The sequence below is a fragment of the Streptomyces sp. NPDC002734 genome (genome assembly GCF_040295685.1).
Lineage (GTDB): Bacteria > Actinomycetota > Actinomycetes > Streptomycetales > Streptomycetaceae > Streptomyces.
Genome location: NZ_JBEOVU010000015.1, coordinates 114,681 through 172,351 on the forward strand (window position 1 = coordinate 114,681; position 57,671 = coordinate 172,351).

General features: G+C 72.0%; 46 protein-coding genes and 3 tRNA genes (2 of these 49 cut by a window edge). 20 read left to right on the top strand and 29 right to left on the bottom strand.

The genetic code is table 11. The features are described from left to right. Positions 1-221 carry the 5' portion of a 3-hydroxyacyl-CoA dehydrogenase gene (locus tag ABT026_RS15860; protein WP_351114996.1) on the bottom strand. The gene continues 1,306 nt to the left of window position 1, outside the view, so only the first 221 of its 1,527 coding nucleotides appear in the window; the start codon lies at positions 219-221; its stop codon lies beyond the left edge, outside the window. A 150-nt stretch (positions 222-371) separates the two neighbouring features. Between ABT026_RS15860 and paaN the strand changes: the two genes are divergently transcribed. Beyond that, entirely contained in the window at positions 372-2,108 is a 1,737-nt protein-coding gene (paaN, locus tag ABT026_RS15865) for a phenylacetic acid degradation protein PaaN (protein ID WP_351114998.1), read from the top strand. A gap of 7 nt (positions 2,109-2,115) precedes the next feature. Here the strand turns inward: paaN and ABT026_RS15870 are convergent, their stop codons facing one another. The 7 genes from ABT026_RS15870 to ABT026_RS15900 form a co-directional block, all read right to left on the bottom strand. Beyond that, positions 2,116-2,904, bottom strand: a complete 789-nt coding sequence (locus ABT026_RS15870; protein ID WP_351114999.1) for a TrmH family RNA methyltransferase — start codon at positions 2,902-2,904, stop codon at positions 2,116-2,118. 67 nt (positions 2,905-2,971) lie between these two features. Then, a complete protein-coding gene (locus ABT026_RS15875) occupies positions 2,972-4,450 on the bottom strand; it encodes an HTTM domain-containing protein (protein WP_351115000.1) in 1,479 nt (492 codons plus the stop codon). Beyond that, positions 4,447-5,151 (bottom strand): DUF5819 family protein, encoded by a 705-nt coding sequence (locus ABT026_RS15880; RefSeq protein ID WP_502967989.1) that lies wholly within the window; start codon positions 5,149-5,151, stop codon positions 4,447-4,449. Before ABT026_RS15880 ends, ABT026_RS15875 begins: the two co-directional genes overlap by 4 nt. A gap of 275 nt (positions 5,152-5,426) precedes the next feature. Then, positions 5,427-5,756: a rhodanese-like domain-containing protein gene (locus ABT026_RS15885; protein WP_351115049.1), complete on the bottom strand. Its 330-nt coding sequence runs from the start codon at positions 5,754-5,756 to the stop codon at positions 5,427-5,429. 170 nt (positions 5,757-5,926) lie between these two features. Then, a complete protein-coding gene (locus ABT026_RS15890; protein ID WP_351115001.1) occupies positions 5,927-6,763 on the bottom strand; it encodes a hypothetical protein in 837 nt (278 codons plus the stop codon). A gap of 57 nt (positions 6,764-6,820) precedes the next feature. Further along, on the bottom strand, positions 6,821-8,260 hold the full coding sequence (locus ABT026_RS15895; protein ID WP_502967994.1) for a DUF2252 domain-containing protein: 1,440 nt from the start codon (positions 8,258-8,260) through the stop codon (positions 6,821-6,823). Positions 8,261-8,487: 227 nt separating this feature from the next. Next, positions 8,488-8,571 (bottom strand) — tRNA-Leu (locus ABT026_RS15900). A gap of 665 nt (positions 8,572-9,236) precedes the next feature. Here ABT026_RS15900 and ABT026_RS15905 point away from each other — a divergent pair. The 6 genes from ABT026_RS15905 (at position 9,237) to pknB (ending at position 17,351) form a co-directional block, all read left to right on the top strand. Next, positions 9,237-10,130 (top strand): FHA domain-containing protein, encoded by an 894-nt coding sequence (locus tag ABT026_RS15905; RefSeq protein WP_351115003.1) that lies wholly within the window; start codon positions 9,237-9,239, stop codon positions 10,128-10,130. Between the two features lie 10 nt (positions 10,131-10,140). After that, positions 10,141-10,662 (top strand): FHA domain-containing protein FhaB/FipA, encoded by a 522-nt coding sequence (locus ABT026_RS15910; RefSeq protein WP_351115004.1) that lies wholly within the window; start codon positions 10,141-10,143, stop codon positions 10,660-10,662. A gap of 156 nt (positions 10,663-10,818) precedes the next feature. Then, a complete protein-coding gene (locus ABT026_RS15915) occupies positions 10,819-12,306 on the top strand; it encodes a Stp1/IreP family PP2C-type Ser/Thr phosphatase (protein WP_351115005.1) in 1,488 nt (495 codons plus the stop codon). A gap of 27 nt (positions 12,307-12,333) precedes the next feature. Next, positions 12,334-13,758 carry an FtsW/RodA/SpoVE family cell cycle protein gene (locus ABT026_RS15920; RefSeq protein ID WP_351115007.1) on the top strand — a complete coding sequence of 475 codons (1,425 nt, stop codon included), beginning with the start codon at positions 12,334-12,336 and terminating at the stop codon, positions 13,756-13,758. Beyond that, positions 13,755-15,206, top strand: a complete 1,452-nt coding sequence (locus ABT026_RS15925; protein ID WP_351115008.1) for a penicillin-binding transpeptidase domain-containing protein — start codon at positions 13,755-13,757, stop codon at positions 15,204-15,206. Before ABT026_RS15920 ends, ABT026_RS15925 begins: the two co-directional genes overlap by 4 nt. A gap of 198 nt (positions 15,207-15,404) precedes the next feature. Then, the gene (pknB, locus tag ABT026_RS15930; RefSeq protein WP_351115009.1) at positions 15,405-17,351 is read left to right on the top strand and encodes a Stk1 family PASTA domain-containing Ser/Thr kinase; all 1,947 of its coding nucleotides are present in this window, start codon (positions 15,405-15,407) and stop codon (positions 17,349-17,351) included. A 71-nt stretch (positions 17,352-17,422) separates the two neighbouring features. Here pknB and ABT026_RS15935 read toward each other — a convergent pair whose 3' ends face one another. The 3 genes from ABT026_RS15935 to ABT026_RS15945 all read right to left on the bottom strand — a co-directional run bounded on the left by ABT026_RS15935 (position 17,423) and on the right by ABT026_RS15945 (position 21,770). Then, on the bottom strand, positions 17,423-18,634 hold the full coding sequence (locus ABT026_RS15935) for an MATE family efflux transporter (protein WP_351115052.1): 1,212 nt from the start codon (positions 18,632-18,634) through the stop codon (positions 17,423-17,425). Positions 18,635-18,753: 119 nt separating this feature from the next. After that, positions 18,754-20,478, bottom strand: coding sequence for a lipopolysaccharide biosynthesis protein (locus tag ABT026_RS15940; protein ID WP_351115010.1), 1,725 nt, complete (start codon positions 20,476-20,478; stop codon positions 18,754-18,756). Then, positions 20,475-21,770: a glycosyltransferase family 4 protein gene (locus ABT026_RS15945; protein WP_351115011.1), complete on the bottom strand. Its 1,296-nt coding sequence runs from the start codon at positions 21,768-21,770 to the stop codon at positions 20,475-20,477. The genes ABT026_RS15940 and ABT026_RS15945 overlap by 4 nt, the downstream gene beginning before the upstream one ends. Before the next feature lie 140 nt (positions 21,771-21,910). On the opposite strand from ABT026_RS15945, the gene ABT026_RS15950 reads away from it, so the two are divergent. Beyond that, on the top strand, positions 21,911-22,378 hold the full coding sequence (locus tag ABT026_RS15950) for an FAD synthase family protein (RefSeq protein ID WP_351115013.1): 468 nt from the start codon (positions 21,911-21,913) through the stop codon (positions 22,376-22,378). On the opposite strand, the gene ABT026_RS15955 is transcribed toward ABT026_RS15950, so the two are convergent. The 3 genes from ABT026_RS15955 to ABT026_RS15965 form a co-directional block, all read right to left on the bottom strand. Next, positions 22,365-23,147 (bottom strand): CDP-alcohol phosphatidyltransferase family protein, encoded by a 783-nt coding sequence (locus ABT026_RS15955; RefSeq protein ID WP_351115014.1) that lies wholly within the window; start codon positions 23,145-23,147, stop codon positions 22,365-22,367. The genes ABT026_RS15950 and ABT026_RS15955 overlap by 14 nt on opposite strands. Positions 23,148-23,160: 13 nt before the next feature. Further along, positions 23,161-24,267 carry an LCP family protein gene (locus tag ABT026_RS15960; protein WP_351115015.1) on the bottom strand — a complete coding sequence of 369 codons (1,107 nt, stop codon included), beginning with the start codon at positions 24,265-24,267 and terminating at the stop codon, positions 23,161-23,163. 233 nt (positions 24,268-24,500) lie between these two features. Beyond that, positions 24,501-25,238 carry a DUF5324 family protein gene (locus ABT026_RS15965; protein ID WP_351115017.1) on the bottom strand — a complete coding sequence of 246 codons (738 nt, stop codon included), beginning with the start codon at positions 25,236-25,238 and terminating at the stop codon, positions 24,501-24,503. Positions 25,239-25,508: 270 nt separating this feature from the next. Between ABT026_RS15965 and ABT026_RS15970 the strand changes: the two genes are divergently transcribed. After that, a complete protein-coding gene (locus tag ABT026_RS15970; RefSeq protein WP_351115019.1) occupies positions 25,509-26,036 on the top strand; it encodes a peptidylprolyl isomerase in 528 nt (175 codons plus the stop codon). Positions 26,037-26,132: 96 nt separating this feature from the next. After that, positions 26,133-26,990 carry a rhomboid family intramembrane serine protease gene (locus ABT026_RS15975; RefSeq protein ID WP_351115020.1) on the top strand — a complete coding sequence of 286 codons (858 nt, stop codon included), beginning with the start codon at positions 26,133-26,135 and terminating at the stop codon, positions 26,988-26,990. Positions 26,991-27,245: 255 nt separating this feature from the next. Here the strand turns inward: ABT026_RS15975 and crgA are convergent, their stop codons facing one another. Continuing rightward, on the bottom strand, positions 27,246-27,503 hold the full coding sequence (gene crgA, locus ABT026_RS15980; protein ID WP_351115021.1) for a cell division protein CrgA: 258 nt from the start codon (positions 27,501-27,503) through the stop codon (positions 27,246-27,248). A 163-nt stretch (positions 27,504-27,666) separates the two neighbouring features. Here crgA and ABT026_RS15985 point away from each other — a divergent pair, with 163 nt between their 5' ends. The 5 genes from ABT026_RS15985 (at position 27,667) to ABT026_RS16005 (ending at position 31,315) form a co-directional block, all read left to right on the top strand. Further along, complete coding sequence (locus tag ABT026_RS15985; protein WP_351115022.1) at positions 27,667-28,461, top strand: DUF881 domain-containing protein; 795 nt, start codon at positions 27,667-27,669, stop codon at positions 28,459-28,461. An 84-nt stretch (positions 28,462-28,545) separates the two neighbouring features. Further along, positions 28,546-28,707: a hypothetical protein gene (locus ABT026_RS15990; protein ID WP_351115024.1), complete on the top strand. Its 162-nt coding sequence runs from the start codon at positions 28,546-28,548 to the stop codon at positions 28,705-28,707. Beyond that, positions 28,704-29,342 carry an aminodeoxychorismate/anthranilate synthase component II gene (locus ABT026_RS15995; RefSeq protein WP_351115025.1) on the top strand — a complete coding sequence of 213 codons (639 nt, stop codon included), beginning with the start codon at positions 28,704-28,706 and terminating at the stop codon, positions 29,340-29,342. Before ABT026_RS15990 ends, ABT026_RS15995 begins: the two co-directional genes overlap by 4 nt. Positions 29,343-29,428: 86 nt before the next feature. Then, on the top strand, positions 29,429-30,520 hold the full coding sequence (locus tag ABT026_RS16000; protein ID WP_502967990.1) for a class E sortase: 1,092 nt from the start codon (positions 29,429-29,431) through the stop codon (positions 30,518-30,520). A 36-nt stretch (positions 30,521-30,556) separates the two neighbouring features. Beyond that, on the top strand, positions 30,557-31,315 hold the full coding sequence (locus ABT026_RS16005; protein WP_502967991.1) for a class E sortase: 759 nt from the start codon (positions 30,557-30,559) through the stop codon (positions 31,313-31,315). A 55-nt stretch (positions 31,316-31,370) separates the two neighbouring features. Here the strand turns inward: ABT026_RS16005 and ABT026_RS16010 are convergent, their stop codons facing one another. Continuing rightward, the gene (locus ABT026_RS16010) at positions 31,371-32,894 is read right to left on the bottom strand and encodes a hypothetical protein (protein WP_351115055.1); all 1,524 of its coding nucleotides are present in this window, start codon (positions 32,892-32,894) and stop codon (positions 31,371-31,373) included. Between the two features lie 431 nt (positions 32,895-33,325). Here ABT026_RS16010 and ABT026_RS16015 point away from each other — a divergent pair, with 431 nt between their 5' ends. Together ABT026_RS16015 and ABT026_RS16020 are read left to right on the top strand one after the other, a co-directional pair. Further along, complete coding sequence (locus tag ABT026_RS16015) at positions 33,326-33,865, top strand: WcaF family extracellular polysaccharide biosynthesis acetyltransferase (protein WP_351115026.1); 540 nt, start codon at positions 33,326-33,328, stop codon at positions 33,863-33,865. Between the two features lie 17 nt (positions 33,866-33,882). Further along, a complete protein-coding gene (locus ABT026_RS16020; RefSeq protein ID WP_351115056.1) occupies positions 33,883-35,019 on the top strand; it encodes a glycosyltransferase in 1,137 nt (378 codons plus the stop codon). Here the strand turns inward: ABT026_RS16020 and ABT026_RS16025 are convergent. The 3 genes from ABT026_RS16025 to gmd form a co-directional block, all read right to left on the bottom strand. Beyond that, positions 34,998-35,672, bottom strand: coding sequence for a hypothetical protein (locus tag ABT026_RS16025; protein WP_351115027.1), 675 nt, complete (start codon positions 35,670-35,672; stop codon positions 34,998-35,000). The genes ABT026_RS16020 and ABT026_RS16025 overlap by 22 nt on opposite strands. A 135-nt stretch (positions 35,673-35,807) precedes the next feature. Beyond that, on the bottom strand, positions 35,808-38,531 hold the full coding sequence (locus ABT026_RS16030) for a CBM96 family carbohydrate-binding protein (RefSeq protein ID WP_351115028.1): 2,724 nt from the start codon (positions 38,529-38,531) through the stop codon (positions 35,808-35,810). 154 nt (positions 38,532-38,685) lie between these two features. Further along, a complete protein-coding gene (gene gmd / locus ABT026_RS16035; RefSeq protein ID WP_351115029.1) occupies positions 38,686-39,699 on the bottom strand; it encodes a GDP-mannose 4,6-dehydratase in 1,014 nt (337 codons plus the stop codon). Between the two features lie 137 nt (positions 39,700-39,836). Between gmd and ABT026_RS16040 the strand changes: the two genes are divergently transcribed. Next, on the top strand, positions 39,837-40,787 hold the full coding sequence (locus ABT026_RS16040) for a GDP-L-fucose synthase family protein (RefSeq protein ID WP_351115030.1): 951 nt from the start codon (positions 39,837-39,839) through the stop codon (positions 40,785-40,787). Between the two features lie 41 nt (positions 40,788-40,828). Here the strand turns inward: ABT026_RS16040 and ABT026_RS16045 are convergent, their stop codons facing one another. Together ABT026_RS16045 and ABT026_RS16050 are read right to left on the bottom strand one after the other, a co-directional pair. Beyond that, positions 40,829-42,181, bottom strand: coding sequence for a sugar transferase (locus tag ABT026_RS16045; RefSeq protein WP_351115031.1), 1,353 nt, complete (start codon positions 42,179-42,181; stop codon positions 40,829-40,831). A 552-nt stretch (positions 42,182-42,733) separates the two neighbouring features. After that, positions 42,734-43,777: a DMT family transporter gene (locus ABT026_RS16050; RefSeq protein ID WP_351115032.1), complete on the bottom strand. Its 1,044-nt coding sequence runs from the start codon at positions 43,775-43,777 to the stop codon at positions 42,734-42,736. A gap of 319 nt (positions 43,778-44,096) precedes the next feature. Here ABT026_RS16050 and ABT026_RS16055 point away from each other — a divergent pair, with 319 nt between their 5' ends. Next, on the top strand, positions 44,097-47,168 hold the full coding sequence (locus ABT026_RS16055; RefSeq protein ID WP_351115033.1) for an AfsR/SARP family transcriptional regulator: 3,072 nt from the start codon (positions 44,097-44,099) through the stop codon (positions 47,166-47,168). A 309-nt stretch (positions 47,169-47,477) separates the two neighbouring features. Here ABT026_RS16055 and ABT026_RS16060 read toward each other — a convergent pair. Next, a tRNA-Ala gene (locus tag ABT026_RS16060) sits at positions 47,478-47,550 on the bottom strand. A gap of 197 nt (positions 47,551-47,747) precedes the next feature. Between ABT026_RS16060 and ABT026_RS16065 the strand changes: the two genes are divergently transcribed. Further along, positions 47,748-48,302, top strand: a complete 555-nt coding sequence (locus ABT026_RS16065) for a helix-turn-helix domain-containing protein (RefSeq protein WP_351115034.1) — start codon at positions 47,748-47,750, stop codon at positions 48,300-48,302. Positions 48,303-48,406: 104 nt separating this feature from the next. Here the strand turns inward: ABT026_RS16065 and ABT026_RS16070 are convergent, their stop codons facing one another. The 7 genes from ABT026_RS16070 to recF form a co-directional block, all read right to left on the bottom strand. Further along, on the bottom strand, positions 48,407-48,535 hold the full coding sequence (locus ABT026_RS16070; RefSeq protein ID WP_007824483.1) for a DLW-39 family protein: 129 nt from the start codon (positions 48,533-48,535) through the stop codon (positions 48,407-48,409). Positions 48,536-50,123: 1,588 nt separating this feature from the next. Further along, positions 50,124-50,197 (bottom strand) — tRNA-Ile (locus tag ABT026_RS16075). 111 nt (positions 50,198-50,308) lie between these two features. Then, positions 50,309-51,040, bottom strand: coding sequence for a DUF3566 domain-containing protein (locus tag ABT026_RS16080; protein WP_351115035.1), 732 nt, complete (start codon positions 51,038-51,040; stop codon positions 50,309-50,311). 20 nt (positions 51,041-51,060) lie between these two features. Continuing rightward, positions 51,061-53,745 (bottom strand): DNA gyrase subunit A, encoded by a 2,685-nt coding sequence (gene gyrA, locus ABT026_RS16085; RefSeq protein ID WP_351115037.1) that lies wholly within the window; start codon positions 53,743-53,745, stop codon positions 51,061-51,063. A gap of 66 nt (positions 53,746-53,811) precedes the next feature. Next, positions 53,812-55,854 carry a DNA topoisomerase (ATP-hydrolyzing) subunit B gene (gene gyrB, locus ABT026_RS16090; protein WP_351115038.1) on the bottom strand — a complete coding sequence of 681 codons (2,043 nt, stop codon included), beginning with the start codon at positions 55,852-55,854 and terminating at the stop codon, positions 53,812-53,814. Between the two features lie 600 nt (positions 55,855-56,454). Then, a complete protein-coding gene (locus ABT026_RS16095; protein WP_351115057.1) occupies positions 56,455-56,943 on the bottom strand; it encodes a DciA family protein in 489 nt (162 codons plus the stop codon). Between the two features lie 116 nt (positions 56,944-57,059). Continuing rightward, a protein-coding gene (gene recF / locus ABT026_RS16100; RefSeq protein WP_351115039.1) for a DNA replication/repair protein RecF crosses the window boundary here: on the bottom strand, positions 57,060-57,671 show its 3' portion. Its footprint extends 510 nt past the window's final position; 612 of the gene's 1,122 nt are visible here — the last part of the coding sequence; its start codon lies beyond the right edge, outside the window; its stop codon occupies positions 57,060-57,062.

The following is a 57,671-nucleotide window of genomic DNA, read 5'->3' on the forward strand; positions in this document are numbered from 1 at the left end:
CGGTCCCGGGCGGCGTCGCGGTCGGTGGGGGTGAGACGGCCCTTCTCGACGAGCCGGTCCAGACGGGCCACGATCGCGGCCGCCGCCTCGCCGGCCCGGCCGGGGGCGGCGTCGTGGAGCCGGACGGGGTGTCCGGCGACCAGTGCGACCTGGGCGATGCCCTGGCCCATGGTGCCGGTACCGACTACTGCCACGGGGCTTTTCAGGTCGAGTGCTGTCATGAGCGCGATCCTCCCGCACGGGGTTGTCCACAGGCGCGGCGGACCCCCTTGTCCCGACCGATCGTTCGGTTACTCTAGCCCTGTCCTTCTGTTCCTGCCCAGCGTGCCGGTTCGACGAGGAGCCGGTCCGAGGAGGAGGTGGGTCCACCCATGGCCACCGCACCGACCGCGCACGTCCCCGCCACGTCCCCGTCCGCCGACGGCGGCCTGACCGCCGCCGAGCTGACCGACCGCCACCAGGCCACGCTCGACCAGGCCCTGGAGGCGATCACCACCCGCGCCTACTGGTCGCCCCACCCCGAGCACCCCAAGGCCTACGGGGAGAACGGCACGCAGTCCGCCGAGGAGGGCCTGGCCGCCTTCCAGGCGCTGCTGAACCGCCCCTTCGAGCTCGACCAGCCGGGCACCGACGAGCTGGTCGGCGGCGAGGTGTCCCCCTACGGCATCGAGCTGGGCGTCACCTACCCCCACCCGGACATCGACGTGCTGCTCCCCGCGATGCGGGCGGGCATGCGCGGCTGGCGCGAGGCCGGCCCCCGGCTGCGGGCCCTGGTCTGCCTGGAGATCCTCCGGCGGATCAACGCCCGCACCCACGAGTTCGCGCACGCGGTCATGCATACCAGCGGCCAGGCCTTCGTCATGGCCCTTCAGGCCGGCGGACCGCACGCGCAGGACCGCGGCCTGGAGGCGGTCGCCTACGCCTACCAGGAGCAGACCCGGGTCCCGCAGACCGCGGAGTGGAGCAAGCCGCAGGGCAAGCGCGACCCGCTGCTGCTCACCAAGGAGTTCACGGCCGTCCCGCGCGGCGTCGCGCTGATGATCGGCTGCAACACCTTCCCCACCTGGAACGGCTTCCCGGGTCTCTTCGCCTCGCTGGCCACCGGCAACCCGGTCCTGGTCAAGCCGCACCCGCGGGCGGTGCTGCCGCTGGCCCTCACCGTGGCCATCGCGCGCGAGGTGCTCGCCGAGGCCGGCTTCGAGCCGAACCTGGTCGCGCTGGCCGCCGAGCGGCCGGGCGAGGGCCTGGCGAAGACGCTGGCGGTGCGCCCGGAGATCCGCGTCATCGACTACACCGGCTCCACGTCCTTCGGCGACTGGCTGGAGACCACCGCCCGCCAGGCGCAGGTCTACACCGAGAAGGCCGGCGTCAACACGGTGGTGATCGAGTCGGCCGCCGACTACCGCGGCATGCTCTCCAACCTGGCCTTCTCCCTCTCCCTGTACAGCGGCCAGATGTGCACCACCCCGCAGAACCTGCTGATCCCCCGGGACGGCATCGACACCGACCAGGGCCACCGCACCTTCGAGGAGGTGACGGCCGACCTCGCCGCCGCCGTCTCCAAGCTGCTGGGCGACGACGCCCGGGCTGCGGGGCTGCTCGGCGCGATCGTCAATCCTGACGTGAAGGCGCGCCTGGAGGCGGCCGCCGAGCTGGGCGAGGTCGTGCTCCCCTCGCGCGAGGTCGCACACCCGGACTTCCCCGACGCGGTGGTGCGCACGCCCGTCATGGTCCGCCTGGACGCGGCCAAGTCCGAGGAGGACCCGGCCTACCTGGAGGAGTGCTTCGGCCCCGTCTCCTTCGCCGTCGCCGTCGACTCGGCCGCCGACGCCGTGGAGCTGCTGCGGCGCACGATCCGTGAGAAGGGCGCGATGACGGTCGCCGCCTGGACCACGAACGCCGAGGTGGAGCAGGCCGTCGAGGAGGTCTGCCTGGAGGAGTGCGCCCAGCTCTCCCTCAACCTGACCGGCGGGGTCTTCGTGAACCAGACGGCCGCCTTCTCCGACTTCCACGGCTCGGGCGGCAACCCGGCGGCCAACGCGGCGCTGTGCGACGCCGCCTTCGTCGCCAACCGCTTCCGCACGGTGGAGGTCCGCCGGGAGGCGTAGCCGCCGGTCAGTCCTCCGCGGGTGTCCCGGTCGCGGCCGGGGCGCCGGCGGGGGACTGCGAGCTCCAGTGGTAGAGCGTCATCGCCACGCTGGTCGCCAGGTTGTAGCTGGACACCTGCGGACGCATCGGCAGGGACAGCAGCCGGTCGGCCCTGCCGCGCAGCTCGGGCGTGAGCCCGCTGCGCTCGGACCCGAAGGCCAGCACCGCGTCGTCGGGCAGCCGGACCCCGCGGATGTCCTCGCCCTCCGCGTCCAGGGCGAACACCGGCCCGGGCGGCAGGTCCGCCACGTCCAGCCGCTCCACGACGGTGGCGAAGTGCAGCCCGGCCCCGCCGCGCACCACGTTGGGGTGCCAGGGATCGAGCGGCCCCGTGGTGACCACGCCGGTCGCCCCGAAACCGGCGGCCAGCCGGACCACCGCTCCGGCGTTGCCGAGGTTGCGGGGCTGGTCCAGCACCACGACAGGGGCGCGGCGGGGGAGGGAACCCAGGGTCCGCAGCGCCACCCCGCGGTCCGGTCGCTCGGCCAGCGCCGCCACGCCGGTGGGGTGCGGGCGGGGGACCAGCTGCCGGTAGGCCGCCTCGTCGACCTCGGTCAGCAGCCCGTCCAGCGCCTCTCGGACGTCCGGGGCCAGCTCGGCGGCGAGGGCCAGCGCCGCCGCCCGGTCCGTCGCGACGGCCAGCGGCACGGCGGCCCCGAAGCGGAGGGCGTGCTTGAGCGCGTGGAACCCGTCCAGGAGGACGGCGCCCTCGGCGAGGGAGCGCCAGGCACGTGTGATGTCGGGGAAGGCGGTCACGGACCGAAGCCTAGGCGGCCCGGCCCGCTCCCGATCACTTCCGATCACGTCCGCGCGGAGGCGTCCGTCACGGCCGGGGGCCCGCCGCCCCGGGAGGCGTCGGTCCGGAGGCGTCCGTGCCACGGGCGCCGGGCACGGACCGGGCCGCGTCCGTGCCCGGGACACCGTCCTCGGAGGCTGCGGGTCCCGCGCCCTGCGCGCCGGACTCCCCACCAGGCTTCCCAAGCTTCACGGGCTCCCCGCGCTCGCCACCGCGCTCCGCCTTCTCCGCGGCCCATCCCGGGCCTCCTTGAGCGGGCACCCACGCGGCCCCGGCATCGGCCGCTGCCGCACCGTCCGGCGCCGTCGCCACCGCGAGGCCACCCTGGCCACTCCGGCCGCCGTCCCGACCGCCGTCCCGACCGCCGTCCCGGCCGCCCGGCCGGAACCGTCCGGTCAGTCGCCCGGCGGCGTCGCCCACCCTGCGCAGGAAGGTGGTCGGCAGGAACACCGAGTCGGCCACGATCATCGCCATCGAGAAGAACGGCAGTCCCAGCACGACCGCGATCGCCAGGTGCTCGGTGATCATCAGGGCCAGCAGGACGTTCTTCACCCTGCGGTTGAAGAGGGTGAACGGGAAGGCCACCTGCACGGCCACCGTGCCGTACGTGATCAGCATGACCATCGTGGCGTTGGACGCCAGCAGGTCCGCCAGCCCCGGCCACGGTGAGAAGTAGTCCAGGTGCAGCGGGTAGTGCAGCGCCGTGCCGTCCTGCCAGCGCGAGCCCTGGATCTTGTACCAGCCCGCCGTGGCGTAGATCAGGCACGCCTCGGCCATGATCACCAGCAGCGCGGCGTTGTGGACGATGTTGCCCACCACGTCGAACAGCGCGCGCACGTCCGAACGCGGGGCGACCTGCCCCACCAGCCACCACACACCGAGCGCGACCCACACCGTCCACAGCAGCACCGGAACGAACAGGTCGGGCGAGGGATCGCTCAGCATGGCCGACAGCAGCCCGATCGCCGAGACGGCCCACAGAACCGGACCCATGACGTCGAGGCGCTCCCGCCCGTCAGCGGCCGCTTCCCGTCGCCGGGCCCGGCGGGCGTCCAGCGACCAGACCTGTCCGCACCGGGTGAACACCAGGTAGACGGCCATCAGGTGGATCACGTTGTCGCCACCGTCGCCCATGAAGACGCTGCGGTTCTGCAGTGAGAGCACGCCCACCATGAAGAGGACGGACATGGTGCGGGTACGCCAGCCCAGCGCCAGCAGCAGGCTCGCCAGGACGGCGAAGAGGTAGACGGCCTCGAACCAGAACTCCGAGTCGGTCCACAGCAGCACCGTGAAGGCGCCGTTGTCCGACACCAGCCGCTCGCCGAGTTCCCAGCTCCACGGGCTGTCGGGCCCGTACAGCTCGTGCCGGTGGGGGAACTCGCGGAGCAGGAACAGCAGCCAGGTGGCGGCGAAGCCTATGCGTATCACCGCGCTCTGGTACGGACCCAGAGCGGAGTCGGTGACCCTGGAGACCAGCTTCCCGAGAGTGAGCGCCGAGCGGTTCACCGGGCGCCTCCCCGGGGCTTGTCGGACGCGGCGAACCCGTCGGAACGCCCGGACCCGCCGGCGGCGGAGTCGCCGGCGTCCGACTCGTCGACGTCCGACTCGTCGGGGACGAGCCACCAGGGAAGGACCCGGTAGCTCGGTTCGGCCGACACCTTCTCACCGCTCCAGGCCGGCGGCCGCACATGAAGGGTCCGGGAACGTATCTGTATCCGCTCGACCTCCGCCCCGTGGGCGCGGCCCAGCCGCATCACCACGATGCGCCGCAGGTACTCCTCGGAGATCCGGCCGCGCGACCCCACCGGGCGGTTCTCCTCGTCGTGCGAGGAGGTGAAGAAGTCCCAGGCGCGGCGGAGTTCGTTCTGCTGGGTGTGGCTGGGGGCCGGGTTGCCGTCGATGGCGCGGCCGTCCTGGGCGGAGAGGTCGGTCCAGCCCACCGAGCGGGTGCGACCGTCCTCGGTGCGTATCTCCGCCCGGACCTGCACCGCGATGTTCTGCTGCAGCGGGTTCGGGGCGAAGAGCTTCCAGTTCTGCTCGAACTCGGGGTAGACCCACTTGTCGATCGTCTCGGCGTGCTGCTTGCTGAGCGTGTTCGACGGCGCGAGATGCAGGAAGACCATGCCCAGGTGGACGCAGGCGAGAGCGGCCACCGCCGCCAGCGCGACGGCCGCGACGATCCGGCATGGAAGGCCAAGCGCGGCCACTCCGGTCGGGGTATCCGTCTCCTCGGGTGGAGACCCGCCCACGTGTGCTTCCATTCGCGCCCCGTCTCGCCCGTCCCGGTTGTTCGCACGAACCGTACTGAGTCCCGGCGACCCCGGCACACCCTTGTGGACAACAGGGCTGCACGGGCTCCGAGGTTTTCCACAGCGGTGGACACCCTACGACCCGCCGCGCGGGGCGGGCGGGGCCGGTCCGCCTCCCGGGGTCGAGGCCCGGGAGGCGGCGCGAAAAGGGGACGGGGCGCCGAGGACCCGCCTCAGACGACCTGCCCCGGCTTGCCTTCGTCGTCCACCACCGGCCGTCCCGCGGCGGCCCAGGCGCCCATGCCGCCGTCCACGTTCGCGGCGTCCAGGCCCTGCTGCACGAGGTACATGGTCACCTGCGCGGACCGCCCGCCGGAGCGGCAGATCACGTTCACCCGGCCGTCCTGCGGCGCGGCCTCGGTGAGCTCGCCGTAACGGGCCACGAACTCGCTCATCGGGATGTGCAGCGCCCCGGCGGCGTGACCCGCCTGCCACTCGTCGTCCTCCCGGACGTCCAGCAGGAAGTCACCGTCCGCGAGGTCCGTGACCTGCACCGTGGGCACACCAGCTCCAAAGTTCATGCGCCCGACGCTACCCGACCGCACCCCGCCGCCCGGCTGACCCGGCGCTCGCGGACTCGGCGCCAAGCTCACCCGGCGCTCGCTGACCCGGCGCCCGGCTCACCCGGTGCCCGGCCAGCTCTGGCGCCCGGCCGGCCGGCCCCGGTGCCCCGCTAGCCCTGGTGCAGCGCCGCCAGCTCGGCCTCGCGCTCGGCGATCTCGCCGGCCAGCTTGCCGGCGATGTCGTCCAGCAGCCCGTCCGGGTCGTCCGGGGCCAGCCGCAGCATGGAGGCGATGGCGCTCTCCTCCAGTTTGCCCGCCAGCTCGGTCAGCAGCTCCTTGCGGGCCGCGAGCCACTCGAGACGGTCGTACAGCTCGTCGGCGGGGGTGGGGCGCCGCTCGGGCACCGGCCCGGCCGCCCACTCCTCCTGGAGCGCGAGCAGCTTCTTCTCGTCGCCCAGGGCGTAGGCCGCGTTCACCCGGGAGATGAACTCGTCACGCCGCTTGCGCTCACCCTCGTCCTGCGCGAGGTCCGGGTGGGCCGCGCGGACCAGCTCGCGGTAGAGGCGGCGGGCCTCCTCGCCCGGCCGGACGCGCGGCGGCGGCTGCACGCTGCGTTCGGTGAGCATCGCCACGGACTCCGGGAACAGCCCCTGGCCGTCCATCCAGCCGTGCAGCAGCTCCTCGACACCGGGGATGGGCGTCAGACGGGCCCGTGCCTCCTGGGCCCGGAGCAGGTCCTCCGGGTCGCCGGTGCGGGCGGCGCGCGCCTCGGCGATGAGGGCCTCCAGCTCCTCCAGCCGCGCGTACAGCGGGCCGAGCCGCTGCTCGTGCAGCCGGGAGAAGTTCTCGATCTCGACGCGGAAGGTCTCCACGGCGATCTCGAACTCGATCAGCGCCTTCTCGGCGGCCATGACGGCGCGCTCCAGACGCTCCTCGGGGCGGGGAGGGGCTCCGGCGGAGCCCTCCGAGGGCTCGGGCGGGGTCCGATCAGCATCCGGGGTGGTCATCCGCCCAGCGTAGGCCACCGGCCAAGTCCCGTACCTCCCACGGCGATCAAGGACCGGTCACACTCCCGTCTCGGCCTCGATCCGCCCCGACCGCACGGCGGCCACCAGATCGGCGTGGTCGGCCTCGGTGCGGTCGGCGTAGGCCACCGCGAAGGACGCCACCGCCTCGTCCAGCTCCTCGTTCTTGCCGCAGTAACCGGTCAGCAGCCGCGGGTCGGCGCTGTGACTGTGCGCACGGGCCAGCAGCGCGCCGGTCATCCGGGCGTAGTCGTCGATCTGGCCGGACGGCAGCGCCGCGGGGTCCACGCTTCCCTTGCGGTTGCGGAACTGACGCACCTGGTAGTCCCGCCCCTCGACCGTCGTCCAGCCGAGCAGGAAGTCGCTCACCACCTGCATGTGGCGCTGCCCCAGCACCACCCTGCGTCCCTCGTGCTCCACCGGCGGTGTGGCGATTCCCACGGTCGCCAGGTGCGGCAGCAGTGCCGACGGCCTGGCCTCCTTCACCTGGAGGACGAGCGGCTCGCCCCGGTGGTCCAGCAGCAGCACCACGTAGGAGCGGGTGCCGACGCTGCCCGTGCCCACCACGCGGAACGCCACGTCGTGCACCGCGTACCGGGCCAGCAGCGGCAGCCGGTCCTCCGGCAGGGTCGTGGTCCAGCTCTCCAGCGACCGGGCGACCGCCGCGGCCTCCGCGTCCGGCACCCGCCGCAGCACCGGGGGCGCCTCCACGAAGCGCCGCCCGCCGTCCGGGCCCTTCTCGGTGGACCTGGCGGCGAAGCGGCCGCTGGTGTTGGAGCGCGCCTTCGCCGACACCTTCTCCAGCGTGCCGAGCAGGTCACGTGCGTCGGCGTGCGACACGAGCCGCTCGTCCGCGATGGCGTTCCACGCCTCGGCGGCGGGCATCTTCGCCAGCACCCGCAGGGTGCGCCGGTAGGAGCCCGCGGCGTCCAGGGCGGCCTTGCGGCACTCGTCCTCGTCCGCGCCCGCCTCCCGCCCCGCGAGGACCAGAGAGGTGGCGAGCCGCTTCAGGTCCCACTCCCAGGGGCCCCGCACCGTCTCGTCGAAGTCGTTGAGGTCGATCACCAGGCCACCGCGGACATCGCCGTACAGGCCGAAGTTGGCGGCATGGGCGTCACCGCAGATCTGCGCCGTGACTCCTGTCACAGGGGTGCGGGCCAGGTCGTACGCCATGAGGCCGGCCGTCCCGCGCAGGAAGGCGAACGGGCTCGCGGCCATCCGCCCCACCCGCAGCGGGGTCAGCCGGGGTATGCGGCCCCGGCCGGACTCCTCGACGGCCGTGAGCGCGTCGGGCCGGCCGGGATCGAGGTCGAGGCGGGCGTGGTCCGCGCGGGGCGTCGACCGGCGCAGTGCCTTGCCGCGCGCCTTGGCTCCGGCTCCGCGGCCGTCACCCGTGCGGGGCGCGAACCCCCGCACCACGGGCAGCCGCGGAAGGCCGCCCTCCGGCTCCCGGCCACCCCGGCGCTGCCCGGGCGGCACAGCCGCACGTGTTTCCGTCTCCACCCCGGTACCGGCCACCGGACCGCCTCCCCCGCGCCGACCGACAAGCGATTGGCGCCGACGTTATCCCCGTCACCGTCCGGACGACAGAGCGGGGCGGCCACTCCCGAGGAAGAGCGGGAGGAGGGAGAGGGAGAGGAGGGGGGAAGAGGGGGACAACGAGAAACGGCCGCCATCGTTTTCACGATGACGACCGTTCGTCGTTGTGCGCGAGGGGGGAGTTGAACCCCCACGCCCTTGCGGGCACTGGAACCTGAATCCAGCGCGTCTGCCTATTCCGCCACCCGCGCATTGGGTGCGTCTTCCGGTCCGGCCCCTTTCGGCGCCGCGCCCTTCCGACATGCAGAACATTAGCACGCCCCGTGGGGTGGATTCACATCCCTTTCCGTCCATGATCGCCAGTCGCTTCCCGGCCGTCTCCGCACGCCCGCACAGCCCGCCCGCACCGCCCGGGCACCCGGCGGGGACTCTCCCGGACACTCCCTGGCACCGCGCCCGAGGGCCGTGCCGGCCGCGCTCCGGGCCTCCTCCGGCACCCCGGCACTGTGTTCCTGTCCACAACCCCACCCACCAGCCATACAGGCTGGTTTACGTATCAACCTTGTACCGGTCCACGCACTCCTCCCCCGAGAGGAGACCGCTCCGTCCACAGGTGCGGGACACTGGTCGTGGGCCGCCCGTACGATCCTGGGACGGCGCCCGGCGGCGACGACGAACAGCAGGATGCGGGAAGACCCGCCGAGCAAGTTCGAAGGCGTACTTCGCAGGGAACCTTCGCAGTCAGCACACCCGGCCGAAGCGGCCGGAGGTGAGGACAGCCCGGTGGCCACACTTGGGCCGACAGGGGGAACCAGGCGATTCACGGCCGCGTGGATACGATCAGTAAGCAGTACCGCGAGCAGTACCCCGGGCGGTACACCCGGTACGGCAAGGACAGGGACGGAGGAGGTGCCCCATGGGAGTCCTGAAGAAGTTCGAGCAGCGTCTCGAAGGTCTGGTCAACGGCACCTTCGCCAAGGTGTTCAAGGCCGAGGTCCAGCCCGTGGAGATCGCCGGAGCGCTGCAGCGCGAGTGCGACAACAACGCCACGATCTGGAACCGCGACCGCACCGTCGTGCCCAACGACTTCATCGTGGAACTCAGCACACCCGACTACGAGCGGCTGAGCCCGTACTCGGGGCAGCTGGGCGACGAACTGGCCGGAATGGTGCGTGACTACGCCAAGCACCAGCGGTACACGTTCATGGGCCCGATCAAGGTCCACCTGTCCAAGGCCGACGACCTGGACACCGGGCTGTACCGGGTCCGCAGCCGCACCCTCGCCGGGTCCACGGACCAGCAGGGCGCCCCGCCGCACCCGAACGCCGCCGGCGGCGCTCCCGCCCCGGGCGGCTACGGCTACCCGGGCCCGGCCGCGGGCCGGCCCGGAGCGACGGCCCCGCCGCCCCCGATGCCCAACACCCCGCCCGGCATGGGCGCCCCCGGCGCCCCCGGCGGCTACGGATACCCGCCCGCGGCCGGACGCCCGCCGGCGCCCGGCGGTCCGGCGGGCCCGGCGGCCGGCGCCCGCACCCGCTTCTGGATCGAGGTCAACGGCAACCGCCACCAGATCTCCCGGCCGTCGCTGGTACTCGGCCGGTCCACCGAGGCGGACGTGCGCATCGACGACCCGGGCGTCTCGCGCCGCCACTGCGAGATCCACACGGGGAGCCCGGCCTACGTACAGGACCTGGGCTCCACCAACGGCATCGTGGTGGACGGACAGCACACCACCCGCGCTACGCTCCGCGACGGCTCGCGGATCGTCGTGGGCAGCACCACCATCATTTACCGGCAAGCCGAAGGGTGAAGCGGGGGCAATGTCAGAGCTGACCCTCACGGTCATGCGGCTGGGTTTTCTGGCCGTCCTGTGGCTGTTCGTGATCGTGGCCGTGCAGGTCATCCGCAGTGACCTCTTCGGTGTGCGCGTCACCCAGCGCGGGGCGCGCCGGGAGGCCGGAAGGGCCGCCGAGCGGCCCGGCCGCCAGACCGCCGCACCGCAGCCCCAGGGCCGCCAGGCCGCGTCGGGCGGCCGTCGCGGCCGCAACACCCCGACCAAGCTGGTGGTGACCGAGGGCACGCTGACGGGCACCACCGTCGCGCTCCAGGGACAGACCATCACCCTGGGCCGCGCGCACGACAGCACCATCGTGCTGGACGACGACTACGCGTCCAGCCGCCATGCCAGGATCTACCCGGACCGCGACGGCCAGTGGATCGTCGAGGACCTCGGATCCACCAACGGCACGTTCATGAACCGGAACCGGCTGACGGCCCCTGTGCCGATACCGCTGGGAGCGCCGATCCGCATCGGCAAGACCGTCATCGAGCTGCGGAAGTAGTACGAGAATGAGCGAGCGGAGCGAGCACGCGGCACCAGTCCCCACCCAGGACGCCGGCGCGCTCCCGACCGGAGGGTGGGCAGGGTGGCTCGACACGACCGGCTGCGGCTTTCCCCGCAACAGCCGACGGATCAGCAGCCGACGGGCGAGGTGCGCATGAGTCTGTCACTGCGCTTCGCCGCCGGATCGCACAAGGGGATGATCCGGGAGGGCAACGAGGACTCCGGCTACGCCGGTCCGCGCCTGCTCGCCATCGCCGACGGCATGGGCGGCCAGGCCGCCGGTGAGGTCGCCTCCTCCGAGGTGATCTCCACCATCGTCGCCCTCGACGACGACGTCCCCGGCTCCGACATCCTGACCTCACTCGGCACCGCCGTGCAGCGCGCCAACGAGCAGCTGCGCGTCATGGTCGAGGAGGACCCCCGCCTCGAAGGCATGGGCACCACGCTCACCGCCCTGCTGTGGACCGGCCAGCGCCTGGGCCTGGTCCACGTCGGCGACTCCCGCGCCTACCTCCTGCGCGACGGCGTCCTCACCCAGATCACCCAGGACCACACCTGGGTGCAGCGTCTGGTGGACGAGGGCCGGATCACCGAGGAGGAGGCCACCACCCACCCGCAGCGCTCCCTGCTGATGCGCGCGCTGGGCAGCGGCGACCACGTCGAGCCGGACCTGTCGATCCGCGAGGTGCGGGCCGGCGACCGGTACCTGATCTGCTCCGACGGCCTGAGCGGCGTGGTGTCCCACCAGACCCTGGAGGACACCCTCGCCAGCTACCAGGGCCCCGAGGAGACCGTCCAGGAGCTGATCCAGCTCGCCCTGCGCGGCGGCGGCCCGGACAACATCACCGTGATCGTGGCCGACGTCCTCGACCTCGACACCGGCGAGACCCTCGCCGGGGCGCGCCTGTCCGACACCCCCGTGGTCGTCGGCGCGGTCGCCGAGAACCAGGTCACCGACGACAACGGCGCGATGCAGACGCCCGCGGGCCGCGCGGCCGGTCTCGGCCGTCCCGCGCCCGCGCCGGGCGGCGAGGGCCAGTTCGGCCCGCCCGGCAGCGGCGACACCGGCTTCATGGCCGGCGGCGAGAACTTCGGCGAGTGGACCGACGAGGACTTCACCAAGCCCCGCAAGGGACGCCGCTGGCTGAAGAGATCGTTCTACACGGTGCTGGCCCTGGGCGTGATCGGCGGCGGCCTCTACGGCGGCTGGCGCTGGACGCAGACCCAGTTCTACGTCGGCACCAACGACGAGCACGTCGCGCTGTACCGGGGCATCAGCCAGGACCTGGGCTGGGTGTCGCTCTCGAAGGTGGAGAAGGACCACCCCGAGATCGAACTCAAGTACCTGCCCGCCTACCAGCAGAAGAAGGTCGAGGCGAACATCGCCCAGGGCGGCCGCGGCGAGGCGATCGAGAAGATCGAGGAGCTCAAGGTCCAGGCCTCCGCCTGCCGCAAGGACGCCGAGCGACAGGCGGCCGAGAAGCAGAACCCCAAGCCCAAGAAGCCCGCGGACAACGCCGAGGCCACCAACCCGGACGCGGTGGGCCAGAACGCCGCCCCGTCCAAGACGTCCGCTCCCAGCCCCGGCCCCAGCCTCTCCGAGGAGGAGAAGAAGCTGGTCTCGCTGTGCGGCGATCAGTAGGCAAGCCGTGAGGGGCCCTGGAACACGATGAGCAGTAGTACCCATCAGACGTCCACCATCGGCGCCGTCGGCGCGCCCAGCCGCCGCAACACCGAGCTCGCGCTGCTGGTGTTCGCCGTCGCCATCCCGGTCTTCGCCTACATCAACGTGGGCCTGGCCATCGACGGGTCGATCCCGGCGGGGCTGGCCACGTACGGCCTGAGCCTGGGCGCCATGGCGGCGCTCGGCCACCTGGCCGTGCGCAAGCTGGCGCCCTACGCCGACCCGCTGCTGCTGCCGCTGGCCACCCTGCTCAACGGTCTGGGTCTGGTCACCATCTGGCGGCTGGACCAGTCCGAGCGGCTGCAGGCGCGTGATGCCTTCTCCGAGGCCGCGCCCAACCAGCTCCTGTACTCGGGTCTGGGCATCGTCCTGTTCGCACTCGTGCTGTTCGTGCTCAAGGACCACCGGGTGCTGCAGCGCTACACCTACATCTCCATGCTGGCGGCGCTCGTCCTGTTGCTGCTGCCGCTGGTCCCGGGCCTGGGCGTCAACCTTTTCGGCGCCAAGATCTGGATCCGCGTCGCGGGCTTCACCATCCAGCCCGCGGAGTTCGCGAAGATCGTGATCGCGGTCTTCTTCGCCGGCTACCTGATGGTGAAGAGGGACGCGCTGGCGCTGGCCAGCCGCCGCTTCCTGGGCCTCTACCTGCCGCGCGGCCGTGACCTGGGTCCGATCCTGGTCGTGTGGGCGGTCTCCATCCTGATCCTGGTCTTTGAGACCGACCTCGGCACCTCGCTGCTGTTCTTCGGCATGTTCGTGATCATGCTGTACGTCGCCACCGAGCGGACCAGCTGGATCGTCTTCGGTCTGCTGATGTCCGCCGTCGGCGCCGTGACGGTGGCGACCTTCGAGTCGCACGTCCAGCAGCGCGTGCAGGCCTGGCTCGACCCGATGCGCGAGTGGCAGCTCAGCCGCCAGAACATCCCCGGCCACACCGAGCAGTCCGCGGAAGCGCTCTGGGCCTTCGGGTCCGGCGGCACCCTGGGCAGCGGCTGGGGCCAGGGCCACTCCGACCTGATCGGCTTCGCCGCCAACTCCGACTTCATCCTCGCGACCTTCGCGGAGGAGATCGGTCTGACCGGTGTGATGGCGATCCTGCTGCTGTACGTGCTGATCGTGCAGCGCGGCATCCGCACCGCCCTCGCCGCCCGTGACCCGTTCGGCAAGCTGCTGGCGGTGGGCCTGTCCGGCGCCTTCGCGCTCCAGGTCTTCGTGGTGGCCGGCGGTGTGATGGGCCTCATCCCGCTGACCGGTATGACCCTGCCGTTCGTCGCGGCCGGTGGTTCCGCCGTCATCGCCAACTGGGCGCTTATCGGCGTGCTGCTGAGGGTCAGCGACACGGCCCGACGGCCGGCGCCCGCACCGGCACCCAATCCCGACGCCGAGATGACCCAGGTGGTCCGTCCGTGAACAAGCCCCTGCGCCGGATCGCGATCTTCTGCGGCCTGCTGATGCTGGCCCTGCTGCTGCGCGACAACTGGCTCCAGTACGCCCAGGCCGACTCGCTCGCCAAGGACCCGGACAACCGCCGGGTCCGCATCGAGCGCTACTCGATCCCGCGCGGCGACATCATCGTCGACGCCAAGGCCATCACGGGCTCCAAGAAGACCGACGGCGAGTTCCAGTACAAGCGGACCTGGAAGAACGGCCCGATGTGGGCGCCGGTCACCGGCTACTCGTCGCAGGCCTTCGGCTCCAACCAGCTGGAGTCCCTCGAGGACGGCATCCTGACCGGCAACGACGACCGGCTGTTCTTCCGCAACACCCTGGACATGCTCACCGGCAAGGAGCAGCAGGGCGGCAACGTCGTCACCACGCTGAACAGCGCCGTCCAGAAGGCGGGCTGGGAGCAGCTGAAGGGCAAGAAGGGCGCGGCCGTGGCGCTCGACCCCGCGACCGGAAAGATCCTCGGCCTGGTCTCCGCGCCGTCGTACGACCCCGGGTCGTTCGCCGGCACCTCGCAGGACGACTCCGAGGCCTGGACCTCCCTGCAGAAGAAGAACAACGAGAACGACCCGATGCTCAACCGGGCGCTCCGCGAGACGTACCCGCCCGGTTCCACCTTCAAGGTCGTCACCTCCGCGGCCGCGCTGGAGGAGGGACTGGTCGACGACGTCGACGCCTCCACCGACAGCCCCGACCCGTACAAGTTGCCGGACTCCTCGACCCCGCTGACCAACCAGCACGGCGAGTGCAAGAACGTGAGTCTGCGGGAGGCCCTGCGGATCTCCTGCAACACCGTCTTCGGCAAGCTCAGCAACGAGGTCGGCAACAAGAAGATGATCGAGTACACCGACCGGTTCGGGTTCAACGCCGAGCACTTCACTCCGGTCCGGTCCGCCGAGAGCATCTTCCCCGAGGACAACCGGCCGCAGAACGCCATGGCCGGCATCGGCCAGGCCTCCAACCGCGCCACTCCGCTGCAGATGGCCATGGTCGCCGCCGCCGTCGCCAACGACGGCAAGCTCATGAAGCCGTACATGGTGGACCAGCTTCGCTCCGCCAACCTCGACGTGGTCGAGGAGACCGAGCCGGAGGAGCTCTCGCAGGCGGTCTCGCCCGAGACGGCCCAGAAGCTCCAGTCGATGATGGAGACGGTGGTCAAGACCGGTACCGGTACGACCGCGCAGATCCCCGGGGTGACGGTCGGTGGCAAGACCGGTACCGCCGAGCACGGCGAGAACAACGAGAAGACCCCGTACGCGTGGTTCATCTCCTACGCCAAGGACTCCAACGGCAAGTCCGTCGCGGTGGCGGTCGTGGTCGAGGACGGCGCGGCGGCCGGCGGCGAGGTGTCCGGCGGTGGCCTCGCGGCTCCCATCGCGAAAGCCATGATGAAGGCCGCGCTCGGCAAGTGACGAGCACGGGCGAGTGACCACCCCCGCCTCTCCGTCACGGACCGCGACGCCCTCCCGGGCCGTCGATACCGGTCGTGTATCGGGTGACGGGCGTGGCCCGGCGGGGCGCCGTGGGGCGGGTACGGTATGCCCGGACGGCACGCCGCCGAATCCACGCAGGGTGCGGTCGGTACCGACGGAGAGGGCTGGTAGGTAGCTATGGAAGAGCCGCGTCGCCTCGGCGGCCGGTACGAGCTGGGCCACGTGCTCGGCCGTGGTGGCATGGCCGAGGTCTACCTCGCGCAGGACACCCGGCTCGGCCGCACCGTGGCGGTGAAGACGCTGCGGGCGGACCTCGCGCGTGACCCCTCGTTCCAGGCCCGGTTCCGCCGTGAGGCCCAGTCGGCCGCCTCGCTCAACCATCCCGCGATCGTCGCGGTCTACGACACGGGCGAGGACTACATCGACGGGGTCTCGATCCCGTACATCGTCATGGAGTACGTCGACGGCTCGACGCTCCGTGAGCTGCTCCACAGCGGCCGCAAGCTGCTGCCGGAGCGGTCCATGGAGATGACCATCGGCATCCTCCAGGCCCTGGAGTACTCGCACCGGGCCGGCATCGTCCACCGCGACATCAAGCCGGCCAACGTCATGCTGACGCGCAACGGCCAGGTCAAGGTGATGGACTTCGGCATCGCCCGGGCCATGGGCGACTCCGGCATGACCATGACCCAGACGGCCGCCGTGATCGGCACCGCCCAGTACCTCTCCCCGGAGCAGGCCAAGGGCGAGCAGGTCGACGCGCGGTCCGACCTCTACTCCACCGGCTGCCTGCTCTACGAGCTCCTCACCGTGCGTCCCCCGTTCGTGGGTGACTCCCCGGTCGCCGTCGCCTACCAGCACGTGCGCGAGGAGGCCCAGCCGCCGAGCGTCTTCGACCCCGAGATCACGCCCGAGATGGACGCGATCGTGCTGAAGGCGCTCGTCAAGGACCCGAACTACCGCTACCAGTCGGCCGACGAGATGCGCGCCGACATCGAGGCATGCCTCGACGGCCAGCCGGTCGCCGCCACCGCGGCGATGGGCGCGGTCGGCTACGGCACGGGCTACGGCGGCTACAACCAGGGCTACGGCGACGACCAGCCCACCACCGCGATGTCCCCGGCCGGCGCCACCTCGATGCTGCCGCCGACCAACCCGGACGACGGCGGCTACGGCTACGACGGGGACCGCACCGCCCGGCGTCGGCAGAAGAAGAACCAGCAGTCGACGATCCTGCTGATCGCGGCGGCGGTGCTGGTGCTGATCGGCGCCATCCTGATCGGCCGGTGGATCGTCAGCGGCGACGACGGCCCGGAACAGGCCAAGGTACCGACCTTCGTCGGCGAGACGAAGAAAGAGGCCCAGCGGCGGGCCGAGTTCGCGGAGCTCAAGGTGTCGTTCTCCGAGGCGGAATGCGAGAAGCAGCCGAAGGGCAGGGTCTGCGACCAGGACGTCAAGGCCGACACCAAGGTCGACAAGGGCGAGACCATCGCGCTGACCCTCTCCACCGGAGCTCCCAAGAAGGAGGTCCCGGACGTCGTCGGCATGTCCCAGGACGAGGCGGAGGCCGCGCTGGAGAAGGCGGGCTTCGAGGTCACCGTCAAGCCCGAGGTCAACGCCCAGGAGAAGGAAGGCACGGTCCTCGACCAGGACCCGAGCGACGGCGTCAAGCGCGAGAAGGGGACCGAGGTGACCATCTCGGTCGCGAGGCCCCCGCAGCAGGTCAACGTGCCGAACGTCATCGGCAAGACCTGTGACGAGGCCGTGCAGGCCCTCAAGGACGACGGACTGATCGGCCAGTGCGACACCCAGCCTGAAGAGGTCGCGGATCCGAACCAGGACGGCAAGGTCATCCGGGCGCTCCCCGTCGGACCGGGCGAGAAGGCCGACCTGGGCTCCACGATCACCCTGAAGATCGGCAAGCTCAAGGAAGGCCCGAAGCCGCTTCCGAGCGTGCAGGGCCAGCCCCGGAAGGACGCCGAGAAGGCGCTCAAGGAAGCCGGGTACACCAACATCAAGACGGAGGGCAATCCGGACCCGAACGCGAAGGTCCTGCTCCAGAACCCTCCCGCGGGCCAGCCGCTGGCGGATCCCAACCAGCAGATCACCCTGATCGTGGGCTGACCAGCCGTTCGATCAACGTAGAAGGGCCCGCTCCCCCAGGGTGAGCGGGCCCTTCCGCGTGTCCCGGGCGCTCACCCCGCGCGCCGCACCCGCACCACCCGCAGCCAGGACGCCGCCGCCTTGAGGGCCGACCCCGCAGCCAGCCCCCACGCCGCGCCCGCCGCGCCGGCGAGGGCGAAGCCGGTGAAGAGCAGGATCATCGAGAGCAGCGAGAAGACGACCTGCACCGGCAGCGTCTCGCGCGGGCTGAGGACCCGCAGGGTGAGCAGGGCGCTGACGCCGAAGCCCATCAGCAGGTACTGCGTCCCCGTGGCCGGCAGCAGCGCGGCGACCGCGGGCCAGGTGGCGCCGAGGACCTGGCGGCCCCAGTGGTCGGGGAGCAGCAGCCACAGGCCCGCCCACGCCCAGCCGGTGACGGCGAGGGCGATGCCGAGCAGCAGGGTGGCGCGGGCGACCGCGCGTCCGCCGCCGCCGAGGCGGGCCAGCAGCGGGGGACCGAAGGCGTTGGCGGCGCCGAAGAACACGTTGAGCGGCCCGAACAGTGCCGAGGCGCCGCGCAGCGCGCCCACCGCCAGCGGCGTGCCGATCAGGCCCAGCGCGAGCACCGCCAGCTGGCTGGAGCCGTTGCCGACGGCGTACTCGACCACGAACCGCTGCCCGAGGTGGCCGCGGCGCAGGTACGCGCCGAGGCCGTGGCCCGCCGCGCCGTCCGCCCCCGCGGCCGCGCGCAGCGGCCGCGCGAGGAGCGCGGCGGCGACGGCCAGGGACGGCAGTGCGGCGCATCCCCAGGCGAGGACGAGGCGGGCGGAGCCGGCCCCGTCGGGCTGGGCGGCGAGGAGGCCCACCGTTGCCAGCAGCCGCAGCCCGTCGGAGGCCAGCGCGTGGTGGGGCCGCTGGAGCAGCGAGAAGCAGTACCGGGCGCCGTCCTGGAGCAGCACCACGGGGAGCACGGCGCCCAGGGCCGCGAGCGCCCGGCCCGTGCCGCCGCCGACGGCCCAGCCGGTCGCCGCCAGCAGGGCCGCGCAGACCAGGGAGGCGAGGGCGGTGAAGGCGAGCGCCGGGCGGCAGGCGGCCTCGCGGGCCTCGCGCACCAGGACCAGCGCCTGGCCGACGTAGCTCATGAAGAGGCCGAGGGCCACGGTGAAGACCAGGTAGACCATGGAGAACTCGGCGAACCCGGCCGCCGTGGAGACCCGCGCGGCCAGGATCAGCACCAGGATGTTGGTCAGCCCGGAGGCGGCCTGGTCGAGGATCGACGCGACGACGGCCGCCGGACCGCGCAGCCCCTTCCCGCCTCCCCCGTCCCCGCCCCCGCCTCCACCCTTGGACCCGGAGGTCTCGGAGGTCTCGGAGGTCTCGGGGGGCTCAAAGGGCTCGGGGGTCCGGGCGACGGGTGTCCCCGTCACTGGCGGTCCGGCGGGAGGGACACCGTCTGCAGCCCGAGCGTCGGCTGGTCGTCGTGCTCGTGGCGGATGTAGGTGGGCTCCTGACGCCGGCGCGGCGCGGGCTCGGCGGCGGCCCTGGGCTCCTGACGCGCGGCGCCCTTCTTCTGCTTGCGGCCCCGGCCGCGGTTGTCCCGCACCGGCTCGGTGTCCTGCCCGCGGTGCATCACCGCGCCCAGCACGGTACCGCCCGCGCCGACGATCAGGTCCCGCAGCCGGGCCAGCTGCGCGCGGTGGACGCCGCGGGGGTCGCAGACCACCAGCACGCCGTCCACACGGTCCACCAGGGCGAGCGCGTCGGCGTAGGCGAACACCGGAGGGGTCAGGACGATCACCGTGGCGTGCACGTCGTCCGCCTCGGCGACCAGGCGTGAGGTCTCCGGGGAGGTCAGCGAGCGGGCCACGTTGCGCACCCGGGCTCCGGGGACCAGCTCGAAGCCGCCGGACTCGCCCGCGTCGACCAGCAGGCGACGGCGGCCCGGCCACTCCTCGTCGGCCGCGCCCCCGGCGTTCTCGTCGGTCCACGACGGGCGGGACAGCTCGCGGGCGTCCAGCTCATGGGTGAGGAACGGCCGGCGCAGGTCCGCCTCGACGACCAGGACGCGCTTGCCGGTCTCCGAGAAGGTCGCCGCCAGGTTGACCGCGACGGCGGCCGCCGTCCGGCTGGAGCCGCGCGGGGCCGCCACCAGCAGCCGGCGCCGGTCGGCGAACCGCCGGTCGTAGGCGAGCCGGTAGGCGATCGACCGGTACTCCTCGGCCAGCGGCGAGTCGTCGCGGTCGTCCGCCAGCAGCGGGCCGTCGGGGTCGGTGCGGGGGAGCGACCCGAGGACCGGGGCGCGCAGCGCGCGGGCCACGTCGCCCTCGGACCGGGCGGCCGGGTCGAAGACCAGGCGCACCCAGGCGAAGAGCAGGCCCAGCGCGAGACCGCCGGTGCCGCCGAGGATCAGCGACAGGCTCCAGCCGGGGCCGTCGGAGGCGGTCGGCGGCGTCGCCTTGCGGATCACCTTGCCCGGCGTCATGTCGAGCGAGTCCAGCTTGCTGATCCGGTCGTTCAGCTCGGTGATCTTGTTGAGCAGGTTGGCCTTGACGCTGAAGTCCGACTCCGGGCTGTTGCTGGTGAGGGTCTTGGCGAGCTCTTCGTGCTGCTTGGCGATCGGGTTCAGCTGGTTCTTCAGGCCCTTGATCATCGAGTCCCGGGTGGCCTCGGTGTCCTGGTGGCGTTCCGCCAGGTACGCGGCGACCGCCGCGTTGGCGCGGCGCGCCGCCTCCTGGGGGTCGGCGGCGGTGTAGCTGAACCGGAGGACCTGCGACTGCGGCGGGTTGGTGACCTGGAGGCCCGACAGGAAGGCATCCTCCTGGCCGCCTATGCCCAGTTTCTCCGCCGCGCGCTCGGCCGTGCGGCGGCTGCCCGCGTCCTGCCGCTCGGTGTTCATGTCGAGCTTGGAGGCCGACTGGGTGGCGCTGAACGGGTCGTCGGTGGCGACCCGCAGCCGCACGTCGCTGGTGGCCACATAGGTGTCGGCGGTGCTCAGCCCCAGCCAGGCGCCGCCCAGCAGGCCCAGCAGGACGCCGCCCGCGATCAGCCGCGGATAGCGCATCAGCTGCAGGAACTGGTCCCGCAGCAGATCGGGCTCGTCCTCCGGCACCGGCACCAGTCCGGCCGGTGCCCCGTTGGCCTCGGTCATGCTCCCGCCCCTCTCACGTTCTCCTGCTCCCCCGCCGCCGTGCCGGCCCGGTCCGCCAGGACCTCGTCCAGCAGGGCGTCGTAACGGGCCAGCCCGGCCTCCCGGCCCAGGTGCGCCGCCACGTGACGCGGGCCCCGCGCGCCCAGTTCGTCGGCCGCGGCCCGGTCGGCGTCCAGTCTCCGTACTGCCGCCAGCAGCGCGGCCGGGTCCTCCGGCGGCACCAGCACGCCCGCGCCGGACCGCCGCACCTCCTCTGCGGTGCCTCCGCCGTCCGCGACCGAGGCCACCACCGGCCGGCCGGCCGCGAAGTAGGAGGTCAGCTTGGAGGGCACGCTCATGTCCAGCACGGACGCCCGCTGGGTCACCGCCAGCACGTCGGCGGCCGCCAGCACGTCGGGGAACTCGTCGTTGCCCACCGACGGCAGGAACTCCACGTTGGGCACCCCCGCGGCCAGCTCCCGCAGCGCGGCGCGCTGGTTGCCGTCGCCCATCAGCACCCAGCGGACCTCCGGGTCGAGGCGGGCGGCGCCCACCAGGACCTCCAGGCCCTGCTTGAGGCCCATGTTCCCGGAGTGCAGCACCACCGGTGCGGCCCCCCAGCCGAGCCGCGCCCGGGTCTCCTCGCGGTCGCCCGACGGGGCCGCGACGTGCGACCAGTTGGGCACCACGCGGATCCTGCCGCGTTCCACGCCCAGCGCCTCGACGCGCTCGACGAAGGTCTCGTGGATGACGCCGACCAGGGTGGCGCCGCGCAGCACGCGCCCCTCGACCGCGGCCGCGGCGCTCGCCGCCCGGTCGCCGCCGGAGATGCCGCTCTGCTCGGCCGCCGCCCCCATCAGGTCCTGCACCACGGGGACGAAGGGCACCATCCAGCGGGCCGCCAGCCGGGACGCCACCACCCCGCCGGCCAGGCTCGGCAGCTGGGCGAGGACGGCGTCCGGGCGGCCCATCCGGGGCGGGGCGACCAGCTGGTGGCCCAGCACGGTCGCCTCGAACAGGGCGCGCCGCACGGCGGTCTGCCGGGACGGCACCAGGTGACGCCGCCGGTGGACGCTCACCCCGGCCCGCTCCTCGGTCGTCCGCCACACACCCCGATAGTCGGGGTCCACGGACCACGCCGGGTAGTGCGGCATGCCCGCGAGGACATGTGTCTCGTGCCCCCGTGCCGCCCAGTGCTCGGCGATCTGGGTCGCGTACGGACCGATGCCGGTGTGTTCCGGCGCGTAGTTGGTGGAGACGAGCAGCAGGCGGCGCCGGGGTATTCGGTCCTCCCCGGTCTGATGCTCAGTCACGTTGCGCGTCACAGGCCCCCCTTGCGGCGAACGAACTGTTTGTCACCCTAATCGTTCACCTGTCCCACCCGAAGGGTGCACGGTACTGTCAATTCAGACGCAGGGGGGTAGAACGCGTTCTCATAGGGGGGAAACGCAAGGTGTCGAATCGCAGACCGTACCGCGTGGGGTACGCGCCTGGTGCCTACGACCTGTTCCACATAGGGCACTTGAACATCCTTCGGCATGCCCGGCAGCAGTGCGACTACCTGGTCGCCGGGGTGGTGTCGGACGAGATGGCCGAACGGGCCAAGGGGCGCCGTCCGGTCATCCCGCTCATCGAGCGGCTGGAGATCGTGCGGAACATCAAGTACGTGGACGCCGCCTTCGTGGAGACCGTCGCGGACAAGGTGGAGACCTGGAAGCAGGTCCGCTTCGACGTGCTCTTCAAGGGTGACGACTGGCGGGGGACCCCCAAGGGGGACAAGCTGGAGCAGGACTTCGCGGCCGTCGGGGTGGACGTCGTCTACTTCCCGTACACCGTCCACACGTCCAGCACCCAGCTGCGCCGGGCGCTGGACTCGCTGGCCCCGCCGCTCCCGGAAGCGGGGGAGCTCAGCCGCGGCTGAGCTCCCTGAACCACTTCACCAGGAACGTCGGCAGGTACAGCGCCGCGGCCGCGCCCAGCAGGGCGTAGCCCCACAGGAAGACCTGACCGGCCCCGAGCAGCAGGAAGACCAGGCAGAACACGCCGTGGTCGACCGGCAGCAGCGCCACCGCCCGTACCAGGGACGGCGGCGCGGCGGGGCCGGCCGGTCCGCCGGCCGCGGTCTTCCGCTTGAGCTGCTCGGTGAGCAGCCCGCCGAAGAAGGTCACGATCGCCGCGAACAGGAAGCCCAGCGGCAGCAGCAGCCACGCCTCCCGCCGCGTCCCGAACGCCTCGGGTCGCAGGAAGAAGGCCAGCAGCACCGCCGTGTGCAGCGCGGTCGTCTTGGCGCAGTCCACGACGTGGTCCAGCCATTCGCCCGCCGGACTGCCGCCGCCGCGCAGGCGGGCCAGCTGGCCGTCGGCCGAGTCGAAGGCGAAGCCGGTCGCCAGCGCGAGCCAGACCACCGGCCCGGTCCACCAGACCGGGTCGGCCAGCGCGGTCACGGCTATGCCGCCGAAGCTGAACAGCGCGCTGACCAGGGTGACCTGGTTGGGGGTGAGCCCGGCGCGGTAGGACCCGGCGGCCAGCACGCGGCCGACCGGGCGGTTGACGTACCGGGAGTAGAGCGAGACGCCCTTGGCGCTCTTCTGCGCCCCGGACAGCCGCCCCAGCGCCTCCCGGAAGGTGAGACGCCCGGACACGGGGCCGCCGGTGCCGACGGGGGACTCCTGGGCCTCTGCCGTGGTCATCCGCGGCCCCCGCTCAGTTGCCGCCGCCGGCCGGGGACTTCCGGGCCGACTCGGGGATCGGACGGTCGTTGCGCAGCGCCTCCCAGACCTTGTCGGCCAGGGGCTGCGCGGGCACCACACGGTTGGGGTCGGCGACGTCGTACTTCACCGGCAGCATCACGGTGTCCATGGCCGACGGGTCGATGCCCTGGAGCGACTGCCCGAAGTCGGCCAGCGAGGTCAGCGAGGCCAGGTCGGAGTCGGTGGTCAGCGCGCCGGTGAGCGAGTCGGCGATCTTGTAGGTCTTCACCGGGTCGCCCAGCAGGTCCTGCCGCTTCACCTCACCCATCAGCGCCACCAGGAACTGCTGCTGGAGGCCGATGCGCCCGAGGTCGCTGCCGTCCCGGTAGCCGTAGCGGGTGCGGACGAACTTCAGCGACTCGGTGCCGTCCAGACGGTGCTGTCCCGGCTCCAGGGTGAACCCGCCCTTGGTGTCGCGGATGGGCTCCTTGACGTCGACCGTCACTCCGCCCAGCTCGTCGACCAGCGACTTGAAGCCCGCGAAGTCGATCTCCATCAGGTGGTCGATGCGAACCCCGGACATGGTCTCGACGGTCTTCAGGGTGCAGGCGGAACCCACCTGCGAGTAGACCGAGTTGAACATCACACGCTTCGCCGGACCCACCTCGTCGCCGTTGGCGCGGGTGCAGGCGGGGCGGTCGACGAGGGTGTCACGCGGGATGGAGACGGCGACCGCCTCGGTACGGCCCTCCGCGACGTGCACCACCAGGGCGGTGTCGGAGCGGGCCCCGCCCACGTTCCCCTTGTCCAGCGCGGCGTTGGCGCCCGCGCGGGAGTCGGAACCCAGCACCAGGATGTTCAGCGCCTCACCGGCCGCCGGCTCCTTGGTGGGCCGGTCGTCGCCCAGCGCCTGGTCGAGATCGACGGACGTGATGTTGCCGTCCAGGTCGTCGTACAGCCACCAGGCCGTACCCCCCGCGACCAGCGCCAGGACGGCGCAGCCGATCATCACGTTGCGCAGGACCTTGCGGCGTGGCCGGCGCCGACGGTCGCGGCGGCCTTCCCCGGCGTTCGGACTGTCGTCGGACCGCACGGGTCCCTCGTTCACGGCGTGTGTCATCGCCGAGCCCCTCCCCTGTTCCCCTACCCCCTGGCCGAGCGCGTGGCAGCGAGGTGCGAATGGGGCGGCGCTCGGCGAAATGTTCCGGCCGGAGCCGTCTTCGAACTATAGAGGGAACTTCGTTCGAATAGGGAGCGACAACAGGCCCCGGCAGCCTCAGGGAAATGAGGCTGCCGGGGCCTGATGTGCGGGTGATGTTCCACGTGAAACATCACCCGGTGCGACGCCCGGGGTCAGCTGCGCTCCTCGTCGTCCGACGAGGCCGGCGTGTTCTTCTCACCGACCGTCGAAGGGCCGGTGTTCTCGTCGGTGCGGGCGTTCTCCGGGGTGGGAACGATCGGAGGCGCGCTGTCCTCCGGGGTCAGGCTGCTCGCGTCGTCGGGGACCTCGGTGGCCTCCGGCGGTTCGACCAGCCAGTCCGGGTTGGCCTGCTTGTCCCACCACTGCCAGGCGGCGTAGGCGGCGGCGCCCAGCAGGCTGAGCATCACCGTCTTCTTGGCGAATCCACCGACGGCGGACCGCCGGCGACGCTTCTTCACCAGGCGCTGGATGTCCTTGGGGGACACCTGCCCCTTCAGTGCCGCCAGGGCGGCCGCGCTGCGCGCGGCGGCCTCGTCCCGCACCGGGCCGGCATTGGCCTTGGCCTGCTCGATCACCGGACGCGAGTAGTCGACGGCCTGCTGGGCCGCCAGTCGGGTCTTCAACGCCGCCTCACGGGCGGCCGAGTCGACCTTGGCCGGCACGTAGGCGGACGCCTGGGCCAGGCGCGGAGCCACATGGGCGCCGTACTGGGCACGGGCCTGCCCTGCGGCCTGAGTCACCACGGGCGCGAGCCGTACGCGCGCCTCGTTCGCGTACTGCGCGGCCCTGACCCTGGCCGTGTCGGCGTAGGGCGCCAGCGCCTGACCGGCGTGCATCACGCTGTCCTTCGCCGAACCGGACCGGGCGCGCGCGCAATTCTTGCGGGTCACGGGTTCCTCCTCCTCGGTGGCGTACGGTTTCCATCGGCTTTCCACCCTTTGTCGGATCATGCCTCCGGAAGCGGTATCGGGCATGCCGCAGCGGGCATCCGGGTCACGATCCCGGTCCATGGACGGCCGAAAGAGATCGCTCCGAGAACGAGTCGGTCCGGGACGCGCAACCGAAACCACCCGATCCGCTCCGCACGACGGCCGGTGCCCGACTCCAGGTACGGGGCGTGCGAGGATCGAGGGGTCACAGAGGACAACGGAAGGCAGATCGTGGCCGAGCAGCTCTACGCCACCCTGAAGACCAACCACGGCGACATCGAGATCCGGCTCTTCCCGGACCACGCGCCCAAGACGGTCAAGAACTTCGTCGAGCTCGCCCAGGGCGAGCGCGAGTGGGTCAACCCCGCCACCGGCCAGAAGACGACCGACCGGCTCTACGACGGCACCGTCTTCCACCGGGTCATCAGCGGCTTCATGCTCCAGGGCGGTGACCCGCTCGGTAACGGCACCGGCGGTCCCGGCTACCAGTTCGAGGACGAGTTCCACCCGGACCTCTCCTTCAACAAGCCGTACCTGCTGGCCATGGCCAACGCCGGCCCGGGAACCAACGGCTCGCAGTTCTTCATCACGGTCGCCCCGACGACCTGGCTGAACCGCAAGCACACCATCTTCGGCGAGGTCACCAACGAGGCCGGCCAGAAGGTCGTGGACGCCATCGCGGCGACCCAGACCAACCCGCGCACCGACCGCCCCGTCAACGACGTGGTCATCGAGTCGGTCGTCGTCGAGTCCCGCTGACGCAGGGACCGCCGAGGGAACCTTTCGCCCCGCCCGCCCGTACCTAGGGCGAGCGGGGCGAGACTTTTCGGGTCCGAGTGAGGGGATCTGCAGGACGTGGCGGACGACCAGGGGAACCAGGGCAACCAGGAGCAGGCGCACACCCTGCCCACGTGCTATCGCCACCCGGACCGCGAGACGGGCATACGGTGCACCCGCTGCGACCGGCCCATCTGCGGCGACTGCATGATCAGCGCCTCCGTCGGCTTCCAGTGCCCCGAGTGCGTGCGCGGCGGATCCGCCACCGCGTCCTCCCGGCCCCGGACGCTGACCGGCGCGCCGGTGGTCTCCGACACCCGGCTGGTCACCAAGATCCTCATCGGCGTCAACCTCGCCGTCTTCCTCGCCCTCCAGGTCCAGCCCGGCCTGTCGGACGACGTGGTGCTGTGGCCGGTGGGCGTCGCCTTCCTCGGCGAGTGGTACCGCATGGTCACCTCGATGTTCAGCCACATCGAGGTGTGGCACATCGCGGTGAACACGCTCGCCCTGTGGATGGTCGGCGGACCGCTGGAGGAGGCGCTGGGGCGCCTGCGCTACCTGGCGCTCTATCTGGTCTCCGGGCTGGCGGGCAGCGCGCTCGGTTACCTCCTGATGAACCCGAACAGCGGAGCCCTGGGCGCCTCGGGCGCGGTCTTCGGGGTCTTCGGCGCCGCCCTGATCCTTCAGCGACGACTCCGGCGCGACCTGCGGCCCATGCTGTTGCTGCTGGCGCTGAACCTGGCTCTGCCCCTGCTCCCCGGCACGAGCATCGGCTGGCAGGCCCACCTGGGCGGGCTGGTCGCCGGCGGCGTGATCGGCTACGCGATGCTGCACGCCCGCGGCCCCCGGCGGACGCTGATCCAGTACGGCTCCTGCGTCCTGGTCCTGGCCGTGGTCGTCGCCGTCACTCTGTTGAGAACTGCCCAGCTCACCTGAGTCATCGCCCAGAGTCACAGCTCTGTCCACAGGTTCGTGACAGATCCGGGCCCACCTGGGGAAACGCCGAACCCCCTGCAACTGACAGCGATTTCCGCAGGTCAGCTACAGGGGGAACAGGTATTCGAGCAGTGAGGGATCGGTCACATCCGGACCGCTTCCCGACGGTTATCCACAGATCTTCTTTTCTTTTCCACCTGTGGATAACTGCTGTGGATAACTAGCGGCCGCAGCCGCTCCGGGAGGGCCGGACCGTTACTTCCACTGGGTGGAGACGGCGAATCCGGCGGCGATGAAGCCGAAGCCCACCACGATGTTCCAGTTGCCGAACGCCTCGAGAGGCAGCGAGCCCTCCGTCACGTAGAAGACGACGATCCAGGCCAGACCGACCAGGAACAGCGCCAGCATCACCGGAGCCACCCAGGCACGGTTGGTCAGCTTGATCGCCGCCGGCTGCGTCTTCGCCGCGGGCGGCGTGTAGTCGGCCTTCTTGCGGATACGTGACTTCGGCACGAGGGACTCTCCTGTCGATGCGCTGCGTGGCCGCGCTGGAACGGGGCACGCTCCGGGGCAGCTGCAAAGGGATGTTCAGATGTACGGCAAAGGGACGACTGAGCACTCCCCCGGGCGTCCGTTAGCGTAGTGCTTCCGCGGCGCCGAAGGAGACAAGGGTACGTTGAGCAATTCTGCCGACTCCCCCGGGACGGGCACCAGCCCCGGCCGCTCCCGGTTCCGGCCCGTGAGGGTCCTCACGCTGGCCGTGTTCGCCTTGGCCGGTCTGCTCTTCGCGACCAGCTTCCACACGGCCAAGGGCACCAACATCCGCACCGACGACTCCCTGCTGCGCCTGTCGGACCTGATCCACGAGCGCAGCCGGGAGAACGCCGGGCTGGAGAGGTCCAACGCCGCCCTCCGCGAGGACGTGGAGGAGCTGGCCGCCCGTGAGCAGGGCTCCAGCGAGGCGGAGGACGCCGAGCTCAAGAAGCTCGAGCGGGCGGCGGGCACCGACCCGGTCAAGGGCGAGGCGGTCACCGTCACGCTCAACGACGCCCCGCCGGACGCCACCGCGAAGCTGCCCGGCTACCCCGAGCCGGAGCCCGACTACCTGGTCATCCACCAGCAGGACCTGCAGGCCGTGGTGAACGCGCTCTGGAAGGGCGGCGCCGAGGGCATCCAGGTCATGGACCAGCGGCTGATCTCCACCAGCGCGGTGCGCTGCGTGGGCAACACCCTGATCCTCCAGGGCCGGGTCTACTCCCCTCCCTACAAGGTCACCGCCGTCGGCGACCCGGAGCGGCTGCAGAAGTCCCTCGCCGAGTCCCCGGCCATCCAGAACTACATGGTCTACGTGAACGTCTACGGCCTGGGCTGGAAGGTCGAGGAGGACGGCGTGCGCACCCTGCCCGGCTACACCGGCACGGTGGACCTCCAGTACGCCAGGCCCGCCGGAAACGCCTCCGAAAGGCCCTAGTCTGGTTGCTGTACGCCTCCGTGGTGCACGGCGGCGTGCGGCGGCATCGCGACCGAAGGTGACGAAGGGGAGGGGTAGGTACCCGTGTACGGCTGGATCTGGCGGCATCTGCCGGGCAACACCTGGGTGAAGGCCCTGCTCTCGCTGATTCTCGCGCTGGCCGCGGTCTACGTGCTGTTCCAGTACGTGTTCCCGTGGGCCGAGCCGCTTCTTCCCTTCGGCGATGCGACGGTGGACGAACAGTGAGCGCGCGGATCCTCGTTGTCGACAACTACGACAGCTTCGTCTTCAACCTCGTCCAGTACCTCTACCAGCTCGGCGCCGAGTGCGAGGTGCTGCGCAACGACGAGGTGACCCTCGGCCACGCCGAGCGGGGCTTCGACGGCGTGCTGCTGTCCCCCGGCCCCGGCTCGCCCGAGGAGGCCGGCGTCTGCGTCGACATGGTGCGGCACTGCGCGACGGCCGGTGTGCCGGTCTTCGGCGTCTGCCTCGGCATGCAGTCGATGCAGGTGGCCTACGGCGGCGTGGTGAACCGCGCGCCGCAGCTGCTGCACGGGAAGACCTCCCCGGTCGAGCACGAGGGCCGGGGCGTCTTCGCCGGGCTGCCCTCCCCGTTCACCGCCACCCGCTACCACTCGCTGGCCGCCGACCCGGTGACGGTGCCCGCGGAGCTCGAGGTGACCGCGCGGACCGCCGACGGCATCGTCATGGGGCTGCGCCACCGGGAACTCGCGGTCGAGGGCGTGCAGTTCCACCCGGAGTCGGTGCTGACCGAGCACGGCCACCGGATGCTGGCCAACTGGCTGGCCGAGTGCGGCGACCCGGACGCGGTGGCGCGGTCCGCCGGTCTGGCCCCGGTCGTCGGAGGGTCCACGGCGTGACCGGGTGGCGCCCCGAGGACGACGAGACGGTGGCGCTGCGTATACCCCCGGCGCCCCCGGGGGGTCCCGCCGACCCGCTCGGGCCCGTGGACCCCTTCCTGTACCCGGCCGCGGAGAACCCTTTCGGCACGGCCGATGCCCATGCCGGGGGCGGGGCCGTGGACCCGTCGAGCACCATGCGGCTCACCGTCGTGCCTCCGCCCGCCCCGGCGTCCTCCGACGACCCCGCGGCGGACGACCCCGCGGGCACGCGGGGCACGGGGGACACGGACGAGGATCCGTCCGCCTCCTCCGCCTCCCCGTCCGACCCGGTGCCCGCCGAGGGCGGCCGGGCCGCGCGCAGGAGGGCCGCCGCGGCGGCCGCCAAGGGCCGTCACGGCCGCCGGGCCGCCCCGCGCGGCGCGGAGGCGGGTGACGCCGCCGAGGACGGCGGGGCGCGCTCCGGCGAGGGCGGCGGGGCTCTGTCGCGGGTGGAGCGCCGCCGCGCCGAGCGGGCCCGCCGCCCCGGTCCGGGCGTGCTGATCAGCCGCGCCGTGGGGGAGCTGTTCATCACGACCGGCGTGCTGATGATCCTGTTCGTCGCCTACCAGCTGTGGTGGACCAACGTCCTCGCCGCCGCCGACGTGGACCGGGAGACCGTCCAGCTCCAGGACGGCTGGGACAAGGGCGCCCGGGACCCCGGCACCTTCGAGGCCGGCCAGGGTTTCGCCCTCCTGCACATCCCCACCCTGGACGTGGTGGTGCCCATCGCGGAAGGCATCGACAAGGAACGGGTGCTGGACCGCGGCATGGTCGGGCACTACGACAAGAAGAGCGTCCCCACCGCGATGCCCGGCGACAGGACCGGCAACTTCGGGCTGGCCGGTCACCGCAACACCCACGGCGAGCCGTTCCGCTACATCAACCGCCTGAAGCCGGGTGACCCGATCGTGGTGGAGACCAGCAAGGCGTACTACGTGTACCGGATGACCTCGATCCTTCCGTCCACGTCACCGGGCAACGTCTCCGTCCTGGAGCCCGTGCCGCCCGGGTCGGGTTTCACCGGACCGGGTCGCTACATCACACTGACCACCTGCACCCCGGAGTTCACCAGCACCTACCGGATGATCGTCTGGGGCAAGATGGACGAGGAACGCCCGCGCGCCAAGGGAAAGCCCGACGTGCTGGTGGACCCGTGACAGGGTGAGTACGGCACACGACGGGGGACGGCCACAGTGGCAGTGGTAGAGCACGACCGGCGCGGCGAGGACACCGGCGCGCACCGGCCGGACGGCCGTCGCCGCCCCGCCCGGGGGCCGGTGGCCTCCCTGGTCAGCTTCCTGGGCGAACTCCTGATGACCGCCGGCGTGGTCCTCGGCCTCTTCGTCGTCTACTCCCTGTGGTGGACCAACCTGCTCGCCGACCGCGCCGCGGACCGCGAGAGCGACCGGGTCCGCCACCTGTGGGAACAGGAGATCCAGGGCGCCGGCGTCCCCGGCAAGCTGGACACCAAGGACGGCATCGGCTTCCTCCACGTCCCGGCCATGGACGACGACCAGATCCTGGTGAAGAAGGGCACCGACCCCAAGGTGCTCGACGACGGCGCGGCCGGCTACTACACCGACCCGGTCAAGGCGGCCCTGCCGACCGGCGGGAAGAACGGCAACTTCTCCCTGGCCGCGCACCGCGACGGCCACGGGGCCAAGTTCCACAACATCCACAAGATCCACGAGGGCGACCCGGTCGTCTTCGAGTCCAAGGACAAGTGGTACGTCTACAAGGTCTTCGAGATCCTGCCCAGCACCTCGAAGTACGACGTCGGCGTGCTGGAGAAGGTGCCGGAGAAGTCCGGGCGGAAGAAGCCCGGGAAGTACATCACACTGACCACCTGCACGCCGATGTACACCTCCGAGCACCGCTACGTCGTCTGGGGCGAGCTGGTCCGGGTGGAGCCGGTCGACGACCGGCGCACCCCGCCCGTGGAGCTCCGCTAGCTTCCCGGCACCTCCCGGTCCGCGCGCTAGCTCTCGACACCGCCCGGTCCGCGCGCTAGCTTCCCGGCACCGCCCGGTCCGCGCGGCGGGTGGTGATGAACAGCAGGCACATCGCCGCGATCGCGACCCTTCCGGTCGCCTGGAGCAGCGGCCCGCGCAGCAGGATGAACGAGTAGCCGGCGATCAGCGGGGCGGTGATCAGCAGCAGCCGCCCCGGATGGCTCCGCCGGCCGGCCGACGCCCGCGCCACCCTCCGGTCGAACCAAGCGGCCGCGTACCCGAGCAGGCCCATCCCCGCCGTCATCCCCACCGCGCCGAAGTCGATGTACAGCTCCGCCCACACGGGGGAGGAGAGGTTGGTGTTCCGGGTGCCCATCCACTGGCCCACCATCACGCCGGTGTCCACCGGCTTGCCCTCCCACACCGACCGCGGCACCGCGAACAGCACGCAGCCCGCCAGCTGGTTGCCGTAGGTGTGGCCGGTGGACTCCACGTAGGTGATCGTGTTGGCGAACATCCCGATCTGGTCGTAGTCCTTCAGCGCCAGCGGCTCCAGGAACGACGTGGTCTCGATGGGCCGGGTGTTGTTGTCGTCGTAGCGGAAGGCGTCCGCGAAGGGGAACAGCAGCAGCGCCACCACCACGCCCAGCGTCAGCGACATCCGGTACAGCGCCGCGCTCACCGGGAAGGCCGTGAACAGCAGCGCGAACATCACCGTGAGGAACCAGTAACGCGGGTTGGATATCGGGTTGTTGACGACGACGTTCAGGCAGAACAGGGCCCCGAAGACGGCCACCGTCGACCAGCTGCGCCGCGCGTGCCGGGAGGTCGCCAGGCGCCGGACGTAGACCAGCAGGGCGATCAGCGGCAGCACCGTGCCGAAGCCTCGTACGAAGGCCTGGCCCGCCTCGGAGCCGTTGCCGGACAGACCCGCGTCCTCCAGGCCGGCGGTGATCTCCTGCCGGCTGGAGAAGAAGACCGCCGGGCCGCCCAGCCGCATCACCAGCAGCGCCGCCGCGGCGAAGGCCGCCAGGGTGAGCAGGTGGACGCGGCGCCGGTGCACCAGGCGCGGCCGGTCGCCGCCCTTGCGGCCCTGCCGCCGGTCCCCCGCCGAACCGCCCGCCTCGCCCGCCCCGGACGTCCGGCCCGCCTCACCCGGCCCGCCCGCCTCCGCGGTCGCCGCCCGGCCGAAGTCCCGTTCCTCCTCGGCCTCCCTGCGCCGCCACGGCGGCCGGAAACGCGCCAGCAGCGCCCCCAGGTCGAAGGCGCAGCAGCCGAAGAGCACCAGCGCGATCGCCAGCACCAGGTCCTCGCGCGGGCCCACCACGGGCGTCGGCACCCGGCCCAGCACCGCCTGGGCCAGCGGGGCCACACCCATCGCCATGTAGCAGAACATCCAGAAGGTGGCCTGCAGCAGCTTGCGGCGGCGGGCCAGGATCATGGCGGACAGCCGCGCCCCGCAGTACGCGGTGAGACCGGCCTGGAGCCAGTAGGCGGTGTCCCGCGCCCCACCCCCCGGCTGGTTCATCACCACCAGCGGCAGCAGCAGTGGAAGGCCCAGCACCAGGGGCACCGACATCGCCGTGGTCAGCAGCGTGCTCGGCGCGAAGGGACGGAACCGGATGCCCGGACGCCGCACGGCGGACCCCTGGCCGGCGCTCCCGCGCCCCGCGGCGCCCTCCTTGGGGCCGCCCGCGCCGCGCGGGCCTGAGGCGCCCCGCGGGCCTCCCACGCTCCCCGGCCCGCCCGCCGGGGCCCCCGGCGGTCCGCCGGCCGTTCGCTCGGTGGTCATCGCATTCCCCCACACCCCTCCGGCCCCCCGGCCGGGTCCTGGGCAGTCTACGAGCGATCATCGGACACGCGTCCGCCCTGTGGACGATGCGACGAGGGTTGTCCACAGGCCCTGCCGGGACCTCCGGCGACCCACTAGCCTGTGATCACCGCGCTGGGGAGCGCGGACGACCGGCGGGGCGGCGCCCCCCGGTGACGTGCGGGGGGAAGGGGGCCGGCATGCGTGATCTCTCGTCGTTCACCCTGGCCGGATACGACAAGGGGCGGGGCAAGCTGGTCCAGGCCCTGTGGTTCGCGGTGATGAACCTGGTCTTCATGGCCTGGTGGTGCCCGCCGCGGCTGCGGGTCGCGCTGCTGCGCGCCTTCGGCGCGACCGTGGGCGAGCAGGTGCTGATCCGCCACCGGGTGCGGGTGCTGTGGCCGTGGAAGCTGACCGTCGGCGACCACACCTGGATAGGCGAGGGCGCCTGGCTGCTCAACCTGGAGCCGGTCACCCTCGGCCGCCACGTGTGCGTCTCCCAGGAGGCCCTGCTCTGCACCGGCTCGCACGACCACCGGGCCGCCGACTTCCGCTACCGCAACGCCCCGATCACCGTCGGGGACGGCGCCTGGATAGCCGCCCGGGCCACCGTGCTCGCCGGCGCCACGGTCGGCCGGCACGCCGTGGTCGGCGCGGGCGCGGTGCTCCACCAGGACCTGCCCGAGCTGACCCTGCACACCGCCGACGGCGCCCGCCGCCCGGTGAAGGAGCCCGCGTGAGCGCCCCCGAGGGGCCGCTGCGGGTCCTGCACGTGGTCACCCTGCACTCGCCCACCGGCGCCTTCGGCGGGCCCGTCAGGGTCGCGCTCAACCTCGCCCACGGCTTGGCGGCCCGCGGTCACCGTCCCGAACTCCTCGCCCTGGCCGAGGGGTTCGACGGCGGCCCGCCGCGCGAGGTGGAGGGTGTGCCCGCCCGCCTGTACCCGGCCCGCCGTCTGCTGCCGCTCGGCTTCAGCGGTATCACCTCGCCCGCCCTGCTGGCCCGCGCCGGACGCCTGGTGCGCGAGGTGGACGTGGTCCACGTCCACCTCGCCCGCGACCTGGTCACCCTCCCGGTGGCCCTGGCCGCGCTGCGCGCCGGCGTCCCGCTGGTGCTCCAGACGCACGGCATGGTCGACCCCAGCGGCAAGGCGCTCGCCAAGGTCCTGGACGCCCTGGCCGTCCGCCGGGTGCTGCGCGGGGCGGCCGCGGTGCTCCACCTCACCGGCCACGAGCGGCGCGACCTGGACGCGGTGCTCGGCGCCCCGCTGAGCACCGCCGTGCACCTGGTGAACGGCGTGCCCGCCCAGGAGCCGCGCCCGCGGCCCGCCGGGCCGCCGCGGATCCTGTACGCCGCCCGCCTTCAGGCCCGCAAGCGCCCCGTGGACTTCGTCGACGCCGCGCCCGCGATCCTGGACCGCCACCCGGACGCCGAGTTCGTGGTCGCCGGTCCCGACGAGGGCGAGCTCGCGGCCGTGCGGCGGCGGATCGAGGAACTGCGGCTGGCCGACCGGGTGTTCTGCGTCGGCGCGCTGACTTCCGCCCGGGTGCTGGAGGAACTGCGCCGGGCCCACGTCTACGTGCTGCCCTCGGTGGACGAGCCGTTCCCCATGTCGGTCCTGGAGTCCCTCTCGGTCGGCACGCCCGCCGTGGTGACGCGTTCCAACGGCCTGGCGCCGGCGATCGGCGAGGCGGGCGCCGGCCGGGTGGTCGAGGGCCCGGAGGCGCTGGCCGGGGCGGTGCTGGAGCTGCTGGAGCCCGGGAACGCCGAGAAGGCCTCGGCAGCGGCCCACAGGCTGGCCGGCGAGGCCTTCTCGATCGACGCGGTGGTCGGGAGGCTGCTGGAGGTGTACGGCGGGGCGGTCGGGACCGGTCAGGCCCGCACCCAGGCGTAGCACCCGGAGGAGACCAGCCGGGCGGCCCCGGACGGCACGGTCATGGTGTACGAGCCGTCCTTGCCGCCCCCGGTGCCCGGTCCGGAGGCCAGCACCTTCCCGCCGGATCCGGTGACCGTCCAGGTGCAGGCCGGTCCCGCGGAGACGGTCCGGTACTTCCCCGCCGCGGGCTTCTTGTGCTGCCCGTCCGGGTAGCCGCCCTTGGCGGCCTCGATCAGCGGCTCGTGCTCCGGGCAGAGGTGGGTGACGGCCGGCTCGGCGTCCGGGATCTCCCCGGCCACCAACGCGCCGATCACCGCGTCCTTGTCGTGCCGGGCGGTGCGGTCGATCCGCTGGCAGGCCTCCTTGCCGAGGTCCAGGACGGCGGCCGGCTCCATCTGCTCGGGCACCCGGCCGCTGAGGTACTCCTTCTCCTTCTTCGTGAACTTCCCGGAGCCCTTCGGCGCCTCGATCCTCGAGTCCGGAAGCACCGGCCCCGGGGACGAGGACGCCCCCGCCTCCGGCGTCCGGTCGCCGGAGGGCGCGGAGTGCCCCGCCGCCGTCCGGTCGCCGCCGTCGGCCCGGTCGTCGGAGGAGGACGAGCAGCCGGAGAGCGCGGGCAGCAGGCCCAGGGCGATCAGGGCGGCGGCCGCCGCCAGCGAGTGGTTGCGCATGGAACTCCTGCTCTCTGCTCCGCACACACGCGTGCGGGACGTGCTCGGTGGTGCGGTTCCGCCAGGTCCGTGCCGCGGCCCGGCGGCCCCCGCGGTCGTGCGACCGACGGGAGGCCACCGGGCCGCGGGTCCGCCCTACTGGGGCGAGAAGGTGAGGATCAGCCGCGGCGTGCCCGCCGCGGACGGGGCCTCGCTGGACCACAGCCACAGCGCGTCCGTCCCGGCGGACGTCAGCGCCATGCCGTAGTCGCCGCCCAGCGCCGCGCGCACCGCGGCGACGTCCAGCTCCGCGGTGGCGCCGGAGTTGGAGGCGGACGGCGGGGTGAGCGTGCCCAGCGTGGACGGGCCCAGGGCGGGCTTGGTGTTCCACGTGGTGCCCGCCTCGGTCCACGCGCCGGTGACCGGCCGCAGCGTGACGGCGTCGGCCGAACCGGCGGTGGCGGAGGAGTCCGTGCGGACCTCCAGCGCCGCGCCGGTCAGCGTCGTGCCGGCCGGGGCCGCGGGCAGCGCGAAGCGCAGGTACGCCTCGTACCCGGAGCTGCCGCGGACCGCCAGCGAGGTGGCCGAGCCGTACGCGGTGCTCTTGGACCCCTCGTTCACGTAGGTGTCCTCGGACGCCTGCACGGAGGTGACGGTGTCGCCCTGCTTGGTGGCCTGCTGGTGGTGCGCGGCCACCCGGTCGGCGCCGAGGACGGTCGGGTAGACCGCGACCTCGTCGATCTGACCGACGAAGTTGTCACTGCTGGGACGCGACGGCCAGCCGCTCAGGTTGTCGCCGCCCACACGCCAGTAACCGGCGTAGCTCTGGTGCGTGGTGTACGCGGTGTTGCCCGCCACCCGGGCGCCGTCGACGTACAGCGTCATGCCGCCGGAGCCCTGCGTGCCGACGACGTGGTGCCACTTGCCGTCGTTGTAGCGGGTGAGGGAGTTCACCGTGCGCGTGGCCCCGTTGTAGGCGCCGAAGAACAGGCGCCCGTCGTTGGCCATGTAGATGTGCTTGTCGTAGCTGCCGCTGTTCTTGGTGGTGTTGTTGCCGAAGCCCACCAGCTTGCCGCCGCTCGTGGTGGTGGTGCGGAACCAGGTCTCCACCGAGTAGGCCGGTCCGACGGTGGTGCGACGGTCGCTGTAGAGGCGGTCGTCGGAGCCGTCGAAGCCGAACGAGGTGCCGCCGCTCGTGAGCGCGCCCGCCTCGCCGAGGGCCGGGCCGCCGCTCATGACGCCGCTCTGGTCGCCGGCCGAGGAGTCGCCGACGTACGGCGTGGTCTTCTCGTCGTGGCGCCAGTACAGGTTCGGGCCGTCCGCCAGCACCGCCGAGCCGTACGGCTCGGGCGTCTTCGGCACGGTGACGCTCGCGGTCGCCGACAGGGCGCTGGTGTTGCCCGCCGGGTCCGAGGCCGTCACCCGGTAGCTGTACGTCGAGCCCGGGGTCACGCCGGTGTCGGTGAAGGAGGCCTGCGGACGCTCCCAGAAGACGGAGTCCGCCTCGACCGTCCCGACGGGGGTGCTCGAGCCGTTGCGGTAGATCTTGTAGATCAGCCGGCTGTCGTCGTCGTCCATGCTGGTGCGCCAGCGGACCTTGACCTTGCCGGGCTCCACCGCGTCCGCACCGACCACCGGGACGGTGGGCGCGCCCACGTCACCGGTGGAGGCGAACCGGGTGAGACCCTGCGCCGCGGCGCCGTTGACGGTGGTGAACTCGCCGCCGGACCAGAGGTAGTCGACGCCGTTCTTCGACGAGATGGTGAGGGCGCGCGGGCCGATGCCCTCACCGAGACCGTCGTTGGTGTCCGGGAACCAGCCCAGCTTGGCCGTGGAGGTGGTCGGCTGGGCCAGGAAGTGCTGGCGCCGTCCGTCCGGGTACTCGCCGACGCTGGAGCAGTCGTGGGCGTGCGAGGCGCTGTAGAGGACGTCCTCGTAGGACTCCACGGCCTGGGTGGCGCCCAGGCAGGTGTCGCGCCAGCGCTGGTCGAAGGTGCCGTAGTCCAGCGCGATGCGGCCGTCGAACACGCCGCCGCCGGTGCCCTCGTTGCCGGTGTAGAAGCCGGTCCCGTCGGTGTCGATGTCCTTGACCACCGAGGTGTTCGGGATGAACCCGGTCGGGTACGCCTTCTCGACGTCGCCGCTGGCGGCGTCCACCACGGCCAGGGCGTGCGAGTTCTGCCCGTTGACGGTGAAGAAGTCGCCGCCGATCAGGGCGTGCTGCCCGTCGGGGGTGACCTCGATGGCCCGGCCGGGCTCGTCCACGTCGGCGACGAACGGGCGCAGCGAGCCGTTGCCCGCGGCGACGGCGGCGAAGCGCTCGCGCGGCTGGCCGTTGACGCTGGTGAAGTCGCCGCCCGCGTACACCGTGTCGTCGGTGACGGCCAGCGCTCGCACGGTCGCCGGGAAGGCGGCGTTGAAGCCGGTCCGCGGCGTGCAGGTCTCGATGTCGATCGCGGCGACGCTGGAGACGGCGGTGCCGTTGACCGCGCCGAAGTAGCCGCCCACGTACAGCGTCTCCTGATCGGGGGAGACGGCCATCGCGCGGACGGTGGCGGTGCCGGAGGACACCGTGAAGGACAGGTCGCAGTCGGTGGGCGCGCCCGTCGCGGCGTCCAGCGCCACGAAGTTCGCCACCTGCTGCTCACTGCCGGTTCCCCCCTCGGGGGGACGCACCGCGGAGAAGGTGCCGCCGGCGAAGACCACGCCGTCCGCCTGGGCCAGCGCCCAGACGATGCCGTTGGTCTGCCAGGTGGGCAGATCGTCCGCGGTGAAGGCGACCGACTCGCTGATCGCGCCGGCCTGCGGCGCCACGGCGACCGCAAGGCCCGCCGCGAGCACCGTCGCGAGGGCCGCGCTCAGCCCTCTCGTTCTTCTCATGGAACCCCCAAACAAACGGCCCTGGGGCCGCCCCTGACGCGTCCGGCGGGCCGCCGGACGCGTGTTCCTCCCTGCGCCGGCCGATCCCCGTCCCCCCGGGATTCGGCCGGAGCCTGTGTGCCGTGCCGGTCACGTCCCGCGACCGGCGGCCGGCTCAGCGGTCGACGCGCACCGCGGTGCCCGCCAGTTCGGCGTTCACCTGACGGACGTCGGCGTCGACCATGATCCGCGCGAGCTCCTCCACCCTGACCTCGGGCTTCCAGCCGAGGATCTCCTCGGCCTTGGAGGCGTCGCCGATCAGCGCGTCCACCTCGCTCGGACGCTCGTACTTGGCGTCGTACCGGACGTGCTCGCGCCAGTCCAGCCCCGCGTGACCGAACGCCGTCTCCAGGAACTCGCGCACCGTGGCCGCGACCCCGGTGGCCACCACGTAGTCGGTCGGCTCGTCCTGCTGGAGCATCCGCCACATGGCGTCCACGTACTCGGGCGCGTAGCCCCAGTCGCGGACGGCGTCGAGGTTCCCCAGGTAGAGCTCCTGCTGCAGCCCCGCCTTGATGCGGGCCACCGCGCGGGTGATCTTCCGGGTCACGAAGGTCTCGCCGCGGCGCGGGGACTCGTGGTTGAAGAGGATCCCGTTGACCGCGTACATGCCGTACGCCTCACGGTAGTTGACGGTGGACCAGTACGCGTAGACCTTGGCGGCACCGTACGGGCTGCGCGGGTGGAACGGCGTCGCCTCGTTCTGCGGAGGCGGCGTCGCGCCGAACATCTCCGAGGAGGACGCCTGGTAGAAGCGGGTCTCGATGCCCGCGGCGCGGACCGCCTCCAGCAGCCTCAGCGAGCCGAGCCCGGTGGCGTCGCCGGTGTACAGCGGGGCGTCGAAGGAGACCCGCACATGCGACTGGGCGCCCAGGTTGTAGACCTCCCGGGGCTGTATCTCGCGCAGCAGGTTGACCAGGGCGACGCCGTCGGTGAGGTCGGCGTGGTGCAGCACGAAGCGCCGGCCGGGCTCCTGGGGGCCCTGGTAGATGTGGTCGATCCGCTCGGTGTTGAAGCTGGACGACCGGCGCACCAGGCCGTGCACCGTGTAGCCCTTCTCCAGCAGCAGTTCCGCCAGGTACGAGCCGTCCTGGCCGGTGACACCGGTGATCAGCGCGGTCTTGCTCATGATTGGTCTTCCTCCCCGACGGGCCGGAGGACCGGCCCCGCCCCGTACTCGGTCACACGCCCCGTACACGAACCATCCGTACGGAAATCTTCTGAATTGCGCGGGATCACCCGCGGGCTGCTGGCATGATCCGGTCCATGACACTTCTTGCGCCGCAGTCCCGGATATTCGTGGCGGGCCACCGCGGGCTGGTCGGTTCCGCGGTCGTCCGCCGGCTCACCGCCGACGGCCACCAGGTCCTCACCCGGGGCCGCGCCGACCTGGACCTGCGGGACGCCGCGGCCACCGCCGCGTACCTCTCCGAGACCCGCCCGGACGCGGTCGTGCTGGCCGCCGCCAAGGTGGGCGGGATCATGGCGAACAGCACGCGTCCGGTCGAGTTCCTCGAGGACAACCTGCGGATCCAGCTGAGCGTGATCTCCGGCGCGCACGCCGCCGGGGTGGGCCGCCTGCTCTTCCTGGGCTCCTCGTGCATCTATCCGAAGTTCGCCCCGCAGCCCATCCGCGAGGACGCGCTGCTGACCGGCCCGCTGGAGCCCACCAACGAGCCGTACGCCCTCGCGAAGATCGCCGGCATCTGCCAGGTCCAGTCCTACCGCCGCCAGTTCGGCGCCTCCTGGATCAGCGCGATGCCCACCAACCTCTACGGGCCCGGCGACAACTTCGACCTGGAGACCTCGCACGTCCTGCCCGCGCTGATCCGCCGCTTCCACGAGGCCCAGGCGTCGGGCGCGGACCACGTGACCCTGTGGGGCTCCGGCTCCCCGCGCCGCGAGTTCCTGCACGTCGACGACCTGGCCTCGGCCTGCGTCCGGCTGCTGGAGACCTACGACGGCGACGAGCCGGTCAACGTCGGCTGCGGCGAGGACCTGACCATCCGCGCGCTCGCGGAGACGGTCGCCGAGGTCACCGGCTTCTCCGGCGAGATCCGCTGGGACACCACGAAGCCGGACGGCACGCCCCGCAAGCTGCTGGACGTGTCGCGGCTGACCGGGCTGGGCTGGAAGCCGTCGATCGCGCTGCGCGACGGCATCGCCGGCACCTACCGGTGGTGGCTGTCGGAGGGCGCGGGCTCCTCCCGCGCCTGAGCGGGGCGGCATCCCCCGTAGCCCTCGCACCGCGCGGGCCCTCAGTACGCTCCGCGACCGTCGGCGACGGCGCGGAGCGTACGGCTGAGCACGTCGAGGTCGCTGACGAACGACCAGTTGTCCACGTAGTGCAGGTCCAGCTGAACCGTTTCTTCCCAGGACAGGTCCGACCGGCCGCTGACCTGCCACAGCCCCGTCATGCCGGGCTTGACCCGCAGCCGACGCAGCGCGGTCGCGTCGTACCCGGCGACCTCCTCGGGCAGCGGGGGACGCGGACCCACCAGGGACATGTCGCCGATGAGCACGTTGAACAGCTGCGGCAGCTCGTCCAGCGAGGTGCGGCGCAGCAGCCGCCCGACCCGGGTCACCCGCGGATCACGGCGCATCTTGAACATCAGCCCGTCGTTCTCGTTGCGCTCCGCCAGCTCGCGCTTGAGGGCGTCCGCGTCGACGACCATGGTGCGGAACTTCCACATCACGAAGACGTCCTGGTCACGGCCGATCCGCTGCTGCCGGTAGAACGCGGGACCCCGCGAGTCCAGCTTCACCGCCAGCGCGACCAGCGCCAGGAACGGGGCGAGCACCAGCAGCCCGAGCGCGGCCCCGCAGCGGTCCAGGGCCTCCTTCAGGCTCTGCTGGACACCGCCTGGCCCCTGCGGGGGAGCCACCTTCAGCACGGTCAGGCCGGCCACCGAGCCGACCTCCAGCCGCTTGTCGGAGACCTCCACCAGACCGGGCGCCAGCGCCACCTCGACCTCGGCGTCCTGCAGCGCCCAGACCAGGTGCCGCAGGGCCGGCCCGGAGAGCCGGGCCCCCGGCGCCAGCAGCACCACGTCCGCGCGGTGACGGCGCACCGTGTCCACCAGCACGCGCCCGGCGCGCGCGCCGGAGTCCGGGTCGGCGGGCGCGTCCAGCCGCTCGGCGCCCGGCGCCTCGCCGCCGACGGCGACGCTGCCCACCACCGCGTAGGGGTGGTCCGTGCGCGAGTCGAGACGTCCCATCACCACCGGCAGCGCCTGCGCCTCGCCGACGACCAGGACCCGCAGCACCGCCTGCGCCGCGCGGCGCTCCCGGGCCAGGTGCGCGAAGACCACCCGCCGGGCGAACACCGCGAGCAGCAGGGCCGGCGTCAGGGCCGCGAGGACGACGAAGGGGTCGACGACCGTCCGGACGCCGACCCCGATCACCGCGAGGACCCCGAGCGTCATGAGCCAGTCGTGCAGCACCGGGACGGCGCCGCGGGACTCGCCCACCTCGTCACGGGTGTACCGGCGTCTCGCTCCGCGCACGCCGAGCCAGGTCAGGGTCGAGGTGAGGGTCACCAGACCGGAGGCGGGCTGCCCGGACTGCTCCAGCACGGGCGCCAGCGTCACGGTCGGAACCAGGGAATCCACGCAGAGCAGCGTGGTCACATACCAACCGGGCTTGTCCCGCAGGCCGATGCCACGAGGACGGAACGTTTCTTCACGATGCCGGTCATCCCGCTGCCGACGCGTACGGGTCTCGCCCGCGTCCCGTATGTCCGCAGACGTCCGAGCGTCCTGTGCCATCCACACGCCCCCCCAGGCCGCGCGACCCCTGGTCAAGAGTCGCGGTGTGCGTGCGGACCCATCCCCATGACGACCGCACAGGAAGGCACCGTACTCCACAGGGAAACACCGCAGTGCGTTTTTACCCTGATTTCACAAGCATGCCCACGTCAAACGGGACGAACCGGTCGGGAGCGGACGCATCAGGCGAAGCACAGGGGGCGCACGCTGGCGGCCGGAAGCACGGAACGTCCCCAGGACGCCCTGCGGTGGGCCCGGTCCAGCGGTTCGTGGCACTCGATGTGGACGGCCTCCAGGAGGGAACCTGGAGCTCGATCAGGGTGCCGCCGACCGCGCCGGTGGCGCCGACGGTGGCGACACGGGGTGCGGAACGCCCATAGGTGTCCGTGACAAGGGTCATCGGGACTCTCCCGTCGTGCTCTTCTCGCGGGTGCGGGTGGTGGCGGAGGCGGCGGTGGACACGGCGACGGGGGCCGGGGCGGCGTCCGTGCCGGCGGCCTTCGTCTCCGCGGCGGGAGTGCCGGCCGGCGGCGCGGCGCGGCGCGGCCCGAGCCGCCGGCCGAGGTTGACGCCGAGGCTCGCGGCGACGATCAGCGGAATGCCCAGCGCCTGGAGCAGCGAGATGCTGTGCCCGTACACGGCCCAGTCGCAGAGCATGGCGACGGCCGGGTAGATGAAGGCCAGGACGGCGATCTTCGGGGTGGGCAGCTTCTGGTACGAGGAGTACATCAGGACGTACATCAGGCAGGTGTGGATGACGCCGAGCCCGATCAGCCAGCCCCAGTCCGCCCCGAGCCCGCTCATGTCGCCGAAGGTGGCGAAGGGCAGCAGCAGCGGGATGCCCAGGAGGACCTGGATCAGTGCGACCAGGTGCGGCCTGACCCCGGTCACCCGCTTGGTGATGACGGTGGCGAAGGCGTAGAAGAGAGCGGCGAGCAGCGCCTGGCCGAGGCCGACCAGGTAGTCGCTCCGGCCGCTGTCCTGGAAGTCGGAGAGGGAGACCCCGGCGACCAGGACCAGGCCGACGAAGGCGACGCCCAGCCAGCCGAACTTGGCGGCGGTCAGCTTGTCCCGGAAGAGCAGCGCGCCCAGCAGCACCACGTAGAACGGCTGCGTGTGGTAGACGACGGTGGCGACGGAGATGGACGTGGTCTCGTAGGACTCGAAGAGGAACGCCCAGTTGAAGACGATGAAGACGCCTCCGAGAGCCGCCAGGCCGAACTTCTTCGGGGTGAGGCCGTGATTCTTGAAGAACCCGCGCGCCAGGCAGTACAGGCCCAGGGCGATGGTGCCGAAGACGCACCGGAAGAAGACGACGTTGAACGGTGAGGCACCGGACTCGACGACGAAGATGCCCAGGGTGCCCGAGAGCACCATGGCCGCCGTCAGTTCCATCGTTCCTTTCAGCTCGGTGCCGGCGGGACGGGTGTCAGTACTCATGGAGGTTCCTTCCTCACGGGGTGCGCAGGCGGTCAGGACACGGCCGACGGCGCCGGACGACCCCACGGGGCCCCCAGGCCGAGTGCCGGAACCAGGGCCGTCAGGAATCCGATGAGCCGCGCCGGTCTGTTCCGCACGTCCTGCTCTCCCTTGGATCGGTGTACGCCTCGATCGACATCACCGATGCTGGAGTGAGCCCTTCCCGTACCGTTCCCCGTCCGTTACCGACCGCGACCGTTCCGTTCCCGTCGGGCAGGCACGCCGCCTATGATCACGGCAGGTCCATGCCAGTGCCAGGAATGGACGGGGTCATGGGGGCATGATGGAGGCAGACGGACAGCCAGGACTGCGGTTCGGCGTCCTGGGACCGCTCCAGGGATGGTCCGGGCCCTCCCGGCTGCACCTCGGCGGAGCCGTCCAGGAACGCGTACTGGCCACCCTGCTGCTCGAACCGGGCAGGATGGTCCCGGTGACGCGACTGGTGGAGTCGGTGTGGGACGACGTCCCCCCGACGACGGCCGCGCACCAGGTCCGCAAGGCCGTCGCGCACCTGCGCCGTCGCATCCCTGACGGCAACGACCTGATCATCACCGACGGACCCGGGTACCGGGTGTCGGTCGGTGAGGAGCAGCTGGACCTCATCGAGTTCGGCAGCCACCTGCGCTCGGCCGCGGACGCCGTCCACGAGGGACGTGTCGGCGACGCCGTCAGGGCCCTGCGCCACGCCCTGTCGCTCTGGCGCGGTCCTGTCCTGTCCGGCACCGGCGGCAGGGTGATCGAGGGCGCCGCCACCGCGCTGGAGGAACGCCGCCTGGCCGCCGCCGAGCAGTACCTGGAGCTCCGTCTCGGACTCGGGGAGGCCGCCGAACTGATCGCCGACCTGCGCGACCTGATCGTGCAGCACCCGATGCGGGAGTCCCTGCGCGGCCTGCTGATGCTGGCCCTGTACCGCGGCGGCCGCCAGGCCGAGGCGATGGAGGAGTACCGCAAGGTCCGCGAACTGCTCGCCGAGGAACTCGGCATCGACCCCGGCCCCCAGCTCACCAAGTTGTACGAGGGCATCCTGCACGAGGCCCCGGAACTGGCCGCCCCCGGGCCGGTCGCGGCGTCACCCCGGCCGATCACTCCGCCCGCCGTCCTCCCCACGGCGTCCACGGCCGGGGCCGAGACCCCGGCCGCGGCTCCCTGCACCCTGCCGCAGGACCTGTCCGACTTCACCGGCCGGCACGAGGAGCTCGCCGCGCTCCTGAACCACGTCAAGGCCAGGAACGAAACGTCGGAGGGGTACACCCCGCTCATCGCGATCGACGGTATGGGCGGCAGCGGCAAGACCTCCCTGGCGGTCCGCGCGGCCCGCCAGGCCGCGGACCTCTTCCCCGACGGCCAGCTCCACATCGACCTGCGCGGCTACACCCCGGGCGAGCCCTCCGTGACGCCCTCCTCCGCTCTCGACAGCCTGTTGCGCGCGCTCGGAACACCCGGCGACCGCATACCCGACGACCTGGAGGGCCGCGCCGCCCTGTGGCGGTCCACCCTGGCCGGACGCCGCACGCTGCTCCTGCTCGACAACGCGAGGGACGTCGGTCAGGTCCTGCCCCTGCTGCCCGCCGAGCCCGGCTGCCTCGTCCTGGTCACCAGCCGGGCCAGACTGCTCGACCTGGACGGCGCCGAGTGGATCTCCATCGGCCCCATGTCCGAGGACGACGGCGCCCAGCTGCTGACCGAGATGCTCGGCGAGGCGCGGGTGGCCGCCGAGCCGAAGGCCTCGGCCGACCTCGTCGAGCTGTGCGGCCGGCTCCCGCTCGCGCTGCGCATCGTGGCCGCCCGACTGCGCAACCGGCCGCGATGGACCGTGCAGTACCTGGCCGACCGGCTGCACGACGAGACCCGGCGCCTGGAGGAACTCAGCGCCGGCGAACGCAGTGTCGCGGCCACCCTGCGCCTGTCGTACCAGGCGATGGCCGAGGAGTACCGCACCTCCTTCCGCCTTCTGGGCCTGCACCCGGGCACCGTCATCGACGTCCACTCCACGGCCGCGCTCCTGGGCATGGACACCCATGACGCCGAGTCCGTCCTGGAGCGCCTGCTGGACGTCCACCTCCTCGAGCAGCCCGAGATCGGGCTCTACCGGTTCCACGATTTGGTCCGCAACTTCGCGCAGAGCCAGGGCGGCCCGGCCACCGAAGAGGTCGACGCCCAGGGGGTGGAGCAGCTGCTCGGCTACTACCTGACCGTCACCGAAGAGGCCTGCCAGGTGCTCTTCCCGGGCCGCAAGCGCAGCTCCACCGGCCTTGCCCCGTACGGCGGCGAACTGCCGCCGCTTCAGGACCCGGAGCGCGCGTCGGCGTGGTTCGACCGCGAGCACGGCAGTCTGCCGGCTGCCGTGGCCCTCTCCGAACGACACGGCCTGGACCGCCACACCGTGTGGCTGACCCGCAACATCGTCTTCCAGCTCAACGCCCTGGGCCGCTTCGAGGACTTCAGGCACCTCAGTCAGGTCGCGGTCAAGGCCGCGCGCCGCGTCCAGGACCTCGCCCTGCTGGGCGCCAGCCTGTCGAGCCTGGGAATCGCGTGCTGGAAGCTGGGCCACTTCGACGAGGGCATCGAGGTGACCAGCGAGGGACGCGACATCGCCGTACGGCTGGGCGAGAAGCACACCGAGGCGCACAGCGAGTCCACCATCGGACTGCTGTTGACGGTGCTCGGCCAGCACGCGGAGGCCCTGCCGCACCTGGAACGCGCGATGGCCCTGGAACATGAACTGGACATCCCGCGCTCGCAGGCGGAGACCCTCACCATCCTCAGCACGCTGTACGAACAGTGGGGCCGTTACGGTGAGGCCGCCACGGCGGCGCGGAGAGCCCTGGAGATCCACCGGCAGGTCGACTACCGCAGCAACCGGGTGATGGCACTGACCGATCTCGCCTTCGCCCACGTCGGCCTGGGCGAGTACGAGGACGCCCGCACCTGTCTGGAGCGGGCCCGTGGCCTGTGCGACGAGGCGAGCCCGCCCGGGGACTTCGCCCTGGTCCTGGCGTTGTCCGCGCAGGTCGCCCAGTACCTGGGCCGCGGGAGCGAGGTGTCGGGTCTCACCGGGCAGGCGCTCGAGCTCGCCGAGCTGAGCGGCAGCCCGACCCGCCAGGCGAAGGTCGAGAACCTCGTCGGCCGGGTCCACCGGCGACGACACGACCACGAGCGCGCCATGCAACTGCACTCCCACGCGTACGAGCTCGCCGCGGCCATCCGCTACCGGGCCGAGGAGGCACGCGCGCTGGGCGGTATGGCACGCGCCGCGAGGGCACTCGGCGACACGGTCTCGGCCGCGAAGCACGAGGCCGCCGCGGCCGCGCTGTTCGAGGTCATGGGAGCACCGCCGTACAACCTGGACTGACGCGGGCGCCCTCCGTCCGCGAGGTGCGGGACACGGGTGCCGTGGGACACCCGGGTGCGGTGGGGCGCCGGGGCCGAGGCGCCGGGGCCGGGGCATCGGGGCTGGGCCTCGCCGGGTCGCCGGGTCCGGTCCCGCTCCGGGAGGGAGCTCTTTCCCCTCCCTCATCGCCCGGACGCTGACCGGCCGTCAGGAAGGCCCGGGCGAGGAAATGGGCACACCCGGATTCTCGGGGTCCCAGCAGGCCTGCGGGTGGGGCGTGACAAAGCCCCCCGAAACCGCGTTTCCGCGGATCGGAGGGCTTGGGAGAAGTGGAGCCTAGGGGAGTCGAACCCCTGACATCTGCCATGCAAAGACAGCGCTCTACCAACTGAGCTAAGGCCCCTCAACAACGGCATCCGCCCCGGAGGTGCGACCACCGGTGCGAGCCGACGACCAGACTACCCGGTGACCCCCGGTATCCCGCAAAAGGATTGGTCAACCAGGGCGGCTGCGACTCCCCGCCGCCTCCGGGCCTCCGTAAGATTCGGTACGTGGTTCGCTCGAGCGAACCCTGTACATGGGGAAGCGATGGGGAGACGCATGGACGCCGCACAGCAGGAAGCCACCTCGAGGGCGCGCGAGCTGCAGCGGAACTGGTACGGAGAGCCTCTGGGGGAGCTCTTCCGACGGCTGATCGACGACCTGGGGCTCAACCAGGCGCGGCTCGCGGGTGTGCTCGGGCTGTCGGCGCCGATGCTGTCGCAGCTGATGAGCGGACAGCGGGCGAAGATCGGCAACCCCGCGGTGGTGCAGCGGGTCCGGCTGCTGCAGGACCTGGCGGCACAGGTCGCCGACGGCAGCGTCAGCGCGGCCGAGGCGGCCGAACGCATGGAGGAGATCAAGAAGTCGCAGGGCGGCTCGATGCTGAGCGTGGCCGCCCAGCAGACGGCGGCGACGCCGGTGGGCGCCCCCACGGTGAAGCGGGTGGTGCGGGAGATACAGAGTCTCCTGCGTTCGCTGGCCGCGGCCGGCGACATCATCGAGGCCGCCGAACAGATCGGGGAGACGCACCCCGAACTCGCCGAGTTCCTGAAGGTGTACGGGGCCGGGCGCACCGCCGACGCGGTCGCGCACTATCAGGTCCACCAGAGCTGAGAAGAGCTGGGCGCGGGACCGGCCGAGCGCCGGCCCCGACAGCACGAAACCCCGGTCGCCTTCGGGCGGCCGGGGTTTTCGCGTGGTTTCGGCGACTGCCGCCCTCAGGAACCGCTGGGCACGGAGTCGGTGGCCTCCGTCCACAGGTCCTGCTCGGCGCGGTCCGCCTGGATCTGGCGGTACACGAGGAGACCGCCGATGGCGGCCAGGGCGACCAGGAGAAGCTTCTTCACCGCGCGACCTCGTCTTTCGTTGACGTAGGGAGACCTCTAGGCGCCCGACTATACACACCGGCCGATACCGAACGGTGACCTAGGGGTGGGCTCCCAACTGCCCTGCGGGGCGCTTCAGATCACCGGGTGATCGCACCGGCGCGCCCGCGCGCCGGGGGTTCCTCCCCAAGCTCCTCGGGGTTCCTCACCGGCCGTGCGTCCGTCCGGGTGGTGTTCATCGGACCATCGACGCGCCATGGGCGAGGGTCCCACGCATCGGGCTGCGCATACACATCATGAGGAAAGTACGCAAATCGCCCAACCCGAATGTGAGGTCATCCATGACCGGAACCCAGGTCAGGAAGCTGTGGCAGGTGCTGGTGTCCGCGTTCCTCGCGCTGTTCACGGCGCTGGGGCTCGTGTCCACGACGTCCGCGGCGGCGGTACCGCAGAGCGGGCCCGCGCGCAACGGCGGACGCCGCGGCGGCAACGGCGGCCGGACGCACGCCGCGACGATCCGCTCGGCCGGGACGACACGAGCCGGCCTGCGGGCCACGGCGCGGGCCACGGCGGGGGTGACCGCCACCGCCGCGATCCCCCGGCAGACCGCCGGGAGCGGGCTCTGGCCGGCGGACCGGGCCCTTCCGCCCACGATGAAGCAGCGCATCCTCGCGGAGGCCCACGGCGGCTCCCCGCACAGCCGCTCCGGCTCCACCGGCGGCGTCGGCCTGCTGGTCCCCGCCGCGCTCCCCACGGCCCCCTCCGCCGCCTCGGACACCGCACCGCGCCGCGACGCCACCGACCTCCTGGCCGACCCCCTCGAGCAGGAGCCGGCCATACACCTCCCCCTCAGCGCCGCGACCACCGCGCGCCCTCCCCACCAACCCGGCGTCCCGTCAGGCGGCCTCCCCGGGACCCCGCACGGCCCGCACACTCCGCCCCACCCGCACGGCCGGCACACTCCGCCTCACTCCCAAGGCCGGCACACTCCACCCCACCCCCGAGGCCCGGACAGCCTGCACGGCCCGCCCGGGATCCACCCCGCACGCGGCTCGCTGCGCCCACACCGCCCGCACGGCTCACCGAGCGGGAACCGCCGCCCCCAAGCGCCCTGCGAACACCTGCCGCTCGGCATGCAACGCCCGCACAACGCGACCGGCCCGCACCCCGACAGCACGGCCGCCCCGCCTCTCCACAGCCACAGCCATCGTCGAGGCGATCACCCCGTGGCACCGCCCCTGACCGCAGCGAACAGCCGCGAGCGACCCCGCACCGCCACCGGCCCACCTCCAACGGCCCCGATCAGCGCCTGCTCCGCCCCGCTCCTCCCGCACCGCGCCGGAGCACGCCCCACCGCACCTCGGTCCGCGCCACGAACCACACTGCGGGCCGCGCTCCTACCCGCCCCGCACATCCCTCAGTCACGCACGCCCCGCACGTCACTCCCGTCGCGGCCGCGCCCCCGCACCACGCCGTCTCGAGCCCGCCCTCACCAGGCGGGCCGGCGGCGTTTCCCCGTGCCCGCCCGCAGTGGCCCCCGGTGGCGGTCGGCACACCCCGGAATCGCAGAAGACCCCCGGTCCGGTGGACCGAGGGTCTTCAGTGTCTGTGGGGCTAACAGGATTTGAACCTGTGGCCTCATCCTTATCAGGGATGCGCTCTAACCAACTGAGCTATAGCCCCGCCGCGCTCTGCGGTGTGTGTCCCGCGCGCTGACTCCTGAAGATTAGCGCACGACATGCGAACTCCCAAAATCGGTATCCGCAGCCCGGAGCGCCCGATCTCCAGGAGGCCCTACTCGTCCTCGGCGAGCGTCAGCTCGACGCCGCCGACGAAGCCGGCGGACAGGTTGTAGATGAAGGCGCCCAGCGTCGCCAGCGCCGTCATCAGCACCACGTCGACCACCGCGATCACCGCGGTGAACATCAGCACGTTCGGCAGCGACAGGAAGCCCTGCAGGTCGAAGCCGTTGGACCCCTCGGAGCCCGTCGCCTCCGCGATGGTCCCGCCGACCGTGGCGAAGACGCCCATCGCGTCCATGACCAGCCACAGCACCGCCGCCGCGACCACCGTGCAGATGCCCAGGGCGATGGACAGCAGGAAGCTGACCTTCATCACCGACCACGGGTCGGTCCTCGCGACCCGCAGCCGCGCCTTGCGGGTGCGCGGCACCGGCTTGGCGCCGGTCCGCGGCCTGCGCACCGCACCGGCCGGAGGCGCCGACACCGCGCCCGCCTCGTAGGCGTGCGGCGGGTGGTACGGGCCCGCGGAGCCCTGCTGCCCCTGCCGCTCCCCGGGCAGCGGCGACGTCGGCAGCGGCGTCACCTCGGGACGCCCCTGCGCCTGGGCCCGGCCGGGCTGCTCGTAGGGCTGGGTGGGCTGGGTCACGGTTCCCCCCTGGGATCCATGGGTCTGATGGGCCTCCGCCGCCTTCTGCGACGGGGCCTGGGTCTGCTGCGCGAAGGAGCCACGGCCGCCGCCGTCGGTCTCCCCACCGGTCGGTCCGGCGCCCGTGGCTCCGTTCACGCTCGTCTCACTCCTCGTGCCTACTCGGCCGAGGGCGACTCACCCTCGTCCGCGCCGGTCGTCCCGGCCTCAGCGTCCGTTGCGTCGAACGCCGTGGATCCGGCGCCCTCCGTGGTCTCGGCGGCCTCGTCGACGACGATGTCGCCGTCGACCTCCTCCGCCTCGCGGCCCGCCTCGGCGTTGCGCGCGATGCCGACCACCGCGTCACGCTTGCCCAGGTTGATCAGCTGGACGCCCATGGTGTCACGGCCGGTTTCCCTGACCTCGCTCACCCGGGTGCGGATCACGCCGCCGGCCTGCGTGATGGCGAGGATCTCGTCGCTCTCCTCCACCACCAGCGCGCCGACGAGCGACCCGCGGTCCTCGACGATCTTGGCAGCCTTGATGCCCAGACCGCCACGGCCCTGCACCCGGTATTCCTCGACGGCGGTCCGCTTGCCGTACCCGCCGTCGGTCGCGGTGAAGACGAACGTACCCGGTCGCACGACATTCATCGAGAGCAGCTGGTCGCCCTCACGGAAGCTCATGCCCTTCACGCCGGAGGTCGCGCGGCCCATCGGGCGCAGCGAGTCGTCCGTCGCGGTGAACCGCAGGGACTGGGCCTTCCTGCTGATGAGGAGCAGGTCGTCGTCGGGCGAGACCAGCTCGGCGCCGATCAGCTCGTCGTCGGTGCCGTCCTCCATCTGGCGGAGGTTGATCGCGATGACGCCGCCGGAACGCGGGGAGTCGTAGTCCTTCAGCGAGGTCTTCTTCACCAGGCCGCTCTTGGTGGCGAGCACCAGGTACGGGGCCACCTCGTAGTCGCGGATCGCGCGGATGCCGGCGATCTGCTCGTCCGGCTGGAAGGCCAGCAGGTTGGCGACGTGCTGGCCGCGGGCGTCCCGGCCGGCGTCCGGCAGCTCGTACCCCTTGACCCGGTAGACCCGGCCCTTGGTGGTGAAGAACAGCAGCCAGTGGTGGGTGGTGGAGACGAAGAAGTGGTCGACGATGTCGTCTTCCTTGAGCTTCGTGCCCCGCACGCCCTTGCCGCCGCGCTTCTGGGCGCGGTAGTCCACCGTCTTGGTGCGCTTGATGTAGCCGCCGCGGGTGACCGTGACGACGATGTCCTCCTCGGCGATCAGGTCCTCGATGGACATGTCGCCGTCGTAGGGCACCAGGGCGCTCTTGCGGTCGTCGCCGAACTTCTCGACGATCGCCGCCAGCTCCTCGCTGACGATGCCGCGCTGGCGGACCGGCGAGCCGAGGATCTCGTTGTACTCGTTGATCTTCGCCTGGAGCTCGTCGTGCTCCTGGATGATCTTCTGGCGCTCCAGGGCGGCGAGCCGGCGGAGCTGCATCTCCAGGATCGCGTTGGCCTGGATCTCGTCGATCTCCAGCAGGCTCATCAGGCCGCCACGGGCCACGTCCACCGTGTCGCTGCGGCGGATCAGGGCGATGACCTCGTCGATCGCGTCCAGGGCCTTGAGCAGACCGCGCAGGATGTGGGCGCGCTCCTCCGCCTTGCGCAGCCGGAACTTGGTGCGGCGGACGATGACCTCGATCTGGTGCGTCACCCAGTGCCGGATGAACGCGTCCAGCGAGAGGGTGCGCGGCACGCCGTCGACCAGGGCCAGCATGTTGGCGCCGAAGTTGGTCTGAAGGTCGGTGTGCTTGTACAGGTTGTTGAGGACGACCTTGGCGACCGCGTCCCGCTTGAGCACGATGACCAGGCGCTGGCCGGTGCGCGAGGAGGTCTCGTCGCGGACGTCGGCGATGCCACCGATCTTGCCGTCCTTGACCAGGTCGGCGATCCGCTGGGCCAGGTTGTCAGGGTTGACCTGGTAGGGCAGCTCGGTGACGACCAGGCACTGGCGGTTCTGGATCTCCTCGACCTCGACCACCGCGCGCATGGTGATCGAGCCGCGGCCGGTCCGGTAGGCCTCCTCGATGCCCTTGCGGCCCACCACCAGGGCGCCGGTCGGGAAGTCGGGGCCCTTGATGCGCTCCAGCAGGGCGTCCAGGAGGTCCTCCTGGGAGGCCTCCGGGTTCTCCAGGTACCACTGGGCGCCGGCGGCGACCTCGCGCAGGTTGTGCGGCGGGATGTTGGTCGCCATGCCGACCGCGATGCCGGCCGAGCCGTTGATCAGCAGGTTCGGGAAGCGGGACGGCAGGACGGTCGGCTCCTGGGAGCGGCCGTCGTAGTTGTCCGTGAAGTCGACGGTCTCCTCGTCGATGTCGCGGACCATCTCCATCGACAACGGCGCCATCTTGCACTCGGTGTACCGCATGGCCGCGGCCGGGTCGTTGCCCGGGGAACCGAAGTTGCCGTTGGAGTCGACCAGCGGCATCCGCATCGACCACGGCTGGGCCAGGCGGACCAGGGCGTCGTAGATGGAGGAGTCGCCGTGCGGGTGGTAGTTGCCCATCACGTCGCCGACGACGCGGGCGCACTTGTAGAAGCCCTTCTCGGGCCGGTAGCCGCCGTCGTACATGGCGTACAGCACACGCCGGTGGACGGGCTTGAGGCCGTCCCGGACGTCCGGCAGCGCACGCGAGACGATGACGGACATCGCGTAGTCGAGGTACGAGCGCTGCATCTCCGTCTCGAGCCCGACCGGCTCGATGCGCATCGCGATCTCGTCGTCGGCGACCACGGGGGCGACCGGCGTCGCGGCGCCCTCGGCGGGCTCGGGGTCAGGAGTGACGGGAGTGTTCTCGTCGGCCATTGCTGGTGAAGATCCTTCCTGGTGCGGTCAGCGATTGCTCGGCTGCTCGGGGCAGCAGTGACCGACTCAGATGTCGAGGAAGCGGACGTCCTTGGCGTTGCGCTGGATGAAGGCGCGGCGGGCCTCGACGTCCTCGCCCATGAGGACCGAGAACAGGTCGTCGGCCTGGGCGGCGTCGTCGAGGGTGACCTGGCCGAGGACCCGGTGCTCCTGGTCCATGGTCGTGATCCGCAGCTCCTCGGCGTTCATCTCGCCGAGACCCTTGAAGCGCTGCACCGAGTCGTCCTTGATCCGCTTGCCGTTGCTGCGGCCGAGCTCGATCAGGGCGTCGCGCTCGCGGTCGGAGTAGGCGTACTCGAAGTCGTCCCGGCCCCACTTGATCTTGTACAGCGGCGGACGGGAGAGGAAGACGTGACCGGCCTCCACCAGCGGCCGCATGAAGCGGAACAGGAAGGTCAGCAGCAGCGTGTTGATGTGCTGGCCGTCGACGTCGGCGTCCGCCATGAGGATGATCTTGTGATAGCGGAGCTTGGAGATGTCGAAGTCCTCGTGCACGCCGGTGCCGAAGGCGGAGATCAGCGCCTGGATCTCCTGGTTCTGCAGGATCTTGTCGATCCGCGCCTTCTCGACGTTGAGGATCTTGCCTCGGATCGGGAGGATCGCCTGGTACTGCGGGTTCCGGCCGGACTTGGCGGAGCCGCCGGCGGAGTCGCCCTCGACGATGAAGATCTCGCACTTGACCGGGTCGTTGGACTGGCAGTCGGCCAGCTTGCCCGGCAGCGAGGCCGACTCCAGCAGACCCTTGCGGCGGGTCAGGTCGCGCGCCTTGCGGGCGGCGACCCGGGCCGTCGCGGCCTGGATGCCCTTGCGGATGATGTCCGCGGCCTCGTTGGGGTTGCGGTCCAGCCAGTCCGTGAGGTGCTCGTGCACCACGCGCTGGACGAAGGTCTTGACCTCGGTGTTGCCCAGCTTGGTCTTGGTCTGGCCCTCGAACTGCGGCTCGCCCAGCTTGACCGAGATGATCGCGGTCAGACCCTCGCGGATGTCGTCACCGGTGAGGTTGTCGTCCTTCTCGCGGAGCAGCTTCTTGTCGCGCGCGTACTTGTTGATCAGCGTGGTCAGCGCGGCGCGGAAGCCCTCCTCGTGGGTACCGCCCTCATGGGTGTGGATGACGTTGGCGAAGGAGTAGACGCCCTCGCTGTAGCCGCCGTTCCACTGCATCGCGACCTCGAGGGAGAGCTGACGCTCCTTGTCCTCGGCCTCGATGTCGATGACGGTCGGGTGGACCATCTCGCCCTTGCGGGAGTTGAGGTACTTCACGAAGTCGACGATGCCGCCGTCGTACTTGTACGTGACGGTCTTGACCTCGGGCTTCGCGTCCGCGCCCGCCTCGTCCGCGCCGGCCGTGGCCTTCGCGGTCTCGCGCTCGTCGGTCAGGCTGATGGAGATCCCCTTGTTGAGGAACGCCATCTCCTGGAACCGGCGGGAGAGGGTCTCGAACGAGTACTCCGTGGTCTCGAAGATGTCCGGGTCCGCCCAGAAGGTGACCGAGGTGCCCGTCTCCTCGGTCGGCTCGCCCTTGGCCAGCGGCGCCGTCGGCACGCCCGCCTTGTAGTCCTGCGTCCACACGAAGCCGTCGGTCTTCACCTCGACGGAGACCCGGGTGGACAGGGCGTTCACGACGGAGACGCCGACGCCGTGCAGACCACCGGAGACGGCGTAGCCGCCGCCTCCGAACTTGCCGCCCGCGTGCAGGACGGTGAGCACGACCTCGACGGCCGGCTTCCCCTGGCCCGGCACGATGCCGACGGGGATGCCACGGCCGTTGTCGACGCAGCGGACGCCGCCGTCGGGGAGGATCGTCACCTCGATGGTGTCCGCGTGGCCGGCCAGCGCCTCGTCGACGGAGTTGTCCACGACCTCCTGCACCATGTGGTGCAGGCCACGCTCACCGGTCGAGCCGATGTACATGCCGGGCCGCTTGCGGACCGCGTCCAGCCCTTCGAGCACGGAGATGGCGCTCGCGTCGTACGAGGACGATTCGCCCCCGGCTGCTGCGGCGGCGTCGTTGGACGGGATGTTCTCGTTGGGGTTGCCGGAATCGGCCACGAAGCGCCCTTTCTGGCACAGCACAAGCCGTACTCGCGGCCGATGACCTGGCGACCGGAGCGGCTGCGGCATGTAGCGGTTTTCAACCTGGATCAGCGTTGCTCGGTGTGTGTCCCACAAGTGGGGCGGGATTGCGCTCCAGTCTACCGCTAGCGCCGACACTGATGGGCCGTTGCGGGCACCTCAGTTCGCATGTGCCGCCCTGAACCGGACCGGACCGACTCCCCATATACGGGGCGGGGCTCCAAGAGCCTCACAGCGGCACTCAGCGCTTTGCCTTGTCAACCCATGGCTACCGGAAGGTCACCTTCAGCACCCCACCCTTCGAACACCCGCCCCAGCCCTGTTTTCCCGGCCGGCGCGGGGCATGCCTGAACGGCGGCGGGGGCCGTCACTCCGCTTGTGGGCACCCTGCGCCCCGCCCTCCCTGCGGGCAATCGTGCCGCTGGGCGGCACGGGTGGGCGCAGGCGCCGCGTACGCACGGGACGGCTCGCTCCGCGGAACGTAAGCCCTCCGGGAAGGGGGCGGGTCGGGGGACAGAGGGTGCTGTCCACCCGGGTTTCAGCCCCGCGAAGCCACCGCCCCCGCGGAGGGAACGGTCACCAGTCGTGGGTGCCGCGGCTCCCGGACGCGCGCAACGGGCCGTACCGGGGACGCACCGCCCCCGCGGGCCCCAGCACCTTGATCACCCGCACCGTCCCGTGCCCGAGATCCGCGTTCAGCCGCGCCACCAACTGCGGCGCCAGCAACCGCAGGTTCGCCGCCCACGCCGACGAGTCGCACCGCACCACCAGCTCGCGCCCGTCCTCGTCGTACCGCTCCGGCGAACAGTGGTTGGCCACGTCGTCGCCGACGATCTGCGGCCACCGCCCCATGACCCCGCCGACCGCCGCCGGCCGCTCCCAGCCCCGTTCGGTCACCAGTCGGTTGATCGCCGCGCCCAGCGCCATCGGATCGCGGCCGTCGCCCCGTGAACCGGACCGCGCCCCCCGTCGCCCCGCACCCGCGCCCTTGGTCTGCCGCGTCGCCTCGCCCCGGGCGCGCGCCTGCTCCCGGGCGGCCCGCAGCGCCACCCGGGCGAGGTCCACCCCGGACGGCTGCCCCGCGCCCGCTGCCCCGCCACCGGCGGCCGCACCGTTCGCGGCCGCACCGTTCGCGCCGGAACCCACGGTCCCGCCGGATCCTCCCGTGCCCGCACCCGTCGTCACGCCCGCTCCACCGTCCCGTCGGCGACCCGGAACCGCGCCCCGGTCAACGCGGACGGCACGTCCTCGTCCACCGCCGCCGTCACCATCACCTGCTCCGCCGGAGCCACCAGCTCCGCGAGCCGGTCCCGACGCCGCGCGTCGAGTTCGGCGAAGACGTCGTCCAGGATCAGCACCGGCTCGTTGCCCTCCGTCCGCAGCAGCTCGTACGAGGCCAGCCGCAGCGCCAGCGCGTACGACCAGGACTCCCCGTGCGACGCGTACCCCTTCGCCGGCAGCCGGCCCAGCCGCAGCACGAGGTCGTCCCGGTGCGGCCCGGCCAGCGTCACCCCGCGCTCGATCTCCTGCTTGCGGACGCCCTCCAGCGCCGCCAGCAGCTGCGGGTACAGCTCCTCACGGGTGTGCCCCTCTCCGGGGGCGGACGCCTTGTACTCCAGGGCGACCGGGCCCCCGCCCGGCGCCAGCTGCTCGTACGCCTTGTCGGCCAGCGGCTGCAGCACCGCGATCAGATCCAGCCGCTGCGCCAGCAGCTCGGCGCCGACCTGGGCCAGGTGCTGGTCCCAGATGTCCAGCGTCGACATGTCCATGTTCCGCCCACCGTGGCGGCGGGC

Excerpts from the sequence above, each read along its gene's own strand:
- ABT026_RS16050 (WP_351115032.1), bottom strand. The coding sequence starts at position 43,777 with ATGAGTACTGACACCCGTCCCGCCGGCACCGAGCTGAAAGGAACGATG.
- ABT026_RS15955 (WP_351115014.1), bottom strand. The coding sequence starts at position 23,147 with ATGACCACGGCAGAGGCCCAGGAGTCCCCCGTCGGCACCGGCGGCCCC.
- ABT026_RS16030 (WP_351115028.1), bottom strand. The coding sequence starts at position 38,531 with ATGAGAAGAACGAGAGGGCTGAGCGCGGCCCTCGCGACGGTGCTCGCG.
- ABT026_RS16010 (WP_351115055.1), bottom strand. The coding sequence starts at position 32,894 with ATGTCGGTGCCCCTGGTGCTGGGCCTTCCACTGCTGCTGCCGCTGGTG.
- gmd (WP_351115029.1), bottom strand. The coding sequence starts at position 39,699 with ATGAGCAAGACCGCGCTGATCACCGGTGTCACCGGCCAGGACGGCTCG.
- ABT026_RS16040 (WP_351115030.1), top strand. The coding sequence starts at position 39,837 with ATGACACTTCTTGCGCCGCAGTCCCGGATATTCGTGGCGGGCCACCGC.
- ABT026_RS15915 (WP_351115005.1), top strand. The coding sequence starts at position 10,819 with ATGAGTCTGTCACTGCGCTTCGCCGCCGGATCGCACAAGGGGATGATC.
- ABT026_RS16065 (WP_351115034.1), top strand. The coding sequence starts at position 47,748 with ATGGACGCCGCACAGCAGGAAGCCACCTCGAGGGCGCGCGAGCTGCAG.
- ABT026_RS15910 (WP_351115004.1), top strand. The coding sequence starts at position 10,141 with ATGTCAGAGCTGACCCTCACGGTCATGCGGCTGGGTTTTCTGGCCGTC.
- paaN (WP_351114998.1), top strand. The coding sequence starts at position 372 with ATGGCCACCGCACCGACCGCGCACGTCCCCGCCACGTCCCCGTCCGCC.
- ABT026_RS16015 (WP_351115026.1), top strand. The coding sequence starts at position 33,326 with ATGCGTGATCTCTCGTCGTTCACCCTGGCCGGATACGACAAGGGGCGG.
- gyrA (WP_351115037.1), bottom strand. The coding sequence starts at position 53,745 with ATGGCCGACGAGAACACTCCCGTCACTCCTGACCCCGAGCCCGCCGAG.
- ABT026_RS15960 (WP_351115015.1), bottom strand. The coding sequence starts at position 24,267 with ATGACACACGCCGTGAACGAGGGACCCGTGCGGTCCGACGACAGTCCG.
- ABT026_RS15905 (WP_351115003.1), top strand. The coding sequence starts at position 9,237 with ATGGGAGTCCTGAAGAAGTTCGAGCAGCGTCTCGAAGGTCTGGTCAAC.
- ABT026_RS15940 (WP_351115010.1), bottom strand. The coding sequence starts at position 20,478 with ATGACCGAGGCCAACGGGGCACCGGCCGGACTGGTGCCGGTGCCGGAG.
- ABT026_RS16025 (WP_351115027.1), bottom strand. The coding sequence starts at position 35,672 with ATGCGCAACCACTCGCTGGCGGCGGCCGCCGCCCTGATCGCCCTGGGC.
- ABT026_RS16055 (WP_351115033.1), top strand. The coding sequence starts at position 44,097 with ATGATGGAGGCAGACGGACAGCCAGGACTGCGGTTCGGCGTCCTGGGA.
- ABT026_RS15920 (WP_351115007.1), top strand. The coding sequence starts at position 12,334 with ATGAGCAGTAGTACCCATCAGACGTCCACCATCGGCGCCGTCGGCGCG.
- ABT026_RS15890 (WP_351115001.1), bottom strand. The coding sequence starts at position 6,763 with ATGACCACCCCGGATGCTGATCGGACCCCGCCCGAGCCCTCGGAGGGC.
- pknB (WP_351115009.1), top strand. The coding sequence starts at position 15,405 with ATGGAAGAGCCGCGTCGCCTCGGCGGCCGGTACGAGCTGGGCCACGTG.